Source organism: Candidatus Enterococcus moelleringii, assembly GCF_017377575.1.
GTDB classification, from domain to species: domain Bacteria; phylum Bacillota; class Bacilli; order Lactobacillales; family Enterococcaceae; genus Enterococcus_A; species Enterococcus_A moelleringii.
This window is the reverse complement of record NZ_JAFREM010000038.1, coordinates 1-52,902: the sequence shown is the minus strand read 5'-3', so window position 1 is coordinate 52,902 and position 52,902 is coordinate 1. Positions and strand designations below refer to the sequence as shown.

Here is a 52,902-nt window from a genome sequence, read left to right as displayed (position 1 = left end):
ACTTATTACCACTAGACTTTCATTGGGAAACCTCCCTACTTATAGATACGCATTTTATTCAAAAAATTTTTTACTAATGAGAAATTTTTTCAAAAAAACTGCTGGAAAGTAAATTTCGTTTTTTTTGCAGAGAGTAGCCGAGAAAGAAAGGATTTGATACTATTGAAAATGAAGACATCTTCAGGAGGAACAGCATGACTCATTACACAACATCCCAAGTGGCAAAATTGGTGGGTCTGCACCCTAACACGATTCGCCGCTATGAAGAATGGAAGCTAATTCCCAAACCAGAGCGGGCAGCGAATGGGTATCGCATCTTCACGGATTATCATGTGCAGCTGATTCGACTAGCTCGAGTGGCTTTTCAAATTGAAATTTTGCAATCTGGACTGCGGCGGAAGATGTGGACTGTGATTCGAGCCTTAGCTGCTGACGACTTTGACTTGGCTAAACAGGAGTTAACTGACTATCAACTGGTTGTCGATGGAGAAATGGCCAATGCTCATGAGTCGATTACCATCGTGGAAGCGTTGATTCATGGAACCACGGTGACCACGCCCGAGACCTTGACCCGCAGTGAGACTGCTGAATATCTCGGCGTCACTATAGATGCCCTGCGAAATTGGGAGTTGAATGGCTTACTGACAGTCAAGCGCAGTGCCAATGGTTATCGGATGTATAACGAAGAAGACTTGAAGCGTTTGAAAATCATCCGCACCTTGCGAGGGGCCAATTATTCTCTTGAGGCGATTTTGCGCTTGCTTCTATCGCTGGATCAGCAACGAGTTCCTTCTATTAAAGAAGTACTGGACACGCCAAAGCCGGATGCGGATTTGATTGCCGTGTGTGATCAGCTGCTGACGTCTTTGAAAAAGGCGAAGGAAAATGCGGAGATTGTTCAAGCGAAAATTGCCCAATTGAAAACCTACTATCAAAAGGCAAAAGAAAAGGAATCTCTTTAGACCTTTATCTGTGTCTAAAGAGATTCCTTTTTGCGATACCAATGATTAGCAGGAAGATAGATAACCAACCAGCTCTTTTCTTTATGAGGTCTCTTTGGGAATAGCCGTCTTTTTGTTTGTCGGCTTTTTTCCAATGATACTCCACTTTGTTCGCTGGATTCTTCCACTCTTTGGCAATTTCTTTCCGCAGTGGATGATCCAACTGACCTGGCGGCAAAATGTCCAAGCGGCGATGCACCAGATCGTTGCGATCGGCATAATTAAAGGATTCGCCGTTTAGGATTTGTTGCTGAAAGCTGTGCCACTGAGTATAAGTCCCGCAGCGCTTCCTATAGTAGTCAAAATCGGTGATTAACTTGCCGGCTGAGTCAAATTCCAGCACATTCCATTGACTGACAAAATGACCATTTTCATCCAAAATAAATTCTCCATGAAAATCCGGGGTCAGCCGTTTGCGATTTTCGCCGCCGGGTTGGTAGTTGTGCTGGTACTTGTTGTGAAAACGAGCGCGCTCGGCAATCAGCTTTTGGCCGCCTAAACCGCCGCTTTTTTTCGAAGCACGAACGTAAGCAGACAGTGCCGCTTCATCAGTGATTCCCTGGCCACCAAAAAGCTGGCGAATATAGGTAATATTGTGGCGATCCAAGTACATCCGTAATTGGTGAACTTGGGGATCGTCTAAAACTTTACCGGAATAAGCTTGCTGGACGGTTTTGGCTAATAGCCTTAAAAATTCGCCATGGGGCGGCATGTTGGCATCGATTTGATAAGGTCCCAGTAACTGCAGCGTCCCCTCTTCCATCTGAGCACCCAGTTGGCCTAACAAAAGTGCGAGTTTTTCTTTAGGTTCCTGCTTAGAAGCCTGAAACATTTTTGTATAGATGCTAGAACCGACCAAGCGGCTTTCCTGGAGGATTTGCTGCTCAATTTCCCGTGCTTCCTTTAGTGAGCGGCGGCGGGTTTTCTTAATAATCTCTTTTGACAGCAGACGTTGGGCTGCGTCATCCCATATGATTGGCGGCATTTGTCAAAATCTCCTTCTCTTACACTCAAAAGAGCTATGCTTATGCTTCAATTAAGCATGAACATAGCACTTTTGCTTTTAACTAAAAAAGTAATTTTTCAATTTGATGTTGCTGTCGACATAGCGATGGTTGCACATAATTTGAAAACTGTTCAGGCGAGGATTGAAATCCATCTCAACATGCTCGGATAACAGAGCTTTTGCATCCTCTGAAGTATATACGTTAAAGGTTGGGTTTTCCAGTGGAATCAATTCCACATCCGTCTCGCTAAACAACGGAATCACTTGAAAGTGATTGCCTTTGGCACAAGAATGCTCCCGCAGCTCGCTGCCTTCTACCTCTTCGTTTAGCGCTAATAAAAATGCGTTGTCGTCACCCAGTTTATCTAACAAAACTTCAGCTGCTTTATCTGATACGGTAATTTCCATTTATTTTTCTCCTCCCAGTTGTGGATTCGGCGAACTTTTCTTTCGTCTGTCTATTCGATAAACCCGTCATTTAGATAAAACATTCGTTTTTGACAGCCTGCTTGCGCAGTTCCTGTCCGTCAAAGGTACGAATAATGCTATCTTACAACTCTGCCATAGCGAGGAGTGGAAACATAGGTAACCGCATTCGACTTGTAGATTGGCTTTTGAGCAAAAGCGGTTTTCCGCGCGTAACGCTGATAATGGCGCTTCGTTGGAAACGTAAATTCGTCACTCCAAGGCTTCACATGACCAGAGAAATGGATGATACAAGGTTCCTGGCGGGCTTCTTCAAAGAGCTTTTCGCCTTTCGGATTGGGATGCTCCACTTCTTTTTTCATAATGTAGCTTTGCGCATTCCATTGCGGATGCAGCGGCAGCCATTCATCATGCAGAACCGCGTTCAAGGCATCCTGATCGTGGAATTTTAATTTTTCCGGATTATTTTGGATGTAGCTTAATACTCGCTTCGTCACATCTTCATCCAGCCATTTTTTGACGTTAATCAACATCAAACCTGAATTGAAGTACAATTTCGAATCGGCATCGATGTCCATTAATTCTAAACGGTTATGGAAACCGGCATCCTCAACTGCACCTAGCGTATATTTGCCTAAGTCGGTTTCCCACAGCTCACGGATATCAGTAACCGCAATCATATCGCAGTCCAAGTACAACAGCTTATCCACACCTTTGCCACGGAACAGTTCCGGGATGGCAATTCTAAAGTAAGCCGTTTGCGGAATCCGATCACTTTCCACTACGTTTTTAAAATATTTTTTGTTAATGTTTAGAAAATGCAAGGAAGCTTGGTAGTCCACCAAGGTATCCAGCATCAATTGTTTACTCTTGTAGTCGATATTGTCGTCGATCACGTAAAAATCAAAGAATGCTTGTTTATTGCTGCAGTTTTCTAAGATTGAAACAAACAGCGCGGAGACATGCGGCGCAAAGGCGGCATTGCTGCTGGAAACAATCGTTATTCGTTCGTGTGTCATTATGCATTCACCGCTTTCTCAAAAATACTTGCCTTCAGCAAGTTCATATACTCGTCCTGGTAAGGATGATCCTCCAGCGTGTTCCAAGGCTTGTCGTGACCGGTAAAGTGAACAATCGCAGGAGTTGCATTGCCTTCTTTGTATGTTTGTTCGTATTGCTTCGTTGGCGCCGGGTGACGGTCAAAAATAAGCGACGTCTGCATGTTCCACCGTGGATGCAGCGACGCCCAGTCTTCATATAATACGGCGTTTAATGCGTCTTGATCGTGGTAGATAATCTTGTCGCTGTGATTTTTAAGGAAATCAATAGTTTTTTCGGTAATTTTATTGTCATTCCAGCGTTCGATGTCAATGACCATAACACCGGAATTAAAATAGTAATCCTCTGAATCAATTCCCAGACGCTCCAATGCTTTGGTTTGCCCCGGATCAATAACCGCTCCAATTGTTTTGCCTTGCAAATCCGCTTGATAAAGCTTCGCCACATCATCTAAGATCAATGTGTCGGCATCAATGTAAAGTACTTTTTGGTACTCGTATTTTTTCAAAATTTTTGGCAGCGAAATGCGATAGTAGGCAGTCGTCGTAATATGATCACTGACTAAAAAGTCTTCATATATTTGGCCATCGACGGTCAGGTATTGGATCGTCGCCTGTTTTGAGTTGTTTTGAACCGTTTCTTCTAATTTTTCTTTACTGGATTCAGATATTTCATCGTCTATTACATAAATATTCAATGAAACGTCTTTTGATACATGATCCAATAAAGAGCAAAGCATCACGCTCAGGTAAGGAGCGTAGTTCTCATCGGATGCAGTTACAACGGGTATCACGTTTTTGTTAGGGAACATATTGTGTCACTCCTTTGTTATATTTTGTTCTTTTATCCTGTTTCTATAATCTAGACTAGCCCCTCATAACACTTTTGGCAAAAAAATTGCTTTGTTATCCCTATCATTTTGTCACGAAATCCAGAAAAAAATGATCGGATCGACGTTTTTTCGCGGTCTAACAATGTTTAAGTTTTTTTAAACATTTAAGTTTACTTATTGTTCTAAAACGGATTTTTTGAAATGATTGAGCGTTTCATTTCTCAAACGGAAAAAATTAGTCTACCCTTAAAATAGAATATTATTTAAAAAGGATGGATAAAAATGAAATTAGCAGCAATCGATCTCGATGGCACGTTACTGGATCATTCAGGAGAAATTCCCGCAAAAAACCAAGAAGCCCTGCATGCTTTTAACCAACATGGCGGTACGGTCGTCTTGGCGACAGGACGTTCGATTCTTTCGGTGAAAAAAGTCTTCGGCGAATTGAACATGAATGGCTATGTACTGGCTTCAAACGGTGCTTACATTGCCCGGGTGGAGCGTGGCGAGACTGCTGCTGTATTGAAACGATTTGACCTCCCCGTCGAAACGATTTCCAAGACCTTCCAGCTAGCCGAACAGGTGGGCGTCACTATTGTAGCCAGCCGCGAGACACAGGATGACCGGATCACCTTTAATATAGCTCCTGCCGACGTGGACAGTCCCTATTATGCGCAATTTCACCTTAACGACTATTCGGCAGCCGATTTGCTGCATCAAGTTCGTGAAGGTTCCATCAGCTATTTCAAATTAGCCTTTAATGACAATGATGAAAGAAAGCTTAAAGAGTTAAGAAAGCTGTTCGACAAAGCAGGCATTCGTTCGGTTTTTACGGATATTCATTGGCTGGAGGTTATGGCAGAAGGGGTAAATAAAGGAACCTCCCTCACCTACTTAGCCAATTATTTACAAATTGACCCCAAACGAATTTTAGCTTTCGGCGATCAGGAGAACGACATCGAAATGCTGAAGGTCAGCGGCGTGGGCGTGGCGATGGACAATGCCTTGGAACCAGTTAAAGAGATTGCCCAAGAGGTAACCAAATCTAATGAAGAAGCTGGGGTTGCAGTTGTGCTGGAAAAATATCTATAGTAAAAGGGTTGGCGCGGGCCAACCCTTTTTTGTGTGTCTTAATTTGTTACTCCGGCTTCGACTACCCAACGGATGTCCGAGCGATAGGTTTTACCTGTCTTACCCTGACCGGCTGGAATCTGAAGCTTCAACTCATTTTTCTTCCAAACATAGGTGGATTCTCCTTTAGAATTTTCACCGGTTCCGCTGAAAACGGTGGTGGCTACCGAGCTTAGCGGTGTCTCCCCAGTCGCAGCTAAACCGTCTGGATTTTTTGCATCCTTGGTTTTTACATTGTAAAGATCGCCAAATGGTAAAACAATCCGTGCATCCTCTAATTGATCGTCCTCGGCTTCAAATGGTGTCGCTGAAGCTTTGACTGCCCAGCCGTTCTGGCCAGCGCGGTCATCGGCTACCTGCACCCATTGATCATCCTCACCTAAGCTTTTATGCTCCATGTCTTTCCAGTGGAACATCACATCACCAAAATCAAAGACCGATGGCACATAGTCCAGCCGCAATTCTCCGGTGGCACCCGTCCCGTTGTTTTCCGGATTCTCAGGATCGCCCTCAGCTGGATTGCGGGGATTGACCAAATTGCTCTTGATGCTTAGTTCAGCTTCGGTCTGCAGCTCTTCACTGGGCACTTCAAATATTACCGGATAAGGACCGCCGACATCAGTAGGAATTTCTGCCAAGTTGGTAATCTGGATTTCTTCAGTTAAATCTTTTAATTGATAATCTACCAAAATGCGCGCTTGTGCTTCCATCGCATGTTTTAAATAGTCTTCATATTCTACTGATCCTACTTCAAAATCCCGTACCTCATTCCAGCGAATCTGGGTTGAATTGGCGCGAATGCCGCTAACACTTCCTGCTTCATGAACTACTAGTGATACTGATACCGGATCAGACAAGTTGCCGCGGGTATCATCAACGATTAGACTGTCATTGTAGGTTTGCTGCTGCGAACCGTTGGAAATAACTGCGCTGCTTCCTGGTTGGATCAAGCTTTGTTCAAATTGATAAGCAAATTGACTCTTGTCGGTTACTGTTGGATTGGTATCCTCTACACTAGTGAGGAAAACCGCTGCCTCAGGAATCGTTTCTCCTTCGACTATATGCAATGTCCGGCCTTCCGCTGTTGGTCGGGTCACATCGACTACCGGCTCTTCAGCATAAACTTCTGAATGTCCGCTGTAGCTTGCCCGGATACTTTCGCCATAGTAAAATGGTCGGTCAAGATTTCCCCGCCATTCATAGCGGCCGTCACTATCTATTAGCAATTGACGTTCTTCTAGCGGCAGACTATCCAGCTGACCGCCGAATATTTCCACCATACCACCAGGAGGCTGTGCCGTTCCTTGAACAATATATTCGTCTTGCTCCTCATTAGTAACAGGTTCAATCGATTGAATATTAAACACGACTGCATCAATCGCTAGGCGCTGCGCATTTGACGTAAAGTTGTTTTGCAGCTGCTGAGCTACTGGCGGATCGGTGTCTAAAAAGCCATCGTCCAAGCGGGTCGTCGCATTGCTGACGTTCGTACCGTTGTAAGTAATGGTAGTTCCAGCTATTGGCTGATACTGGTGATCCGTGTCTTCATCAAAATTGCCGTAATCCCAGTGGCGAATTCGATGGACGTAGTCGTCAGGAACGGATAATGAAGAACCGTTTCCAAGACGCATTAACGAATTATTCGTTGGTTGGGTATATTTAAGATCAACCGTTGCTTGATCATTTATTTGCATAAAAGTATTTCTGCTGGCAGAATCGATCATGACGTCGTTGCCATTTGTATAGGCTGTGGAAGAAACCGAAAATGACGAGTTTTTTCCAAGTTTGATCACAGGTTCGTTCGGTGAGCCGGTTACTTTAACAGCCGAGCCTCTCGATGGGTAAATCGTGTTGCCATCGACGCTACGTCCGACGTTTAGGTTGAAGGAAGCGTCTTCGCCAAGCTCCATTGTGGCTCCATTAAATAAGAATACTGGAAATTGTGAGTTTCCACTCATACCATATGTGGAACTATTGCCACCAGCTGATATATCTTGTTCGACATTAATATCTACTGATGCACGGTCTCCGATTGATAGGCTGCCACCGCCTTGTCCCAATTGAATCGCCCCCGCATAGTCTTTACGTCCTAATCCATTATTAATCGTTACCTTGGCTTCTTTTGAAATATGAATTGAACCTTGTAATCCTTTTAACTCAGCCGGACGTTCTTCATCAGTCCAGAAGTTCGAACTACTAGGCCCAGGGTTATCATTCATCGTAACTAAGGAAGCAACAGAATAGTCATTGCCTCCTCCCCAGCTATTCCAGCGAGGATTTGATTCTTGATTGTCGAGATTCAGTGTCGTGGGTGCTCCCTCTTCCATAAAAATATTTCCATTTCGAAAGACTGCAATGTTAGCACCATAATTTGGGTTTTTCATTGTGATATTAGAGCCCGCTTTAATATAGACTTCCCGAGCTGCAATGTTAGAGTTGCCTGAACCGTATTCCGTAGATACTCTCACTTCCGCTCCGTTAGTAGCTGATATATAGGTATCGTTGGGTGATTGAGTAAATTCACTAGTACCTGATAAGATAACGCGGCCGCGAGAACCTTCAAATGCCTGCACACCTTCCTGTCTTACATTATGGAAAGTGTAAATATTCCCGTTGTTACTCCCATTGTACCCATCAAAGACACCCCAACTATTGGAGTTCTGAACCGATATATTTTGAAGGACAATATCCCATTGACCAGCACCAGCAAAACGCAGCGTGTATTGTCGTAAGTCCAATGAGTGGCCGTTACCGTTTATCACTAGTTTTTTGTTTTTATTACTAGTTAAGGAACCGTTATATGTCGAACCGACAGCCCCATTATTCGTCGCATTAGAAAAAGCAAAACTATTAGTTATATCAAGGTAAGTGATTTCTTGCCGATTATTATTAATTGTTGTAAGTGCTCTGTTCCATTCAGCTAATGACCCGACTGAAAAATAGGATACATTGCTGTATTGTCCGTCCTCAACTGCTTGAACCGGCAATTTTCTCATTGTGGCCAGACCCAAATCCAAATTCCCATTAGCCGCCAGTGTGGCTGCATCTGGTTCGGGCTTCACTTGATCAACAGCCTCTTCTTGCTTGTCTTCATCAACTGCTTCTGCTTCCTGAACTTCATCCATTACAGATTCATGATCAGCTTGTTCTTCTTCAGCTACCTCTTCAACTGCCTCTTCTTCAGCTACCGCTTCTATTTGCAGCGTCACTGGGACTGTTTCTCCCACCAAAACGTTATTCACATAGTGGCTGCCGGTAAGTTCGATCGCTTCAGTCGCTGAGTCGTCATTTATGGCAAAGTTAATCGGTTCTTGTTCACCTGGATAGCTTAAATCTAGCATAATTTCATTGGTTTCTTGATTAAAGCTGTGGCTAGTATTATCCTGTGGTGTATAGGTTAAGCCTGCCGGAACGTTTATTACCAGCAAGTCGGTTTTTTCAGACTGGACCGTTAAGCCTGCTTCATCATCTTGCTCCAGTTCAACAGGCGCATAATGAACATCTAACGTTACCATATCCGTGTCTTCGTCTACTTTCATAAAGGATTCCCCAGCAAATGAGAGCTGGACCTGTTCATCAATCGTTGTACCATCGACGGCATGAACGACTGACGGAAGAAATCCTGAAATGACTAAAGTTATCGTTAAAACGATGGTTAGTAGCTTACTCTTCACTTGATTTCCTCTTCTTCTCTGATTCATCATCATTTCCTTTGCTCGTTTCATTTACTCACCCTCTTTTTTCCCGTTTTTTTGTATAGGTAAATCCCAACTCCTGCTAGTATTGCTAAAACTACTGCGGCTGCGATCAAATAATTTTGATTTGGCGCTGACTTTGCATGATCATTTTCTGCCTCTTTGAGTTCTCGTATCTGCTGAGGTGTAATGGAAAAATCCTCCGCCCATGTCCAGCTTTGATCGTTCCATTTATCATCTGTAGTTGTTGCATCCACTCGCAAGGTGTACTCGCCAGCTTTCCATTCCTGCGCCTCTAAGGGAAAGGTGACAAAAAAATTGGAATTCGGTGCCATGATGCGGTTATCTATCTGACTGTTGGAAAGTATTTCATCTTCGCCTTTGCGAGTGACCGTTCCTTCAAGTGAAAGATTAGAAACAACGGCTGGCTGGTCGTTTTGGATTTGTGCCTTGATTGCCTGATTCCGCAATTCAGGAGCTGCCCCTAGAAAATTCAAATTAGGGGAAGCAATTTCTTGATTCACCGTCAGCTTCACTGCCAAGGCGTAAGCGAAATGGTTATCTATGGCAATCCCGCTGCCGGAATCTTCCGTTTCAGGCTGGTCATTTTCCTTTTCAAAATACCAAGAACCTAAAATCACACCATCTACGGCATCATCGGGAACTTGAATATCCATCGTGATAGTTTTTCTTTCTCCTGGTTTTAAAACGAGTGGGCTATCTTCTTTTAATGTAGCGATCGTTGAAAAAGGAATGACCATGCTTTCGTCTTGGTCGGCTTCATTTAACGGGTTGGAATAATCGATTTCGCCGTTGTCATTAGTAGAAGAAGCATAGGCCGCTTGCATGATGCGGCTGCTGGCGGCACTGTGATTCGCCAACTCAGCCTGAATCGTCAGTTTTTGCCCCGGCGCCACCTTCAAATCGTAAAAGGAACTGGCCGGATTAACCTCTTGTCCCTCAGGAGTAATTTTTCGAACACTGAAGCCGGCACTTTCCCCTTCTTCAGCAGCGTGTGTCCTTATTGGTGTCGTAAACCCGAATATCAATGTCAGTAAAATCAGTTTGCTTATTTTCTTTCTCATCGTTCTACCCTTTTCTTCATTTTTTGTTGGAACTAGCGATAATGCTCAGGCATTTTTTTGTGGAATACACTTTATTTTTTCCTGGGATCAGATTGCTGATATTTCTGGAAATAATCGTTTGCTGCCGGAGCATCATCATCTGCTTATTTATAGTTAATTTATGTGTACTATTCTAATTAAGATACTATCTAATAAAATTTTATCGAAATTCCGGTCGCAACTGAATTGATAGGGATTGAAAAAGTGGTGATATCAAGGTTTTTCAGCGATCGTTCCTTTATTTTTCTCCCCTTTAAACACACCAAAAAGCGGACAACTATCCTTGCAGCTGCCCGCTTTCAATAACGGTAGTTATTCTAAATAAGATGGCTGAAAGATTGTTATCTTAATCAAATTCTTCTATTAAGTTGGAAAAATTGATTTTCTCATTATTTAGTCGTCGATTTTCGGTTTATATAAAGAGAGACTAACTGAGCGTGGGCGATGGCTGGTCAAGTTCCTTAAATCATTCGAGCCTTAATTGACTCCCTTCCAAGGATAAAAGAGCGCACTGAATTAAATCTATTATGAGTTGTTTCCGAATAAGCTAAATAAAAAAAGCAGTTTATCGCTGGAAATGATAAACTACTTTTAAATTGAAATGATTTTCTTCTATTATATAGGATTTATTTCATCAGCCAATTGAACAGCCCGTCCATACCCAAAGCAATAACTGCACATAAAATTGCTCCGACAAAGATGATTGGTTCTCCGCCGGTTATATTGATACCTCGCAGAATAATGTCACCTAATCCACCGGCACCCACAAAGGAGCCAATGGTAGTGATTCCGACAGAAATAACCAAAGCATTGCGAATACCTGCTAAAATCACTGGCAGAGCTAACGGTATCTTAATCAGATATAGGACTTGAAAACGGCTCATCCCAACACCACGGGCACTGTCAATATAGACGGGATCGACATTATTTAATCCAACATAAGTATTATTGACGATTGGCAGCAACGAGTAAAGTACTACCGTAGCAATTACCGTATTTTTCCCTAGGCCCATAATGATCAATAAAATCGTCAGCATCCCAATTGACGGAATGGTCTGAACAACGTTGATAAAACCGATCACCCAAGAAGCTGCCTTCTTATTATCGGAAAGAAAGACACCGATGGGAAAGCCGATCAGAAAGGTCAAAACTACCCCTACAATCGAGATATAAATATGATTGAAAAACTGAGTAATAATATAAGAAGAATTATCACTCAAATAGTTCAGCAGATCCTGCATCATGGGCTTTCCTCCTCAAAATAATTGTTGGATTCTAAAAATTGACGAGCAATTAAAGCCGGCTCCAACAATTGACTGTCAGAGGCATCGTTCATCTGCTGCATCAATTCAGTATCGATGGTATCTTCTAATTTAGCCAAAATCTCCTCAAGCTCAGGATTTTTAGCCAACGTTTGCTCAGAAACAACTAAGCTGCAGGTGTAGGGTGGAAAGAATTTCCGGTCATCCTCCAACATCACCAGATCATAGCTGCCGACACGGCCATCAGTGGAATAACCTAATATGACATCCAACTCATTAGCTGCTAAAGCATCATACAATAATCCGATCTGCATCGGATAAACCCGTTGAAAGTTTGTACTATACTCTTCGGTGAAGGCTTGATAACCATCGCCTTCTCGTTTATACCAAGTTTGGTCAGTGCCTAAACTAAGTTGGCTGGCATGTTGCTGTAAATCGCTGACTTTCTTCAGCTGATATTTTTCAGCGGTTTCCTGAGTAACCATAAAAGTAAATTGATTGGAAAAACCATAGCTGGGAAACCATTCGAAATCGTAGCGTTCTCGAAAAGCATCCTGTACAATTTCTAGCGCCTTGTCCGGATCTTTTTCAATTGGCAAATGTAAAGTACCCACCAAATCGGTTCCGGTATAACGGGTAGGAGCAATATCCAGGTCTCCTCTTTCCATTGCCGCTTGCATCAGGTTGGCCGAACCTAAATTATTAAAATAAACAATCTCATTGTCCGTATAGTGGTTCAACAGCTCCACGACAATATTACCTAAAATTTGGGATTCCGAAGTAACCCCACCAGAAACAGTAATGGTATCATCCTTATCAGAAAAATTGGACACAACAAAAACCACAAACAGACAAACAAAGGTTAGTAAAACGACTATTTTCTTTTTCATCCGCTCACCCTCGATCCACTGACAGCTTCACTTCGAAAAGCTTCAGTAAAGCATCAGTTACTAACGCCAGTATAGTAATTGGAATGGTCCCCATCATAATCAAATCAATTCGATACAAGGTTAGTCCATTGAAAATGAAATCGCCTAAACCACCAGCTCCAATATAGGATGCCAAGGTCGTCCAGGAAATCACATAGACAGCTGACACCTTAATTCCCGAAATGATTACGCTGGAGGCTAGCTGCAGTTCAACCTGCAAGAGCCGCTGCCATTTGGACATGCCCATTCCTTTGGCCGCATCTAAATAAGTAGCATCCACCGATTGAATTCCCACATAAGTATTCCGCAGAATCGGCAAAAGTGAATACAAAAACAACGCTACAATTGCCGGCAGTTTGCCAATTCCTAAAAAGGGTACCATGATAGACAGCAAAGCCAGCGAGGGAATGGTCTGAAAAAATCCGACTACATTAATGATCGTTTCCGATCCTTTTTTAAGCCTAGTTAAAATGGCTCCTAAGGGTACTGCTACTAATATCCCCAGCAAAATTGCACTAAATGAAATATAAAAATGCTCCCAAAACTTTAACAAAATCTCGGCACCGTATTGATTCCAAAAATTTTCCATTCTGCTCACCTACTTCAACTGGTCGTAAATCAAAGACACCAAAGAAGAGCGCGTCAAGATTCCGACCAAGTGATTTTCGTCATCAACAACTGGTAAATATTTTAGTTCCATATTGAATAGCGGGTCCACAACATCCGCCAGCTTTTCATTTTGGTTCACACTGGAGGTTTCGGTGCGCATAATCTCGTAAATATTTGTGGCTTTATTGATTTTACGATCAATATCCTTAATATCAATGAACCCCTTCAAATGCCGTTGGTCATCTACTACCAGCAGCGTATCGACTTTCTTTTCGGTCATTTGACTAATAGCTTCAATGATCGACTTGCTTAAAGAAATCGCTTCTGCTTGCGTGTGCATCAAATCAGACACAGTTAGTTCGTTTTCAAAATAGGTCTGTTTCTGTCGTTTTCCTAGTAATTCTTCTACAAAATCATTGGCTGGATTTTTTACAATGGCTTCCGGGGTGTCATACTGAACAACTTTTCCGTGATCCATGATGATAATGTTGTCCGCCAGTTTGAGCGCTTCATCCATATCGTGCGTGACAAAAACCACGGTCTTATTCATTTCCTGCTGCAGGCGTTTAATCATCTCCTGCAAGGCATCTCGGGTAATCGGGTCTAGGGCTCCAAAGGGTTCATCCATCAAGATAATGTCCTGATCAGCTGCCAGTGCCCGAATGACACCGATGCGCTGTTGCTGACCACCAGAAAGGTTTTTCGGCTTGCGATCTAAGAATTCTAAAGGCAGCTCGACTTTTTCGATTAAACGCTCGGCAATACCTTGTCGTTGACTATCTGACCATTTTAATAATTTGGGAACGATCATAATATTTTCACGAATGCTCATATGAGGGAAGAGTCCGATATTTTGAATCACGTAACCGATTTTGCGGCGCAATTCATCTTCATTTAAACTGGTAGTATACTCACCGTTAATTTGGATCGACCCGTTAGTAGGCTCCACCATACGATTGATCATTCGTAACAAGGTGGTTTTCCCGCTGCCGCTGGTTCCGATCACACAAATAAACTGATTATCCTCAATCGTTAAGTCTAATTTCTCCACGGCTGCTGCCGCATCGCCGTATCTTTTTTCTACCGCTATAAATTCAATCATCAACCTACCCCTTTTCCCCACGTCTATGTAAACGTGAAAAAGGCTAAAGCCCTTTTTAGGGCATTTAGTCCTTTTACACGTGGTGACATTTACTATTGTTCTGGATGCAAAATCGCAAAGGTTTTTTCCAACACTTTGTCGGTATGCGTCGTCAAGCTTTGATACACTTCTTCATTTAATCGCTTATAAATCGCAACATTTTCTGGGATCGGTGTAAAGACGTCTTTTACCTTCACCATCTTCTCTACCGCTTCTTCATAAGAGGAATAAATACCTAAGCCCACCGCAACATTAATCGCTGCACCGACGCTGGCACTGCCGTTCACCACATTGCGTTTCACTGGCAAATTAAAGACATCGGCAAAAATCTGCATCAGCAAATCACTATTGGATCCACCACCAGTTACGATTACTTCATCAATGGTTTTGCCTAGCTCCTCCGTCATGTTGGTGACATTGTTTTTCATAGTATAGGCAATACCTTCTAAAATTGACCGATACATATAGCGATAATCATGATGGGCATTAAAGCCGATCATCACACCTCGTTTGTAAGGCTCCCAAGGGTTTGCCAACCAATCTAAGACTGTCATCAGGCCATCACTGCCGGCTGGGACGTGCTGTGCCTGATCGTTTAAGTATTCTTCTTCTGAGATTCCTTGATAATTAGAGCGAATCGTAATTTTTTCGCCTAATAAATCTTTAAACCAAGAAACGGTCCACATGCCGCGGCGAATGCCGTAGCCTTCATAAGCATATTTTCCGGGAATTGAGGACATGATACCCCAATAGCTCGTTGCATCTTCAGGCATATCCGTACCAGTTACCATACTGCTGATGTAAGTTCCCAGTGAAACGAATGCGGTAGTATCACGAATCAGTCCGGCCCCTAAGCCTTCTACTGCTTTATCACTAGTTGTGGCAATTAACGGCAGACCTTCAGGAAAGCCGGTTTTTTCACTGGCTTCTTTAGTAATATAGCCTAAAACATCTCCCGGTTTAACTGGATCCAGCAGCATTTCTCTTGGCAAATTGTAGCTTTTCAGCACGTCTTCATCGGTGGACCAGTCCCACGTTTCATAGTCCACTGGCCATTGGCCGAAGTGATTACCGATATTGTCCTTGAATTCGCCGGTCAAACGATGCGTCAAGTACCCATTAGTGGAAGTCACATATTGGACTTCAGGATTGTCGTGTTCGAAAGGAGTGGCTGTCCGTTTGTCCATCCAGCTGATGACAGGCTGTGCCAATGAGCCGTCTTTTTTCATTAATACGCGGCAGCAACGGATCGAACCTAAACCGATGCCGACAATATTTTCTTTTCTAACACCAAACTGATCCATCGCTTTTTTAGCGGCCACACATAGGGAGTCCCATAAGTCATCTCCCGGATGTTCGACTACCACACCTTCAGCCAAATGCATCGGCCGCAAATTTTCTTTGCCCTCCCCAACGATGTTGCCTTCTAGATCGAAGATGACAATTTTGGTGCTTTGACTGCCGCCATCAATGCCGACGATATATTTCTTTTCCATGAAGTTCTCCTTCACTGATTAAATTTTTGTTTACCAGCTGACAGGAGCTTTCTCCTGCCAGCCTTTATTTGTCTATTAACGTACTAAGAATCCACCGTCTACAGCTAAAATATGCCCATTAACAAAGTGAGAAGCTTGTGATGCCAAGAAGACAGTTGCTCCCATCAAATCAGCTACATCGCCCCAACGTCCTTCTGGTGTATGATCCACAATCCATTTGTTGCGTTCTGGATCTTCGATTGATGCTTTTGCTACCGGTGTTTGGAAGTATCCTGGTGCAATGCCGTTTACTTGTATATTGTATTGTGCCAATTCATCACAGTAAGCTTTAGTTAACCCAGCTAAACCATGCTTAGAAGCTGCATAAGCTGGTGCCCATTGTCCGCCTAAGAAAGAGAATAGAGAACAGATGTTGATGATTTTTCCGCTCTTTTGCGGAATCATTACTTTAGCTGCTTCATGACTCATATCAAAAGCAGCCGTTAAATTGATATTAATCGTTGGGTCCCATTTGTCGCGACCATAGCTTAATACATCGTCACAAGGGCAAATGCCGGCACAGTTGACTAAAATATCTACTGAGCCTAATTCGGCCACACATTTTTCGATGATTTCTTGAGGAACACCATCTTTCGTGATGTCGGCGTGCATATAAACCGTTTTTGCGCCACGCTCCTGCAGCGTTTGATTGAATGCTTCATCATCTGGCATAATAGATGGCATGAAGATGTTGGCGCCAGCTTCAGCTAAAGCTAATGAAAAGGCTTGGCCTAGTCCAGTATTTCCCCCAGTAACAATTGCATTTTTCCCTTTGATTGCAAACATATCCATCTTAAAGTCTTTGATTTCCATTCTCTTACCTTCTCTTCTTTGTATTTTGAAGTGAGCTTTGTCACCCCAATTTTCCATTTTTTGTCCTGCTTTTAACAATTTAGCCGGTGTTTTAACTTAGCGACAAATTCAACCGCATCGCCTACTACGATAATGTTGGCTAAATAATTTAATGGTGCTCCTTGGTCGATATTGACCGAAATTAAATCTTTTACATTCTTGAGTCCTTCAATATGCTGCATGGAGCCGTAAATACCTAACGCTAAATAGAGGCTAGGGCTTACGGTCTTGCCAGATTGACCGACTTGAATTTCTCGCGGTGCTCTGTTTTGTTCCACAACTGGTTTTGAAGCTGACACCGTCCCCTTCAATTTGTGGGCTAAGTCTGTCAGCTGATCCAGGTCTTCGTTGAACCCAGCACCTGCTGAAACTAATACCTCAGCTTCGCGAATGTCTTGCTGCTTTTCGTTTTCTGTCACGGTTAATACTTCGATTGTTGACGGTTTCATTTGACCAACAGAAAAGTTGACTATCTCCGGTTGCTTCGTCACCTCTTCGGCCTGAAAAACATTAGGATGAACACTAGCCATGATTGGCTTTGTGTCACAAATAATGCTTGCCAGCATATTACCGGAAAAAGCTGGTCGAATCAGCTTGCGGCTTTGCTGGTCCACTTCAATGGCGGTAATGTCCGCCACTAGTCCAGCTTTCAGGCGCATCGCCAGTCTCGGCGCTACCATCCGGCCAAAATCAGTAGCCAGGATGAAGATACTGTCAAAGTCGTATTTTTGATGAACTTGTTGGACAATATCCGTAATGACCCGACTATCCTTTGCTTGAATCGCCGGCTCCTCCACACAAATGAGTGTGTCGAAGCCTTTGATTTGTTGATTTTCTAAATTAATGCCCAGTCCATACAGCTGAAGTTCTTCTTCTCCAGCTAGGCGCTGGGCAGCGTCAGTTAAATCGATCGAGTAATTGATGAAATCATTGTCGACTAAAATGAGTGCTTTAAACATTACAAGTACCCCTTTTCTTTCAAATAAGCCACGACTGTTTCAATTCCTTGATCATCCACCTGAACGACTTGATTCATCACTCGGGTTTGTTTGGCTACCACATTTCTTAACACCTTGGTGGGCGAACCTTTGCGGCCAATCACATCTGCTGAAAGCTTTAGGGTTTCGTTTGTTACTAGAGAGAATTGAGCATCGACGTTTTTGTCGATATTTTCATATCTAACGAAACCTAATCGCAAGTTCATTTGATGGATCAAACTTAATACGCTGGGATTTTGGATTTTTAAGCGGAAAATCCGGTTATCCTGAAGCGTTTCCACAATAGTGTATTCTTTTGTCGCCTCTTCAATTTTTCGAATATTTGAAAATTGGTTAAGGTCCAATAGTTCGGCAACTTGCGGGCCAATATGTCCCGTTCCGCCATCTAAAGTATGGGTTCCTGTCAAAATCAGATCATATTCCTGTGTGCGTAAGTAGTTTGCCAGAATCAAACTGGTGGCTAGCGAATCACTGCCGGCAAACTGGCGATCACTAATCAAGACCCCTCGATCAGCTCCTAGACGAATCAGATCCTTCAGCTCTTTTTCCAGCTTCATCGGACCCATCGTGACAATTTCCACTGAAACAGCTGCATCCTGTTTTTTCTGCTGCAAAGCCCAAGCGACGGCCTGCTTATCATCAGGATTTAAGATCAGTCGAGATTTTTCCCGATTGATTTTGTCAGTTTCGTAATTGTATTCAAACTGATCGGTGTCGGGAACATATTTAATGAGACAAATGATTTTCATAACGAATCATCCTAATCTTTTGAGAAATTCACTGGAGGGCGAGAAGCCGCCCTCGCAGGAAAGATAAACTACTTTTGATATTTGTAGCCTTCTTGTACTGGATAAATGTTGCCGTAGTTCATGATACCTTTTGGATCAAAGGCTTCTTTTAAAGTTTCCAGCATGTAGTAAGCTGATTGATGCTCTTGTTTGGTCCATTCGTTGCGGTATTTACCAATGCCGTGATGGTGACACATCGAGCCGCCAAGCTTCAAGGTTTCTTCTACAATAATGGCTTGAATTGGATGATGGTAGATACGCATTTCATCCTCTGGTTCGCAATTGATCTCGTAGTTGTAAACAAAGTACATATTCGTTCCATTAATGTAGCTGTGAGAAGAATGTCCCCCCAGCATGGTTAAATCGTTTGCCCGTGGGTATTCATTGCGAATCCGGTCAATTACGTTGTTGTAGATTTTCGTGATAGTTTCCCAATCTGCTGAAACTTCAGTGGTGTAGCCATCGTGCTTGTCGTTGTCGATCATACCTTGCACTTCATCGTCAATCGTTTGCTGGGTCCAGTTTAATTGGTTGAACCAGTTGGCGATTAATTGACTATCGACTTCTTTATAGACACCGTCTTTGAATTTTTCAACGGCTTCTTCAATCCCTTTGCCGGTTGCTTCCACGATGCCTTCCGGACCTTCTGCCATAAAGATCAAGACACATTTGTCTTCATAGAAATGGTAGAAATGCTGACGAGCATCTTCTGGTGAATAAGTCCGAGCAACTGATGGACGGTAACCGTTAGTGATGACTTCACGTAATACTTTCACGCCGGTTTCCACATCATTCACTAAGTAGCCGAAGAATTTATTGTTATCTGGATAGTATTTGAAAATTTTCACTGTTACTTCAGTGATATAGCATAAGGTTCCTTCATTACCAATGACGATGTGACGGATGTCTGGTCCTCCGGCACGACGAGAAACATTCTTGATGCGAGAAATATGTCCATTTGGAAAGACACATTCTAGGCCGACAACCATGTCTTCAATTCCACCGTAAAGAGTCGAGAACTGGCCAATTGAACGCGTAGATACTAGTCCGCCGTATTGCGCAACTGGTTTTGATTGCGGTGAATGACCGGTGGTATAGCCGATTTTTCGCAATTCATCTTCTAAGTCCTGCAATCTTACGCCTGCTTCAACGGTTGCCTGCATGTTGTAAGGATCGATTTTGATGATTTTGTTCATCTTAGAGCCGTCAATCACTAAAGCCAAATCTTTCCAGTTTTCCAAGCCGCCTTCTGTCGCAGTCTTGCCGCTTCTCGGAATCACGTTAATACCGTTCTCATTTGCATACATTAATAGTTCTTTGACTTCTTCTGCGTTTTTAGGGTAAACTACTGCAGTTGGCACTGGATTGTCTAATACCCGTTTAGCCTTCGCATATTTACGATAACGGTCAGATGAAGCATCATACAATACCTCATAATCTGTAACGACTTGATCTTCGGAAACAATTTTCTTCACATCGGCAACAATAGCCTCTTTTACTAATGTATCGGAATTCATTCAACTAGCTCCATTCATGATTTATTCGTCAAGCGCTTTTCCTATTTCCAAGTATAGAGAGCTGAATCCGCTTTTGCATTAAAATTTGCTTATATTTTCATTAGAATATAGCTTTATATGAGTATTACAGGAAAATTTTCCACTATTAATTGCGTGTACAACTGGTTTTGTGCTATGCTGAGTCCATCATTTAGATTAGGCGGTGAAGAAAATGCGGTTGCAACTAGAGCGGTTAAATGATCTGGAGGCCCAAATTCATCAAACGTTAAGCGAATTGAGTCAGAATCAGCCCAACATGACGATAACCGAAGCAGCTGAAGCGACTGGAGTCTCCCCTTCGAAGATTTCCAAGTTTGTTAAAAAGATCGGTTTTTCCGGTTATAAGGAATACTTTCGATTTTTAACGGGAAAAGAACTGGTGAAGCGTAAGAAGCTGAGCAGCGAGTTTGCTCGGATTCAGGAGTTTATGGAAAATTTCGATAACGCATCGGTGAGCTATGTGGCTGATTTGATCAAAAAATACGACAAGGTAATCTTGTTTGGCTATGGTCCAACTAGTATTTGCATGGAATATTTTGACTACAAGTTAACCTACACAGTAGATAAAAATGTCATCCGAGCAACACAAGACTCCATGATCCCAGGATTATTAACAGAAAACACATTACTATTGATTTTTTCGGTAGCCGGAAAGTTTGCACAATTTGATTCCCTTTTCGAAGAGGCTAAAAAGCGGCAAGCTAAAGCTGTTCTGATTATGGAAGAATTGAACACCAATTTGAATTTGGAACAAGGCAATATCATTTACTTAACCAAATCACACCAAGATGAACATCTTGACTCCCACGAGAAAACCCGGACCGTTCTCATGATGTTTATCGAAGAAGTGATTCGCGAATTAAGTAAATAAACGGAGGTTGATCCTTGCTGAGGATCAACTTTTTTTGTTTTCCCAAATTTTTTTGTCTTATTTTAAGCAATCTCAAAGACGGAAATTTTATACTATAATTTCCAATAAATACGGGTTTTTCATCGATATCGCCACTTTAAGATTAAAATTTTCTGAATGTTTTATTATAACAAAAGCGTTGACACTTCAACAGAAAGCCTTTACACTAAACCTGTTACTAGAGAGATAGAGCCCTAATATGATTGTTTCGGTGTTAAGCGGCACTGAACACAACGTAAAAAACACTTACTGGGGGTAACTTTATCTATGAATAAAGCATTTATCAAAAAGTATGGCACGCTATTGCTCTTAGCTGCCGGCGCCGGAATTATTTTTCAATTACCTTATATTCGAGAGACCTTTTATGTTCCGATTCAAAAAGCAATGAATCTGACAAACGCCCAAATGGGGATGCTTTCCTCAGGGTACGCAACGATGGCCAGTTTCTCCTATTTCATTGGTGGGATTGTTGCCGATAAGTTCTCTGCTAGAAAGCTTCTGACCGTTTCTTTCTTGGCGACAGGTGTTCTGGGGATTTGGTTTTCCACCTTCCCATCCTTTAACACTGCTCGTTTGATTTTCGTCTTGATGGGTGTTTCCACCATCATTACTTTCTGGTCTGCCATGATCAAAGCCACTCGTATGCTGGGGGATTCTTCTGAGCAAGGTCGTTTGTTCGGACTGCAAGAAGGTTTGCGGGGAATATTAAATGCCTTGCTGGTATTTGGAATGTCCGCGGTTTATGGGCGTTTCGCTGATGAAATTCTTGGTACGGCCTGGGCAATTCGAACTTGTGCAATTGTTGTTATTATTCTTGGAATACTCCACTGGTTTATTATTGAGGATACCGAAGAGGCAGAGGATGCTGAATCCTTGAAGGAAGTAATTATTGGAACCTTTCAGCAGTTAGCTCTTCCTCGAGTATGGCTGTTAGTTGCCATAGTATTTTTCGGCTACAGTCTGTATGGCATTTTCGGCTACATCAACACATTAGCCATCAATGTATACGGATTATCAGTTGCAGGCGGAGCAAACCTCGGTGGTGCTCGTTATATTATCCAAGCCTTTGGCGGGATTATCGGTGGACTGATTGCTGATAAAATCGGTTCACGTCTGAAGGTAATCATTGGCGGCGCCGTATTAACAGCTGCTTCTTATGGCTTATTCTTGGTCTTGCCAGAAAATACTGCTTTGCTTTCAATTGTTCTAGCAAACTTTGTTGCTGGTATGTTCTTCATCTATATCATCCGGAGCCAATACTTTGCGATTATTGATGATGCCGGGATTCCAGTTTCAAGAACTGGCCGGGTTTCAGGAATTGTTTCTTGTTTAGGCTATATGCCAGATATTTTCATGTACACCATGATCGGCGGCTGGTTAGACAATAACACTGGTAAAACTGGTTTTAACATGATGTTTATCTATGCAATTGTGATGGCCGCTGGATGTGTTGTGACTTCTCTGATTCTAGCAAAAGTAATTAAAAAAGATAAAATTCCTGAGTAAGAAAGAACTAAAATCATTTCAAAAACTATTAACCATTGACCTGACCAAGGAATTATTTTCCTTGGTTTTTTTGCTTGCCTTAGACCGCACTCCATGGTTTACACTAAAAAGAAAAGGATGGTGGCGTAAAAGATGGAAAAAAGACAACTAGGCAACTCTGGGATTGAAGTTTCAGCGATTGGGCTTGGTACTATGGGAATGGATCACGCTTATGGACCGCAGGCTGATCGGCAAGAAATGCAGCAGCTGCTGCATCGAGCTGTGGAACTGGGCTGTAATTTCTTTGATACAGCGGTAGTTTATGGCGAAGCCAATGAAGAATTGTTAGGAGCGGCCTTTGCTGAGATGCGGGATTCAGTGGTGATTGCCACAAAATTCGGTATCACTGGCCAAGAAATTGTTGATGATAATCCGCAAAATGTGTTGAATAGTCAGCCTGATTCAATTCGCCAGCAACTAGAGGGTTCCTTAAAACGGCTGCAGACCGATTACGTGAATTTGTATTATCAGCATCGCACCGATCCCAATATGGAGCCAGAAGCAGTAGCGCAAGTGATGAAGGAATTGATAGCCGAAGGAAAAATTCGCGCCTGGGGTCTTTCCAATGCTTCGATTGATTACATTCGCCGGGCCCATGCGGTTTGTCCGGTGGCAGCCATCGAAAATCAGTACTCGATGGTTTGGCGGGAACCGGAAGAGGAAATTTTTGCCCTTTGTGAAGAACTAGGAATATCTTTTGTCGCTTATAGTCCTCTCGGTAACGGCTTCTTAAGCGGAAAGTACACGAAAGAATCACACTTTCCGGAAGGCGACTTTCGCAATTTCATGGCTCGCTTCAAGCCAGAGGTGATTGACCGCAACCAGAAACTGCTGGAACTGATCAGAGGGATGGCCGACCAGAAGCAAGCAACTCCTGCGCAAATCGTTTTAGCTTGGGAGCTGGCTCAAAAGCCATACATTATTCCTATACCAGGAACGACAAAATTGCATCGGTTAAAGGAAAACCTTGGTGCCGCAGCTGTCACATTGTCGCCTGAAGAGCTGGCGCAATTAAATGATGCCCTGGCAAGAATAGAAATTGACGAAACGCATTTTTAAAATAGTCTCATCGAGGAGCTGCCTGATAATTAGGCAGCTCTTTTTTGTCAAAACTATCATCCACAATTCCATACTAAAATGCTAAACTAGTAATATAATTACGATTGTTGAAAGGAATGAATGTATGTGGAATTAGTTAATAAGTTTGACCTGAAGTATCCTCAGCTGAAAAAAGACTATGCTAAAAAAATAGATCAGGGAGAAAATCCCTATAAAGTGGTTTTATCTGCTGCTGCAAAGGTTTTCCTCTCTATTGTTAGAGATCCGCGATATATAGATAACCAATACACTTTTAGTGATTTCTTTGGTTTTTTTGCAGATGTAAGGTGGGATTTTTCTGTCGTGCTTGATCATGAGGGAGAAGAAGCTGACTTCCTTGATTTGCTGCTTTTGTATTATTTGTTTTTAGAGCATGCAGGAATGACGGGTGACTTCACGGAGATCGTACGATGGGTGCCCGGGCTGACTAGACAACAACGGCGAAGAATTCTAAGTTGGCCAGAAGAATATGTCTTTAGTTTATTTGAAGTTAAAAGTCGTAAAGAAAAATTGACCTATAAAGATGTGCGAACCAACAAAGTCTATCAAATTGACGCGGCCGTCTCTGGCATTGACTTAACAGCGGATGACCGCGAGAAAACAACTGTCCTCGCGCTGATCGTTCCCATGGAAAAGGATTACCTGTCCACTCCACCATTCATCTATCCACTGAATGTCTTCGCGATTGAACAGATCAAAAAAATCGAGGACTATCTTTTTGATCCAGAGGAGCTGTTAAGTGATTATTATTATTGTTCAAAACATAAGGATATTCCCGTCGGCCACACCCTTTTCCATCCCAACTCTCATACCAATCCGAGGGTTACGCTAAGGAATGAAGGTCCTCGAGAAACCGATCCAAAGATTGCTAAACTATTGATCGACCAGCATGACTTCTTCCGGGAATTTGAACACCGGGAGCAGGCCGAAAAATTACTGACAAAAATCATCGAAAAGTTCCCGAGAATGTTTTATCCCTATCCCGATAATTCTGAACTGATGGAAGCCTTCCGACTTTTATTTACCAGTTCTAATGAGTTAACCAGCAGTCAGGATGAAGAAGTAACTTACTGGTATGAAGCGATTTGTGAGAAGTTGAATGAAGAGGTTAAGGCGATTGAGCCTTATACAACGTCTATAACATCTAGTGATACCTCCTTACAATAAAAGAATCAAAGTCCTAGCTCTAAATCTTTGGTATTTCCCGACAGCTTCTATGAATCACCTATCTACATTTTTATGATTTGATGATACACTGAAAAAAAGCCTATTTATCAGGACAGGAAAGGATTTGATCAACATGGATCGGTTTGACATCAATGATTTAAAACAAGAGCTAACAAAGCTGATTGGTATGGGCGAAGACGCATACTCTGTCGCCCTATCCGGCATTACATCTTATCATGTGATAAGTTCTCAGAAATCTATGGATTTTGGTTATTTTGAATTTTTGGAGGAAGTAGGTGCTGATATAGATCCTGACCCTTTTTTAGAAGAGGATAAGCAAGCATTTTTGGAGATTTCAATCTTGTACTATTTACTGGCGAGAAATAGTCGAAGCTTCAGACAAGCAATCAACTGGCTGCCGGGACTCACGGCTGACCAAAAGAAAATAGTCTCAGCTTGGCCGAAAAACTATATTTTTAGTATTTTTCAATTGAAAGTTAAAGATGACGATGTGATTTATCAGGATCTGAAAGATGGTAAAGAGTACACGATGAACTTTTCTGCCTCCAGCGTTGGTTTAGTGGATGCGAATAAGGATAAGCTTACAATGATCTCCCTGATCGTTCCTGTAGGCCAGCACTATATGTCGGCACCGCTAGTTTTTTATCCAGTGAACGAGTTAGCCTTCGCTAAGATGAAAAAAGCAAAAGATAAGATTAATTACGAGTATGCTGTTTTACTGGAAGCTTCAGACTATTTGTCTGATCTCTATGAAGATGATGATGATTTCGATTTCGATGATCTGTTTGATTATGACGATTTCCACCCCTTCTATGCTGCCGAAAGAACCAGTGGTGAATCAGACCAGGACTTTGCCAAACGATTGCTGGGGCAAAGCAAATTCTTTGAAGACTTTGAACACCATAGTCAAGTTGAGAAATTTATGATCAAGGTTATTCAGACTTTCCCTCAGCTGTTCCATTCTTACGCCAATGCTCATGAGCTGTTGGAGGCATTGCGGCTTTTATTTGTCGATGAACAATTTGATGTTGAGGAGTTACAAATGCTTTCAGATGAAGTCCCGATCTTCTGGTTCACTTTGATTAAGAAGCATTTGCCACAAGAAGTAGCAGCGTTGGAACCGTATATTGTTCCTGATGTTTTCGATGATAATGAATTGCCGTTTTAAATAATTCACAAAAATATCCACTGTCAAAGGCAGGTTTATCTGCTTTTGACAGTGGATTCAACTTTTACTCTGGAACTACCTCACCTAACCTGTCAATAACCTCGCTTTGCGAATCAGCCACCTCGGCCCGAGAAATCCTCAAGGCATCGGTCGCAACTGTCGCATTGGGCTGCAGCTCTTCAATTGTGCTGACGGTACTAGAAAGCCCACTGCCGCCATGGGTGTTGAAAGGAACAATGGTTCTGCCGGACAAATCATTTTCTTCTAAGAAGGTATACATTGCCATTGGCGAATCTCCCCACCAGTTAGGATATCCCAAATAAATCACGTCTTACTTGTCCCAATCAGTCACACTTGAAGACAACTCCGGACGATAAGAATCAGCTTGCTCTTCATCGGCGATCCACTGTGCCACTTATTCGGTTAGTCCAATTCCATCGCCATTTTCTTGAACCAGCAAGCTGGCAGCGGACGCAGCATCGGTATCATCACCAACTGGTAATGAGAAGCAAGCAACTAACTAATGCACTGCCATCACCTTCTTCGTTGACTACCTCTTTCATGTAAGAATCACAAAGCTCTCACAAAATTTCAACGATTCTTAAGCGACAAAAAAGCCCTCAACCTTTTGACAGATCGAGAGCGTACAATTCTATTCTCTAACCACAACCCGCATCCCTACTGGAACGGTATCGTAAATCCATTTAGCATCGGGAACCGATAAGCGAATGCAGCCGTGGGAGCTTGCTTGCACTCCTAAAGACTCGGCTTCACTTTCAATATAGTTGCCATTTTCATCAATCGGCACGGTGTGGAATAAATACACGCCATGATCCCGCCAGGAAACCCAATAGTTGGCTCCTTCGCCGCTCCCCTGATTGTAGAAGGTTTCTCCTCGTTCGGATTCGATCGCAAACTCCCCCAGAGGTGTTGCAGATTCTCCTTCTAAGCCGGTGGAACAATTCATGGTATACAGGACTTCATCGCCCCGTTTGAAATAAACCTTCTGATCGTTAATGGACACGTCGATCCAATCATCAGGTGCTAACTCAGGATAGGGTTTCGCTTCTGACGGTTTATTCAACTTGCTTTTAGGCGGCTGACTGTCTGTCGTGGCAGTTGTTTGTGTGCTTTCAGAAGTCGTACTTGTTGTTGATTCAATTGTAGTGCTAGTACTGCTGCTGGCGGACTCACTGGAAACAGAATTATTATCGGCTGCACTGTCTTCCGGCTCTTGGCTTTTGGCAAAGTAAAGCGCCGCAGGTATCATAAACATCAAAATCAAACTAATAATTCCGGTAAATTTCCTCAAACGAATCCCCCTTTCTGCAGAAAAGATTCCATCATTTCCTCAAAAATGATCTTGTTCATTATATCAGAGACTTGTTTACAAAAGGGTTACATTTCCTTTATTCTTTGTTTCATCATTTTTTATGAACTATATGTAACTCGTTCAAAGAAAACGCAACTGTCCATCCCGTTACCATTCCAGGAAGGCAAATCTGCAGTACCCCTCAGCGTAAAGCCTAGTTTTTGGTACAGGTGTTGAGCAGGCAGATTCGCCGCAAAAGTGTCCAACCGAATCGCTTCACAGCCTCGTTTTTCTGCCAAGACAATCGCAAATTGCAGCAGCTTCTGAGCGATTCCTTGCCTTCTAAACGTAGGACTGGTCATTAAAGTATGGACAACTAAAATCTTTTCTGGAGCTAGAAGCGGATTCGCCCAAGGGATCGCCCGGTACTCTTCGTCAAAATTGTAATTGAGAATCACTGAACCGGCAATTTTTCCGCTTACCAAGGCTAGGAATAACGTTTCTTCTTGAATCGCTGCTTCGGCAGTTTTCAGCGACGGATACACCCCTGGAAGCCAAGAAGTGACGGCCGGATCAATGGTGGCCGTCACTTCTTGATAAAATTCACGAATTTGGGAAAGGTCCTCCAGCTGAGCAGCTCGGATCACCACGTCCATCTAATCCAGTGCCTCTCTAATAAACGGCATACTCATACAACGCGGGCCGCCGCGACCGCGAACCAGTTCACTGCCGGGAATGCGATGCAAGATAACACCGGCTTCTTCCAATTTTTGATTAGTAATCGGGTTACGGTCGTAGACCACCACTTCCCCAGGACCGATGGCCAAGGTATTGGAGCCATCGTTCCACTGCTCTCTGGCCGCTGCCGTCAGATCATCGCCGCCACAGCGAATAAATTCCACGGCTGGTAATTCTAAATAACGACACAGAATCCGTTCCAAAGAGTCGGTTTCTTCCACGATTTTTGGAACTCCGCTTTCTTTGGCGACTGAATAAACGACTAAATTTTCTTCAATTTCCGGATGAATCGTAAATTTGTCGTGATCCACCATGGTGAATACCGTGTCCAAGTGCATGAACTTCCTGACTTCGCCAATGTTAAACGCTAAAATGTGCTCAAAGCTGTCTTCATAGTCAAAAACATTCTTCGCCAGCTTTTCAATGGAGTTAACATCCGTCCGTTGCGAAATGCCGATGGCCAGCACTTTTGGTGTCAACACCAGAATATCGCCCCCTTCTAAACGGGTATCCATTGTACGGTTATACAAAAGCTTCACTGGATCATCCTGGAACATCGGATGATGCTGGAAAATGTATTTGCCGTATAAGGTCTCCCTACGCCGGGTTTTAGCATACATCTTATTCAAGGAAACACTTTTTCCCACAATTGAAAAAGTATCGCGGGTAAAATACAAATTAGGCATCGGATCGATGTAAAAGGGATTGCTGTCCTCCACCATATCCGACAAGTTTTGATTGCGGGTAATAGTAAACTGATTCTTCCGCAGCCCCGCCATCGTTTGATCAATGAATTCCCGGGTATCCTTAATGGATAAAAAATACTGTTCGATCTCTTTGCGAGTATCTACGCCAGTCACATAGGCTTCATTCAAATACTCAGTCAAAAACTGCTGTCTCACCTCTTCAGAATGCAGCGCTTCAGCTGCCAAATCTTCCAAGTAAATAACCTCAACACCTTGATTTCTTAAAGTATCGGCAAAAAAGTCGTGTTCTTTTTGAGCCTGTTCTAAAAATGGGATATCGTCAAACAGCAGCGATTCTAAATAATCCGGCATCAAATTTTCCAGCTCGTGTCCGGGCCGGTGCAGCATCACCTGCTTTAATCCGCCGATATCGGAATAAACATTTAATGGATTTGTCATTTTATCCTCCCCCTACTTCGTTATAAGGAAATTTTTACTTTAAATAGGTGTTCTATTCTTACCGCATATACCATTCTGCTAAGTCCCACGTTCCTCAATTGTTCATCGCTTTTTCGACGTTTATTCCAACACTGAATACTTGCGAAAAGCAGAGCTGGCAACCTTACACTTCAAGGTTATCAAAACACAGCAGCTTTCACAATGGATAACTTTCATACTGAAGAAAAGTGATGGTATTCAAGAAATTTTTCCGAAGTATTTTCAGTTTTTGATGAAAAAAAGATGAATTTACGATGAGAATCTGGTACAATTCCCAAAAGGCTTTATTTGAGTTTGCGGCAAAACTTGAGGTGAAGAAGATGCGACAATTTTTAGGAAACGTTGACAGAATTGTAGTCAAAATAGGAACAAGCTCTTTGATTCATCCAAATGGAAAAATTAATTTTTCCGGGATTGATCAGCTGGCTTTTGTTCTGACCGATTTAAACAACCAAGGAAAAGAAATTATTTTAGTTTCATCAGGGGCGATTGGTGTGGGCATGGATAAGCTGCGCATGACTGATCGGCCAACTACGATTCCTGAGCAGCAGGCGGTTGCTGCAGTGGGACAATCTGAATTAATGCATTTTTATAACCAGCGCTTTTTAGCTTACAATCAACAAACGGCTCAGGTATTGATGACGCGGGACATCGTCGATTACCCTGAAAGCCGCAGGAATGCCATCAACACGCTGGAGCAATTATTGAGTATGAATATTATCCCCATCATCAACGAAAACGATGCGGTAGCCGTTGATGAACTGGATCATTTTACCAAATTTGGCGACAACGACGAATTATCCGCGATTGTTTGCCAGATGCTGGACGCTGATTTATTGATTATGCTGTCGGATATTGACGGGTTTTACTCAGACAATCCCAGCAAAAATAAAAAAGCAGTTCTTTATTCCACCATTACAGAAATAACCGAAGAAATTATGGAACAAGCCGGTGAATCAGCCGGAAGCAAATTTGGAACCGGCGGCATGATCAGCAAATTAAAAGCCGCAAAACGGGTTTTAGACGCACAAGGAGCCATGGTATTAGCAAACGGCAAGCCACCAGGAATTATTTTTGACATTTTGGACGGGAAAGAAGTCGGAACACTTTTCAGGGGGAACGAATATGTGTAGTACGATGGAACAATTAGGAAAAAATGCTAAGGCGGCCAGTGCCATCTTAAGCGGATTAGATACCAAAACTAAAAATGCCTGTCTGCAGGTGATGGCTGACAAGCTGAGAAAGCATACGAATCGCATTTTGCGGGCCAATCGTCAAGATTTGGAAAACGCCGCAGCTAATGGGACTAGAGAAATCATGCTGGATCGACTGCGTCTGACTCATGAACGAATTGAAGCGATGGCCGAAGGAATCGAGCAAGTCATCGAGTTGCCTGATCCCATCGGTGAAATCAGCAAAATGTGGCGCAACGAAGCCGGTCTGTTAATCGGACGCCAGCGGGTGCCCTTAGGTGTGATTGGTATTATCTTTGAATCAAGGCCAAACGTCACCACTGATGCAGCCAGTTTATGCTTCAAAACCGGTAATGCCGTGATTTTACGGGGCGGCAAGGATGCCTTTTTATCCAACGAAGTGCTGGTAACGATCTTGCAAGGAGCTTTAGCAGCCTGTGACTTGCCTCGCAACTGTATACAGTTTGTTAACGACACGTCTCATGAGGTGGCCAATCAAATGATGAAGGCGAACGATTACTTAGACGTACTAATCCCTCGCGGCGGTGCGGCTTTAATCAAGCGCATCACTGAAAATGCCACTGTTCCGGTTATCGAGACAGGAACCGGCAACAATCATGTGTATGTAGATGCGGCAGCTCAGCTGGACATGGCGGAAAACATTATCATTAACGCCAAGGTACAGCGCCCTTCTGTCTGCAATTCTATCGAGACGATTCTCATCCATGAAGACGTAGCGGCAGAATTTTTACCACAAGTAGAGCAAGCTTTAGTGGCGAACCAGGTAGAACTGCATGCTTGTCCAAAATCAATGAAGCACCTTCAAACAGCCAAACCGGCTGAGAAAGAAGACTGGTCCACCGAATATTTGGATTTAACGCTGGCGGTAAAAATCGTTTCCTCATTGGATGAAGCGATTCAACACATCAACAAATACAACTCCGGCCACTCTGAAGCAATTGTCACCGACAGCTATTCAGCTGGTCAGCGCTTCTTAAAACAAGTGGACGCAGCGGCAGTTTATATTAATGCCTCTACCCGTTTTACCGATGGCTTCATGTTCGGCTTTGGTGCCGAAATCGGAATCTCCACCCAAAAGCTCCATGCCAGAGGACCGATGGGATTGGAAGAATTAACCTCTACCAAATTTGTGATCCAAGGTGACGGACAGATTCGGGAAGGCTAATCCATTCATCATAAACAGACGACGACTCTACAATGAGTCCTCGTCTGTTTTTTTGTCTTTTTTTTCTTTGTACATTTTGCACCACCAATAAAATGGTGCAAAATGCGAAGGAGTGTTGAAAAATGTATATAAAACACCAGTCTTTTGGCGGCAAGTAAAGGATAGGTTAATTTTTGCGTCGATAAAAGGATAAAAGGATAGAGATAAAAAATCAAACTTCCTTTGCCAAAAGACCGTGTGTTTTATTAAGTTAAGATACGGTTTCCCGCAGGGGATTTGCACCTTTCAGCCGATCAACTAGTTTGCCGTTTTTAAGACTATTCCCTCAAACAACAGCCTAGTGAAAAAGTTGAAAGCTGCTTTTGACTCGTTTTATAAATGATGATGTAACGATTTCCATTGACCATTGTGCACCACTTCCCCAAATGATGCACAATGTCATGGAGTGATTTTTATAAAAACACCGGTCTTTTGTGAAAACAAATTTCAAGGATAGCCAAAGGATGTCGTAAGAAGGATAGAAAGATTTGTGTTTTCAACTTGACCTTGTTTTTCAAAAGACAGTGCGTTTCCCAAATTTTACGAAAAGCAGTGATGGCGGATACAACAATCGAATACAACAGACTCAAAACTGCTTCTTTGTATCCATCGGAATAGACGCTATTCGTCTTTTTCCTTATCCTTCAACTGTTTCATCAGCTTTTTCAACTGCCTTTTCTTCATTTTCGGTGGTGAACCGTTGGGTTTCTTCGGTTCTCCCCCAGGTTTTCCCCTAGGACTATTTTTACCTTTTGACTTTTCAACGACTTTGCCGTCTTTAAAAGTTGCTCCTTCAGCCAGCCGTGTCGTCAAAAAGGTCGAAAATTCTTCCTGACTCATCTTAGAAATGTTCATACCCTTTGGTATTTCAATTCCCAACTTGTTCAAGGTTTGTTCTTTATTTAGAACAGCATAAGGAACTTCCGGAATTTTACCGGTAATAGCAAGTTTCCCTTTACTGGTTTTTTTAAGATTTTCTGGTTTTGATTTTTCTGTACTCTCTTCATCAAGAGCGGTCTGATCTTGGACAGACTCCGTCTCATCGGTTTGAAGTTTTTTTGGAACCTGCTTTGGTTTAGTCTCAGTCAATTCGGCTTTTTTCGGTTTCTTCTCTGACGCTTCTATTTCGTCATCCGTTTTTTTAGTCAGATCAAATAAATCGGTCTCAATCGATTCTACGATTTTGGCCTTAATTACCTTTTTCAATAAAACGACACCGTCTTTTTCGAATAAGTTCAACCCAGCAAGTTCTTCCAGATCTGCCTGGATTTCAGCCTCACTTCTCGTGCCGTTGACATTTTTCACAGTCCAGCGTTGGGGTTTTCCATCGCTTTTCTCGAAAGTAGTGACTAAACTTAGCATATTCCTATTCCTTTCCGTTTTTTATCTGAAGGCAGCAGCTATAGGTCAGGGGACAGAAAACGCTCCATTGATTTCATCTGTCAGCTGATCTTCTAATTCTTCAACATCTTCACTAGTATAGGTTTTTGCAGGAAACAATCTGACTGTCAGCTTTTCCCACTCTTTTTTGTCAAAATATTCTTTGAATTTATAATAATAACGGCGCAGTGTCCGAGTTGATTTGGTCTTCAAGAAGATTTCTTTCACTAAGTCTTCCAGCATAAAGCTAAAATCCTCTTCCCCTATACGATCCCGCACCTGAAGGGCTATCAAATATTTAATGGTAAGCTTTTCGTCCTTCGTTTCTTCCCAATAAGAAGATAGTCTTTTTTCGATGGTCTTGCGCTTCAATTTGAACATTTGCTGGTGAGAAAATAATTGACTGGTCATCGGGTTTCCTCCTTGTCTAGTTGCTTCGATCATCATCAATGACATTGATTGTTTATGGATTCTTTTGAGTTGTTTTTATTCGTTTAATCTTTCGATGCCTAAAATTTACCCCACAAATCAACTGGTTACAATACCTTTTTCGCAACTTTTATAAGTTGGAAGATTTTGTCCCAAAATTCGGGACAAATCACACCCAATTTAGGAAATATCTCAAATTCTATTGATTTTATCGCCAAGATATGGTAACGGTTGCTTCATCCTATAAAAAAACAGCCGTCCCGTAAGACAGCTGTCAAAATACTTCTATTATATATTGGCAATTTTGGCAGGTTCTTTACTCCACTGACCGGGATCTGTCCGATCCACCTCTTCTTCGCCTGTTTGCAAACGTTGGTAAAAATCCAGTTTGTCGCTTAAATAAGCCGAACACTTTTGCAGCTTTTCAATTTCTTCATTCACTCTAGCCTGCTGCTCCCGCACGATTTCGATCCGCTCTGGCAAGGCCGCTTCTCCAATCAGACACAAATCCACATAACGCTTAATCGCATCCAAAGTCATGCCGCATTCTCGCAGCACTTTAACCCCAGTTAACCAGTTGACTGCTTCTTCGTCAAATAGCCGAACATTGTTTTTTCCCCGTTTTAAATTGGGAATTAAGTCGTTATCGGTGTAAAAGCGAACGGTATGAGGATTCATTTCCAGCAGTTCAGACACTTGCTTGACTGTATACATAATTTTTCTCCTTTTTCTTGTTGACTTAGAGTCGCTCTAAGGTGGTAAAGTCATTGTAGCAACAAAAAATACGACAATCAATAGGAGGATTTTCCCATGCAAATGATCAAATTGAATAATGACCTAGAAATGCCCGTAGAAGGCTACGGGGTATTCCAAGTAACACCTGAGGAGACCGAACGCTGTGTGCTGGATGCTTTAGCTGTCGGTTATCGCAGTATTGATACCGCTGCAGCCTACATGAACGAAGAAGCTGTCGGAGCAGCCATCAAAAAATGCGGGATTCCCCGGGAAGAATTGTTTATCACGACTAAATTATGGGTTCAGGATCAAGGCTACGACTCTGCCAAACAAGCCGTAGAGTCTTCTTTGGAAAAATTAGGGTTGGATTATCTTGATCTGTATTTGATTCATCAGCCATTTGGTGATTACTACGGTTCATGGCGGGCAATGGAAGAGTTGTATAAAGAAGGAAAGCTAAGAGCCATCGGTGTCTCCAACTTTGAAGCGGATCGTTTAGTTGACCTGATTTTAAACAACGAAATCACGCCAGCAGTCAACCAAATCGAAGTCCATCCTTTCCACCAGCAGCAAGCAGCCAAAGCCGTAATGGACGAATACGGTGTCCGCATGGAAGCCTGGGGCCCTTTGGCGGAAGCGCAAAATGACATCTTCAACCACGCGGTGTTGAAAGAAATCGCCGCTAAACACAACAAATCCGTAGCCCAAGTGGTTTTGAGATGGCATATCGAACGTGATGTCATCATCATTCCTAAATCTGTGCGCAAAGAACGTATGGAAGAAAATTTAGATCTTTACGATTTCAGCTTGGATCAAGAGGATATGGCAAAAATCGCTGCTTTGGATACGGGCAAAAGCACGATTATTGATCATCACCAAGTAGAAACAGTGAAAATGTTAAACGGCTTAAAAATCCACGATTAAGCTCAACGCTAAAATACCGCAAACGATTTTCGTCTGCGGTATTTCTAGTCTGATTGATTACAAATAAAGATCGATCCCCACTTCGGTATCCTCCACCAATGTTTTCGGTGGTGCCTTCACCAACAGCAAGCACCAGTAAAAGTCCCCAACACAGGCGCCAGCATGAGTTGCCGCAAAAAGAATGTAAGCTCCAGCTGGCATGATCCCTAACAGATAAGCTGCGGTTAAGCAGGAAGTAATTAACACAAAAGGTGCAGCAGAAATCCAAGCAAATTTCCCTTTAGTATATTTTGATCCCGGTGAAGCGGCATAAGCCATACCGTTTTTAAAACCGAATTTTACCTTACCTGTTGGTGAAAAAAGTTTAAAAAACAACCCGTGAATCAATTCGTGGATTACAATTAGGGCAAATAAAAGCAGTAAACCGAAGATAATATTTCCCAGTTGATAAGACTGTCCAAAATTACCCGTTGGCCAGAAAACCGTTACGCCTGTGAAGAAAATGTAAAAGAAGATCATTAGTATCACTGCAACAATATTGATCCGTATAGTTAGTTTCTTGTCATTCATAATGTCTATCGAGCGAATTTTCTCCATTAGGATCCCCCTTTTCTTTTATTGTAGGGGTTTTCGACAGTGAATACAATGGAGATCAACAATCAGCAAACAGTTTTTCTCGCTGTAAATATACTACTTATTTCAGTCGACTTCCCGATTTAACTTTTGATTCCCAGCTTAGATTTCTGTTTTTCGATTGCATTTTCTCTTCATCCAGCAAAGAAAACGTTTTAATATGGATTGGGCTGGTGTAGACTATTACTATACAAAAATGAACGCTTTAACCATTACCTAATGGCAAGCTGACATCATCTATATCACTAGATTTGACTAGGAGGAACCATTATGACCATTGGAAACCGTGTTTATTTAAAACGAAGCCTGCCAGATCCTGAATTAATTCAACGCTTCAGCAAGCTGCCCACTGCTGACGTCGCTGACTGCATGTCCCGCACCTCCGGCTTGTCACCGGAAATCAAACTGCAATCTTCCCCGGATAGCTACATGTGCGGCGTGGCTTTAACAGTAAAGGCTCGGGCGGGAGATAATTTGATGCTCCATCAGGCCATGAGCATGGCTCAAGAAGGCGATGTAATCATTATGTCCAATGAAGGGGATCGTTCCCGGGCGCTGATGGGGGAAATGATGTACAAGTATTTGGCCGACTTCAAAAAAATCGCCGGCATCGTCATTGACGGTCCGATTCGTGACTTAAATGTCTTAGCCAACGAAAAATGCCCGCTATATGCCACCGGATCAACTCCTGTCGCTTCTTACAAAGAAGGACCTGGCGAAGTAAATGTTCCCATCTCCATTGGTGGAGTGGCCGTTATGCCAGGCGATATTGTTTTAGGCGATCTTGATGGCGTGGTGATCATTCCAAGAAAAGATGCTGCTGCCATCATCGACAAAGCCGAAGCGGTCACTGCCAATGATCCTATCAAAGTGAAAGAAGCCGCCTCCGGTTCGATTGATCATTCTTGGTTGAAGGGAACGATGGAAGCGAAAAAAGTAGAATTTATTGACGACGAGTATTCTATTTAACGAAGGAATACTTTTTGAAAAACAGCTTGTAGGAAAAAAGAGAAGTGCTGGAAATCAGCCTTCTCTTTTGCTTATAGTTCCTCATATTCTTTTTTGTCATAGTCATAAATAAAATATTCATAGCTGAAGGCCACCGTATCAATTGACTCATCCTGATTTCTTTCCTGGTTGCGCTTGGATACGGCATTGGTATCGACAAACTTCACCCGCTCTACATAACGCTCGCCAATACTGTTGTACATCTCGAAAGACAACTGATAATAATTTTCCAGCAGCTGCTCTTTGTACTTTTTATCAATCACCAGCGCTAATCCTCGCTTCTCCCCCGGCGCCAACGACACATAGAAATCCTCATTGCCAAAATGATTGATGGACTCTTCGTAATGAGAATCTTCAAAAGTGGAAAGCACCAGATAACGCATTTCCAAAAAAGTTTTAGAAGAATTCACAATCGTCAAATGAACCAAAAAGCCATCGTCTGGTTCATCCTCCAAAAAATCTTCCAGTTCTAACAGGTCCTCATCATATTCCGCCTTGGCCATCTGTACCTTATGCTCCAATACATCCTCCGTATGGTCCGCTGTTTTCCCGTTCAACAATAAAATCGAAGGTTGTCGCTCACTCAAAGCCCGCATGTGGGTGTGGCGCTCCATATTTTTTTCCGTCTCGTTCAGCAAATCTCCTTGCCGGTGAGTAGCAAACCCTAAAAACAGGGTGCCGATCATGGACATAAAGGAAATACAATAGCTCACCATATCCGAGGCATCCCAGGTAATGCCAAAATCAAACACATCAATCAGCGTATCGCTGAACACCAGCTGCACCACAATCAGTGGAATAAAAAATGCCCCCAGCATAAACAACAGCCAATGCTTGCGAATCTTCTCCATCCATTTCATCCGATTCCCTCCTAAAAACGCTTTATTTTTAGTAAATCACGGATAACCAAATTGCGCTATTTTTGTGCTTTTAAGCTGGGAAGACTTCTTTCGTTAAATGAGAACACATTGTACTGTTGGACTTTACGTGGTATATTTATATTATAAAGATAGATATACACCACATTCCTAAGGAGGAATTCGCATGAAATCAAGAAGCATCCTGCATGGACTGATGGGTCTGCTCTCGTTGTTAGGCTTTATCGGAATTTTTACGGACGAACGAGCCTTTTTAGCTTTCTTCGCATTTGTCGTTGATTTTGAATATTTCTTTATCAAAACCGATGAAATGCTGGAGGAATATTTGGACAAGTCTGCTTCACTCGCCTTTTACTGCGGCATGATCGTTACAGCTGTCGTCACCTTAATCTATTTCTTTGTGAACAGTTATGACGGACATTCTGCGCTTTTATACGGGATTGTTTCTGGTTGGGCTGTTTCGGTAGCCGTACATGGTCTTTCGATCGGCTATTACACATTCAAGGAAGGTTGGATACTTGGGCATGATAAAGAATAGAATCAAAGAATATCGAGCCAAGCACGATATGAAACAAAGCGAGTTGGCTAATTTAGTAGGTGTCCGACGAGAAACCATCGGCAATCTTGAAAAAGGCCGTTACAATCCTTCACTTGTCTTGGCCTGGAATATCGCAAAAGTTTTCAACGTGACGATTGAAGATATTTTTACCGTGGAGTAACGTAAATAATCACAAAAAGCCTCTCCTGTCTGCTTAGTTAACACAACAGACAGGAGAGGTTTTGTTTGCCTTGGCAAATTTTCCTACAAAAATTTCTTAGGTGTTCTCAGCATTCTTAAGGCATTTAGAATAACTACAATCGTACTTCCTTCATGCAAGATGACGCCAAAGGTAATATCCATTTTGCCGAGAAAATTTAATACAACTAAAACCACCACTACAAACATTGAGAACCAAATATTTTGCCAGGTGACTTTATTCATTTTTTTGCTTAATTTGTGAGCATAAACCAATTTCGACAAATCATTTTTCATTAACACTAGATCCGCAACATCCATCGCCACATCGGTTCCCTCACCCATGGCAATGCCGACATCGGCCGTAACTAAGGCCGGGGCATCGTTGATTCCATCACCTAACATACCAGTTGAACCGTACGTTTCCTGCTGTTGCTGCAGGATGCTGGCTTTGTCTTCGGGCATAACGTTCGCTGCAACTTCATCGACACCGACCTGCCTGCCGACTGCTTCTCCGGTTAATTTAGCATCCCCGGTGATCATTGTCGTGTGTATCCCGGCTTCTTTGAAGTAAGTTATCGCATCCTTCGTATACTGATTTGGGACATCCATCAAAGCAATCAGCCCGATAACCTGTTCATTTTCCCCTAAAAAGACCACGGTTTTCCCTTCAGCAGAAAGATCCTGGGCACGATTTTTATAGTTAAAGGATACATTGTTAAAGGAAGACGGCTTGCCAATACGGTAGATTTTATCTTTGTAGCTGGCAGATAATCCGCGACCCACTTCATTTTCAACAATAATTTCCATCCCGCCGCGATCTGGAAATTTAGTTATAATAGCTGTCGCTAACGGATGGTTGGATTGTTTTTCCATCGCAACAACTAAATTGATCAACTCGGCCTCGTCTAAGCCTCCCTCAAAGAAAAAATCCGTTACTACTGGTTTCCCCAGCGTCAAGGTGCCAGTTTTATCAAAGCAGATTGCCTTTAAATCCTGCAATTTCGAAAGATAAGCACCGCCCTTCACCAAAACCCCTTTTTTCGAGAGATTGGATATGGAGGCCAAAGTTGTAGGTACAGCACTGGCTGCTAAGGCGCAAGGAGAAACACTGATTAAGTAAACCATGCTTCGATACAAGCTTAATTCCCATGACCAGCCGAAAACATACGGACCTGCCAATAAAATAAAAGGAAAAAGCACTAAAACAATAGTGACGTATTTCGGCTCTAGTCGCTGAATTAAGGTTGCAGTTTTGGTCAAACTCTTTTGTGATTGATTAACCATTTGCAGTATTTTTGAAAAAACGGTCTCAGAACTATCTTTCGTCACTTCCATTGTAAAGGTCCCGGCGCCGTTGATCGTGCTGCCGTAAACTTCATCGCCAGCATTTTTCTCTCTCGGAATACTTTCACCATTAATCGAAGATTCGTCAATTGCAGTTGATCCACTAATGATAATACCATCGGTGGGTACTTGATCCCCATTCAATACTTGTAAGATATCCCCGACTTTTACTTGATCGACAGGAACCACCTCGGTTGTCCCATCGGGGTATAAAACCCGTGCCTCGGTTGGATTCATATTCAACAAATTGGTAATTTCTCTGCGGCTTTTTCCGTCAACATACGCTTCTAAGAAATGCGCCCCGGCGAAAATGATGATTAACATAGCAGCTTCTTCAAAATTCCGAATGACAATTGCTCCGGCAGTTGCCAAGGCCATCAACAAATGTACGTTTGGCTGGAACTTTTTAGCTGAAATAGAATTTTTGAATGTATCGCCAATGCCCTCAAGAATAACATGATGTCCAGCGGTGACAACTGCCACTAAGAAAGCAATACTTGCAAAAAGATCATTGCTTCCCTCTAAAATAACTCCTGCCACAAAGGCTGCTACCCCAACAAAAAACATAAGGATGGTAAATTTACCACCATGACTGTGATCGTGATGATGCTCGTGGTGATCATGATCGTGGCTGTGACCGCGACACTCTTCGTGATTGTGACTATCCATTGTTGATTTTTCCATACTAACCCCTCCGTTCAATGAACAAGAATACATATGTTTATCTGTTCATTTGTATAAGCTGATTATATATGAACGTTCATTCATATGTCAATAAGCAATAAAAGATTTTTTTGTTTTTGAAAAAAATAGACAGTTGATTTCTTGCTGCATGTGTAATACAAAGTTTTTTGTTTAGCATCTAGGTCTATCACTACTGAATTGTCCTGTTTTATAATATTTTGCTCTACAGACGTTTGACAAACAAACTACAAGGTGTAGAATGAAACTAATCAGATTAGTTAAAAAAGAAAATTCGATTAGTTAAGGAGCTTACCTATGAAAATACTTAAGAAAAGAAATCTTTACCAGCTGACCTTCATGTCGGCTATATTTCCGGTTAATTGCTTTGTTTACGAAAAATCAGATTGTTTGATGGTTTTTGATATGGGAATGAAGGGTTTTGTAAATGAAATTAAAAAGCTTGAAGAGCAGACTGGAAAATCAGTCAGCACCCTGCTGCTTACCCATGCTCATGGCGATCATGTAAACGGTGTGCCAAAGTTTCGAGAAGTTTTCCCTAAGGTAAAAATCGGGATTTCTGCCAGAGACAAAAAATTGCTAGCGGGTGATTTTAGTCTACTTGAAACTGAAGCCCCTGGGAAAATCAAAGGCGGCGTACCTAAAGCAGAAGTCCCCGTTGATTTCACCTTTGAGCCAGGCGAAGAAATTGCTGGGCTAAAAGTCATCGCTGCGCCAGGTCATACCCCTGGTTCGGTAGCGTTTCTAAATGAGGATAGCGTGATGATTGCCGGAGACGCTTTTCAATTGTGGGGAGGTATCGCAGTTGCTGGAATCGTTCGACCTCTCTTTCCTTTTCCAGCTTTTGGAACTTGGGATGCAACCACCGCTTTGGAAAGTGCTAGAAAATTAGTTAAACTGGAGCCGAAGCTTTTGGCAGTTGGTCATGGTGATCTGCTGGAAAATCCCACAGCCGATATGCATACAGCAATTAGAACAGCCGAAAGGAAGTTGCAGCTTGAAGAAAATCACTAAAGAAGAAATTATCGAAGTAGCGATCCTGATTCTGGATGAGCGAGGTGTTGATGGCGTAAGTCTAAAAGAGGTGGCAGAAATACTAAGTATTAAGACGCCTTCTTTATACAACCACATTAAAAATCGCGAAAATTTGTTGGCATTGGCCGCTTATGTCAGCTTGGAGAATTTTTACCAAACATTGCTGCTAGCAAGTGTGGGCGTTGAAAAAAAAGAGGCGCTTTTGGCGATGGCTGGTGCCTATCGCCAGTTTGTGGTAGATTATCCCGGTCAGTATGAGTTGATCCAAAAACAGTCTTACTGGGAAAATACCGAAGCCGATAAAATCTCTAATCAGGTCATTGGCTTGCTGCAAAAAATCTTAGCCAGCTTTGATCTGCCGAAAGGTGAACAAATTCATTTTATCCGGCTGGTGCGCAGTTATCTTCACGGCTTCTCTTCATTAACTGGAAAAAAATCGTTCCAACTACACCAAGATATCGAGGAAAGCTTTATTTACGGACTAAACATCATTTTTTTGGTATTACCGGAGTAAAAGAAAGGAATAATCCATGAAAAACTACCAACTGACAGTCAACGATTTAGTGATTGAGGCAGCTTTTGACGAAGAAAATGTAGAAATGATTTTTTATCCACTGTTAAAAAAATGGACAGAATTACAAAAACAAAAAGATCGGCGGATTTTCGTTTTCCTGGCTGCTCCTCCTGGTTGCGGCAAAACCACCTTAGCCCTGTTTTTGGAGCAGCTAGCAAAAAGCGATCCCGAGTACACTCCCCTTCAGGCGATTGGATTGGATGGTTTTCATCACGAACAAACTTATCTCAATAGTCACTTCATGGAGGTAGATGGTCAAACTGTTCCAATGAAAGACTTCAAAGGACACCCGGCTACCTTTAACGTGCCCTTCTTGCTGGAAAAAATAAAAGAAGCTCGCTATCAAGATAATAAATGGCCTGTTTATAGTCGTAAGCTCCATGATGTAGTTCACGATCAGGTGCAGCTTAAAGAAAAAATCATTTTGCTGGAGGGAAATTATTTACTATTAGACGAGGCTCCATGGAATCAGCTTCTAGAATACTGTGACGATCGGATATTTTTGTATTCCGATGTAGCTATTTTGGAGGAGCGTTTAATCAAACGAAAAATGCAGGGCGGTTTATCTTACCAGCAAGCACAGTCTTTCTATCAACAAAGTGATAAAAGAAACGTTGAATTTACTTTGGCAAGTGACCCTCAGCCTGAAACCACACTTTTGGTGCGGGATGGTATTTTTTATTTAGAATAGAAATTTTGTGAAGGTTTGGTGGACACATGTCTTTCTTAGCAGCAATTACTTTAGGGATTCGCTTTATTTTGGAAATAATCACGGTGGTGGGACTTTTCAGCGGAAGTTTTATCCAAAAATACTGGGGCGAAAAATTCCTTTTCGGCTTATTGGCTTTCGCTATTACCCTCGTTTGGGCAAAATATGGTGCTCCAAAATCATCGTTAAGCTTAACTGGCATGAGCAAGCTAGTCTTGGAACTGGTGGTTTACGGCATTGGAATTTTGGGAATCTGGCGGATATTTGGGATGCGGACAGGTTTATTTTACATGTCCTTTGTTGTGGGAGATCTGCTATTGATGTACTTGTTGAATTTGCAAGGGCATTAAGCGTTTAAGGACTTTAGCTGTCTTCAGAAATATCAATATATTAGGAAGCAGATCGACTACTTGCTTCCTTAATTTTCTAGTTGACCACCACCACCATCTTTTCCCCTTACCCAACAATTTCAAAAAAACGGTTCATTAAATTTGAATTATAGATTATACTTAATTTTGTAATCGCTTTTTTAAAATTAGATAGGAGCTGTAACCATGAATTACCACTATTCAACCAAAGTACCCATGTCCGACGCCGATCCTGTCGGTGATCTATTAAAAGCCGCTGCCAATCCTGACATCATTTCTTTTGCCGGCGGGCTGCCAGCCCCGGAACTATTTCCGGTAGCGCAGGTACAAGAAGCTGCTAATCAAGTCTTTCAGGAAAAAGGCATGACCGCGCTGCAATATGGCAGCTCACAAGGTACACCCGAACTGCGAAAAGTAGTCTTAGAACGCTTGTCCACTGACGATATTCAGGCCGACCTTGAACAAGTAATGATTTCCACCGGTTCGCAGCAGGTGATTGATTTAACTAGCAAAATATTCTTAAACGAAGGCGACACAGTGATCGTAGAGAAACCAACCTACCTGTGTGCCCTTGATGTTTTCAAATCCTACGGTGCCAACTTAGTCAGTGTCGAAATGGACGAAAACGGCATGAAAATGGATCAGCTGGAAAAAGCTTTGCAGGAACATCCCGATGCTAAGCTGCTGTATACTATTCCCAATTTCCAAAATCCAACTGGCCGTACCATGTCCTTGGATCGCCGGAAAAAATTAGCTCAATTGGCAGCTGAACACGATCTCATCGTTTTAGAGGACAATCCATACGGCGCCGTGCGCTTTGAAGGCACTCCATTGCCAGCAATTAAAAGCTTTGATACCACTGGGCATGTGGTTTACACTAGTACTTTTTCCAAAATTTTGGCACCGGGTCTGCGTTTAGGCTGGGTAGTCGCTCCCGTAGAATTAATCGAAAAGTACATGGTGATGAAGCAATCGGCAGATTTGCACACGGACGCGTTGTCGCAATACATCGTGGCGAAATTCTTTGAAAACAACGATATTGAAGCCCATATCGCAAATATCACGGCCTTATACAAAGAACGCAAAGATTTAATGATGGAAGCCATTCAAAAATATTTTCCAAAAACAGTAACCTACAGTCAACCTGAAGGCGGTATGTTCATTTGGATCGAAGTGCCGGGCATTACTGATACTCAAAAGCTGTCAGATCGCTGCATCAAAAATGATGTCGCTTTTGTACCTGGCGAACCTTTTTATTGCGACGAGATTGTTCCCGGAACCTTCCGCTTGAACTATTCCAGCATGTCGCCAGAACAAATTGATCTGGGCATGAAGCGTTTAGGGGAAGCGATTGATGAAACGCTAGCACAGGGATAAAAAGGAGGAATATGATGAAACAATATGTAGTTGATGCCTTCACTAATGTAATTTTTAAAGGCAATCCAGCAGCCGTGTGTATTTTGGACGCTTGGCTGGAGGACGACCTTTTGCAGGCGATCGCCAAAGAAAATAATTTATCAGAAACGGCCTTTGCCGTATCGACTGGCGAAAATCAGTATCACCTGCGCTGGTTCACGCCCACCGATGAAATAGACTTGTGTGGTCATGCAACTTTAGCTACCGCGTTTGTCCTTTTTAATTATTATCAAGCAGGTGCTGAAACTATCACCTTTGATACATTAAGCGGAAAATTGATTGTGGCAAAAAGCGGCGATCGTTATCAGCTGGATTTGCCTTCTTATGATCTGAAGGAAGTTGCGGTGACAGATGAGATGGCCAATGTCTTAGGTGTGCGCCCGTTAGAAGCTTATATGGGAAGAGATTTAGTTTGTGTGCTCCCTGAAGAAAAATTCGTTACCGAATACGTGCCAAACAGCGGAAAACTGGCGACACTAGACGGCATGCTGGTCCACATTACCGCCAAAGGTACAGAGTATGATTGCATATCTCGCAGCTTCGCACCAAAAATCGGAATTCTCGAAGATCCGGTTTGCGGCAGCGGTCATTGCCATTTGGTTCCCCTGTGGAGCAAAAAATTGAGCAAAACGCACCTAACCGCTTTTCAAGCATCCGAACGCAGTGGTGTCCTTTACTGCGATTATTTAGGTGAACGAACACGAATTAGCGGCGAGGCTGCTCTTTACTCGATTGCTGAATTACAGATTGGTAACTAAAAAACCTCAGTCAGTAGAATTTCTGCTGGCTGAGGTTTTCTGCTATTATAATAATTCTCTTCCTTGCGGGCCATCCCACTCGTACTTTTCTAGCGGTGGCCCATCATAGTTTTCGAACAATTCCTCTAAGGTAGTTGGCATTTTCTTTTTGGGAGTAAGGGTCATTTTCCCTGCTTCTGCCATCAATTCAAAAGTTGCCTCTACATCCGAGACACCCAGCTCACTCAATTCTTCACGACTGATTCTAATGCCGTATGCATCGCCCCATTTTCCAGCTGTACTTCTTTGTTAATCATGATGATTCCTCCTGAAGTATTTTATCCCTTTAAAATCGATCCACACTAAATTCAATTCCCCCATTTTCTTCTTTCCACCAGCCTACTGCTGTTGAGCCGCCCCAGGGAGCTTCTTTATAGCTGACAAACTGACTCTCGAAATCAAACACTAACGGCTGCCAGCCATATTCCCCAACTTCTTTTTCATAGGAGCTGCCATTTTGACGAACATAAACCTTACTATCTCCATACATTTGCTGGTAATAGTTGTTCATGGCAGAAACAATTGCTTCTTCTGAAGCTGATTCAGTTGAACTCGTTGATTCTGTGGTTTCTAAAAGCAGATTTGTGTACTGGACAATGCGGAAGTCCTCTTGAGTGACCACATATTTGTCATCCGGTCTATCGGGATAAAAAGCTCCGCCGAAAACCACTAATTCGACCGTATCCGGCAATTGGTTCAGCTGATACGTCACCCCCCCGCCGTTAGTATATTGCCAATGAACAGCGATGCTGCTTTCTTCATTGTTAACAACGGACCATTCGCCTCGCCCATCATATACCGACCAGTCATCAATTTTATAAACGGCATTCTCGGGATTACTCATTGTGTTTTTCAAAAAATCTAACGCTTTGCTTTCAGTCCATACCGGATCAGCTGCATCACTTGAACTAGATGCAGCAGTTGATGAAGTCGACTCTTCAGCAACAGAAGAACTTACCACCGTCTCTTGAGAATCATTGGTTGAATTTTCTGGCGCGCAGGCGGATAAGTAAATACCAGAAACAATCAGTAACAAACAACAAATTTTATTCTGCATTGTTTTTCCTCCATCAACTTATTCTCTTTGGAATGTGAAGATGACATTAGGAATTTCTTGCCAGTCACTCCAAACATTCAACTGGTCCCCTTCTTCTGGTGCGCCCTCGGTAAATGATTTCACCATATAGCGTCTTTGTTCGCTGGAAGTAACGCTGCTATGGTCTGGTGAAAAGACAAAGGTGGTTTTGTGCTCTACATCCCCTCTATTGCATATGCCCCCTCCACCTAGACCTCCCGGAAGTCGCATTAGAAATGGATACATCATTCCTTTGTGGATGACGGTATCTTTTTGGAAATAGTTGACAACCACCGTCTGATTATTGACTTTTTCTATCTGAACATCCTGATAAACCGGGTCTGCTTTCAGTGCTTCCCAGTCGCCATTAATCGGCAAAAGGTGAATCTCACCTTTGTCATCCCACTTGATTCCCCATCGGTGACCACCCATCTCAGTATTTATCCAAGTGGTGTTCTCTAAAACTAGCGGCTGGGTTGCATAATCTGGCAGCTGCATTTCCCCTGCCGCCAAAGCAGTTTTAACCGCTGCATCAAATGCAGCCTGTTCCATTACCGGAGTGCCTTCGTAAGCTAAGGTTAGTTCATAATTTCCTAAAACTTGATTACCGATTTTTTCAAAAGCGGGTTCGATCCATTTAGTCTCCTGCGGCTGCACTGTGATTGTTTCGCCATCTGAGCAGACGATTTCTTCAATAGGTCCCGTATTCTCAATAATAGCTGAAAAACTCAAGCGCAGCTGCGACAAATCCACTGTCATTTCCTTGTCGGTTGGGTTTGTGATGCCCAGCGAAAAATCGACATAATGAATCCCAGTTTGACCCTCGCCGAAAAGAGTTGCTTTGGATTCAAACTTGGCTGTGGCAGCGACATCTTGCTTGACTGCGATGGTTTCAAGAGAACTCGATTCCGCGGTTTCTTTAGACTTTTCTGTTTTGGAGGAAACAGCTGTCGTTTCTTCGGAGCTAGTAGCATCCGTACCCTCGCGATTACCGCCACACCCTGAGCCGATAACTAATAAACCAACAAACAATAAACACAAATTAATTTTCCTCATTTTTCTACCTCCTTTTTTTATATTCCTTTAATTATACAAGCTTTTTTTACTATTTACTAGGAGAGAGGGAACCAGCGGCAGTCATTTTCCCCACGAAAAAAGACCAGCAAAATGCTGGCCTTGCAAATGTTATAGTTGTTCCCCGTTGGTAGCAATAACTTCTTTGTACCAATCAAAGGATTTTTTCTTAGAACGATCCAAGGTGCCGTTGCCTTCATCATCGAGATCAACGTAGATGAAGCCGTAACGCTTGCTCATTTCACCGGTGGAGGCACTGACTAAATCAATACAGCCCCATGGTGTGTAACCCATCAAATCAACGCCGTCAGCAACTGCATCAGCCATCGCTTCAATGTGGCGACGCAGATAATCAATCCGGTAATCGTCTTCGATGGTGCCGTCTTCCTTCACCTCATCAATCGCCCCTAGCCCATTTTCAACAATAAATAATGGTGTTTGGTATCGATTGTACAGCTCGTTTAAGGCTAAGCGCAGACCTTCTGGATCAATTTGCCAGCCCCATGCGCTAGCTTCCAAGAATGGATTGCGTACGCCGCCCAGCAAGTTGCCGGCAACTTCATCTGCATCTTCTTCAGTCACAGTAACTGCGGAAGACATGTAGTAGCTGAAGCCGATATAATCAACCGTATGCTCCTTAATCAAAGCTAAGTCTTCATCGGTAATCTCTAAATCGCTAAATGCCACTCCGCGTTCGCCCAACATACGATCCGTAAAGGCTGGGTACTCACCCCGCACCTGAACGTCTGTACAGAAGAAGTTGAATTCTTGATTTTGCTTCATAGTCGCCAGCTGATTCACTGGATTCGCATCAATACTATAAGTCGTTGCGTAAATGATCATGCAGCCGATTTGTAGATCAGGATTCAATTCGTGACCAATTTTCACCGCTTTGCTGCTGGCAACAAATTGATTATGCCAAGCCTGCACGATATTTTTGAAATCACCGCCGCCTGTGCTTTTCACCATCCCTTGACTTAACGCTGGGAAATGGAATGCGGAATTAATTTCGTTGAAGGTCATCCAGTATTTTACTTTCGACTGATATCTTTCCAAAACAACTTTAGCAAAACGCTCGTAAAATTCGATCAGCTGACGATTTTTCCAGCCGCCGTATTCTTTAGCTAAATGCAAAGGCATTTCGTAATGGGAAATCGTTACGACAGGTTCGATGTCATGCTTCAAACATTCATCAATTAACGCATCGTAGAATTTTAAGCCTGCTTCATTTGGCGTTGTTTCGTCCCCTTTAGGAAAAATCCGCGTCCAAGCAATCGAAAAACGGTAGCATTTAAAGCCCATTTCCGCGAACAACGCGATATCTTCCTTAAAGCGATCATAATGCTCAATCCCGCGATGGTTAGGATAAATGTATTTGTCCTGATCCAAACTCCAGTCAAAATCTTCGCTGCCTAACACTTGGAAACGAATTTTGCCGCCGGGCATTACATCGGCTACCGAAATTCCTTTGCCGTCGCGATCATAGCCGCCTTCTAGTTGATTTGCGGCTGTAGCGCCGCCCCATAAAAAGCCTTTAGGAAATTTTGTCATTACCTTACCTCTTTCATCTAATTATTCATTATCCAACTGCAAAAACAGCTGGTAAATCGCACCTAACAAGTTGGCCTCGCTGCGAAAATGACAGGCCATGATTTCTAACGGTTCAAAAGTGGTACCTAGCAAGCGATGTTTTTTCCGCAAATCTGCATACTGCCGATTGATTTCTTCAATTAACCGATTTTGCGTGCTGATCCCGCCGCCGATAACAATCCGCGACAAATCCAATGTCGCCTGTAAATTGATCACCATTCGGGCAATGATCTGACAATACCCTTCAAACAAGGCCAAAAGCTCCGGCTGATCCTCGTGCTCTAAAGCCACAAAGACCCTCTCGCCGTCCGGTTCATCCAGCCCTAAGATTTTCGAGCCTTTAATCACAAAACCAACAGCTGATGAGTGCTCGCCAATCAGCGGTTCATCTTTATTCGCCTCCACATAATTAATTAAAAAGCTCAACTCCCCGGCTTGGAAATGACTGCCTTGAAACAGCTGACCGTTCAAGATCAATCCGCCGCCAACACCAGTGCCCAGCACCACCGCCGCACCATTCTCAACCTCTTTCAAATTACCTAACCACAGCTCCGCTAAAGCCGCCGCTTTGCCGTCGTTAGAAAGCGCGCATGGAATCCCAAATTCTTTTTCAACCAGCTCTTTTAACGGCAGCTCATGCAAGTATTCCAACGAACCGCCGTGATAAATGATCCCTTTTTGAGTATCAATTTTTCCTGGCAAACTAAAGCCAACACCTTTAATATCATCCCGAAAATTACAAATTAACTGAAATATCTCGGCCAAAAATTCATCCAAGGTGGCTGGTGCTGGAATCTTATTGACAGACAAAAGGTTTCCCGATCGGTCCACCAAACTATATTTGATGAAGGTTCCCCCAACATCAATGCTTAAATAATCCATCGCGCCCTCCTTTAACTAAGTAATTGCAGAAAAATGCTGATCACTAAGATCATCTATTTCTAAGAATGACGGCTATTTTACCCGTATTCCTTCAATAAGTGTAGCATATTTCACCAGAAAAAAACCCTGCCATTTTGAAAGCCAAAACTTTTTCAAAGCTTCTTCTCCAACCGAAAGTGCCAATAAATCGCATAAAACTGAATAAGCAAATAGACTGCCCCCAACGAAAGAACAATTGCCAGATTAAAATAGTGAGCAATTTTAAACACCAAAGTAATAGATGGTTTATAACGGCCATTTTGCAACGAACTAATTGTCTGCCGGGACATTTCCATCGCATCAATCAAATCCTCTTGGGTAATCCCGCGTTCCTTCCGCAGCTTTTCAAGATTTTTTCCATTCAGACCCCTCGCTAACGTAAAGTGAATTTTGCGTAGTGCAGTTACAGTTTAAAATAAAGTTGTTGTATCATTCGTTCATATACGTTATAATAATACTAGGCATTAAATAACTACCCTTAGAGATATTTTTGCCTTTTTCACATTTGTGAATCAACTTTACACAAAAAAGATTCGTTTGTTCAATTTATTTGGCAAATGAGTCTTTTTGTATATTCTATTATTTTGGTGTTTGATTGTACAAATATGATTTCTACCTGAATAAACAGGAAAACTGACGACTTTTTAATAACGATAGTTATATATCTTTCGATAAATAATAAGGTTGAACCGTGTTATAAAATACGTTATACTATGTTTTGTAGTAATGCATTCCCCTTCCCAAATGCTTATTACAATCGCTCTCCCCCTCGATAATTCGAGATGGCGTAATGCCTTTATAGTAATCTTTTTTCAGACGGACATGAAAAGAGGCACTGGATTTTTGGTCCAGTGCCTTATCTCCTTTATTCACTATCAAACAATCCTAATTCAACACACGCTTTCCAGATACCATCATTGCCTACTGTATCCGTTACATAGCTGGCTTTTGCTTTCAGCTCCTCATTGCCGTTACCCATAGCAATCGGAAAACCAACTTTTTCAAACATAGCAAAATCATTTTCTTCATCCCCAAAAGCCAAGGCCTGTTCCGCTGTAATATTCATCCGCTGCAAAATCTCTTCAATGCCGCTGGCCTTTGAGATGTGGGCATAATGAATATTCAAAGCGGTTGGTGCGACCTTTTCAGCAATGACTTGAGTAGTATCCAATTCCGGCAGCTCATCTTTAGGACAATGACATAAAAATTGCAAGACATTCTCCGGCACTGGATCACCGACTTGATACTCTAGAATTTCCGTAGCCGTTTCCAGCAAAAATTCAACTTCAGCCGCTTGAAAGCTTGCGATCATTTCCGCTACCAGTTCAGTCTCCAAATAATGGCTGGCGATTTCTTCTCCTTGAAACGTCACAAAGGTGCCATTGGAAGCAATCGCACTGTCCACTTCTAACAGCTGTGCAAAATCGGCAATCATTTCGTAATTGCGGCCTGAGGCGATCACCGGTTCTATCCCTTGCTCCTTCAGTTTGCTTAGTGCTTTTTTGGCTGATTCAGGAATCCGACCATAAATTCCCAGCTCTCTAGGCAGTTCGTTATCTGCCAGTGTGCCGTCGATATCAAAAAATGCGACTTTGTAATTTGGCAAAGTGTTTCCTCCTTAAATTTTCTTGCGTCCATCCTTGATCCGCACCACTACCCGAAATTGACGTTCCGGATGATTTTCCATATTTACGTACTGAATTCTCGCTTCAAAAATATCGCTGTAGCCAAAATAAAGCAGCTTGCTTAACAGCTCATTTTTGGCACTGGGTACATAGCCAATCTTGTGCTGGCCGTAAAAAATAGCCACCGCTTGCGGGTCGTGGGGATTGTCCGGCTCCGATACTAAAGTAACCGGCTTGCCGATTTTTAACTCTTCGATTATTTCGATCCCATCATGAAAGGCAAAACCAGCTAAGTGAAAATCCATCAGATGCCGGCTCCATTCAAATCCGTGTTTACTTTCCATCACAGCTCCTCCTCATTTTTAACCGTTTTCTCTCTTTTATTTTACCAGTAGACAGTTACCGAAGCTAGCGCAATCGAAAACCCAAAAAAGCTCTGAAAGAAACTAATCCTCCAGAGCTCACTCCTATTTCAAGTGCTTATTCATTTTTTCAATCTGCTTTTTTTCCGCAAAATAGTAGCCGGTCCAGATGACCAGAAAAATAGCGATAAACATTAGACTGCCGCCAACCACCGGTCCGATAGCAAAAGGGAACCACTTAAACAAATACGCCGTGGCAAAAAACAAAAGATAGCTGCCTAACAAATGAATCGCCGCAGCGGCCAAAAGCGGCAGATTGCTGTCATAAACCCGCGACAGCATGCCGATCAACAGCGACATTACCAAAACACCAATAATCATAGCCCGCACCTGCTCATCCACAAAAAACAATCCCATAACCAAGAAAATCAAACTGCCCACCAGCATGCCGCCAATACCTGCTTTTATAATCTTCATATTGACCCCTCCTAAAAATTCAATTTTTCTTTCAACGTCTGAAAATAGCGGCGGGAAATAACCACCTTGTACTCATTTTGCAAAAAGCCATAATAATTGCCGGAAAAGGCGATCTCCAAGCGCTGCAATTTTTCTATATTTATAATAGTAGATTTTGAAATCCGAACAAATTTTGACGCATCCAGCAACCCTTCCAAACTCGCCAAAGACTGGCGCATAACCAGCTGTCCATCAATCAAATAAATCGTGATTTCTTTTTGCAGCACTTCCACGTAAACAATGTTTTCCTGTCGTACTAATTCATAGCCGTCCATGGTTTTCAAGGTCAACACATCCGGCGTACAAACAAAACCGTTGATGTGCTCCACCATATCTGTACCAAAATCAAAATCACAAGTTTTCACTGCTACTTCTGAAACCGTATATTTTTCAGATACTGATAATCGAACGTTGAATTTCTCCATCTCCCTCACCTCACATTGATAGTTTAGCAAATTTTTCTTGGGAAAAACGCATTTTGGCACAAGCGGTAAAATTTTGGCGTAAGTGGTCAATTTAAATAAAAAAGCCATAACAGCAGCTCTGGTGCGCACCCCGTCAAT

54 protein-coding genes are annotated in these 52,902 nt (G+C 42.5%); 19 read left to right on the top strand and 35 right to left on the bottom strand.

Annotated features, from left to right (window positions below; genetic code table 11):
- The first annotated feature begins 194 nt into the window (after positions 1-194).
- Entirely contained in the window at positions 195-962 is a 768-nt protein-coding gene (locus tag JZO70_RS20845) for a MerR family transcriptional regulator (RefSeq protein ID WP_207675622.1), read from the top strand.
- Between the two features lie 4 nt (positions 963-966).
- Here the strand turns inward: JZO70_RS20845 and JZO70_RS20840 are convergent, their stop codons facing one another.
- The 4 genes from JZO70_RS20840 to JZO70_RS20825 all read right to left on the bottom strand — a co-directional run bounded on the left by JZO70_RS20840 (position 967) and on the right by JZO70_RS20825 (position 4,303).
- Entirely contained in the window at positions 967-1,986 is a 1,020-nt protein-coding gene (locus tag JZO70_RS20840; protein ID WP_207675621.1) for a DUF3114 domain-containing protein, read from the bottom strand.
- A gap of 78 nt (positions 1,987-2,064) precedes the next feature.
- Positions 2,065-2,415 carry an iron-sulfur cluster biosynthesis family protein gene (locus JZO70_RS20835; protein WP_207675620.1) on the bottom strand — a complete coding sequence of 117 codons (351 nt, stop codon included), beginning with the start codon at positions 2,413-2,415 and terminating at the stop codon, positions 2,065-2,067.
- Between the two features lie 137 nt (positions 2,416-2,552).
- Positions 2,553-3,452, bottom strand: a complete 900-nt coding sequence (locus tag JZO70_RS20830; RefSeq protein WP_207675619.1) for a glycosyltransferase family 8 protein — start codon at positions 3,450-3,452, stop codon at positions 2,553-2,555.
- Positions 3,452-4,303: a glycosyltransferase family 8 protein gene (locus JZO70_RS20825; RefSeq protein WP_207675618.1), complete on the bottom strand. Its 852-nt coding sequence runs from the start codon at positions 4,301-4,303 to the stop codon at positions 3,452-3,454. The genes JZO70_RS20830 and JZO70_RS20825 overlap by 1 nt, the downstream gene beginning before the upstream one ends.
- Positions 4,304-4,606: 303 nt before the next feature.
- Between JZO70_RS20825 and JZO70_RS20820 the strand changes: the two genes are divergently transcribed.
- Entirely contained in the window at positions 4,607-5,416 is an 810-nt protein-coding gene (locus JZO70_RS20820) for a Cof-type HAD-IIB family hydrolase (protein WP_207675617.1), read from the top strand.
- Between the two features lie 38 nt (positions 5,417-5,454).
- Here the strand turns inward: JZO70_RS20820 and JZO70_RS20815 are convergent, their stop codons facing one another.
- The 11 genes from JZO70_RS20815 to JZO70_RS20765 form a co-directional block, all read right to left on the bottom strand.
- Positions 5,455-9,180 carry a WxL domain-containing protein gene (locus JZO70_RS20815; protein ID WP_207675616.1) on the bottom strand — a complete coding sequence of 1,242 codons (3,726 nt, stop codon included), beginning with the start codon at positions 9,178-9,180 and terminating at the stop codon, positions 5,455-5,457.
- Entirely contained in the window at positions 9,177-10,235 is a 1,059-nt protein-coding gene (locus tag JZO70_RS20810) for a WxLIP family cell surface protein (protein ID WP_207675615.1), read from the bottom strand. Before JZO70_RS20810 ends, JZO70_RS20815 begins: the two co-directional genes overlap by 4 nt.
- A gap of 665 nt (positions 10,236-10,900) precedes the next feature.
- Positions 10,901-11,518 (bottom strand): ABC transporter permease, encoded by a 618-nt coding sequence (locus tag JZO70_RS20805; RefSeq protein WP_207675614.1) that lies wholly within the window; start codon positions 11,516-11,518, stop codon positions 10,901-10,903.
- Complete coding sequence (locus tag JZO70_RS20800; RefSeq protein WP_207675613.1) at positions 11,515-12,426, bottom strand: osmoprotectant ABC transporter substrate-binding protein; 912 nt, start codon at positions 12,424-12,426, stop codon at positions 11,515-11,517. The genes JZO70_RS20805 and JZO70_RS20800 overlap by 4 nt, the downstream gene beginning before the upstream one ends.
- 4 nt (positions 12,427-12,430) lie before the next feature.
- On the bottom strand, positions 12,431-13,054 hold the full coding sequence (locus JZO70_RS20795; RefSeq protein WP_207675612.1) for an ABC transporter permease: 624 nt from the start codon (positions 13,052-13,054) through the stop codon (positions 12,431-12,433).
- Positions 13,055-13,063: 9 nt separating this feature from the next.
- Positions 13,064-14,176 carry an ABC transporter ATP-binding protein gene (locus JZO70_RS20790; RefSeq protein ID WP_207675611.1) on the bottom strand — a complete coding sequence of 371 codons (1,113 nt, stop codon included), beginning with the start codon at positions 14,174-14,176 and terminating at the stop codon, positions 13,064-13,066.
- Between the two features lie 92 nt (positions 14,177-14,268).
- Positions 14,269-15,711, bottom strand: coding sequence for an FGGY-family carbohydrate kinase (locus tag JZO70_RS20785; RefSeq protein WP_207675610.1), 1,443 nt, complete (start codon positions 15,709-15,711; stop codon positions 14,269-14,271).
- 75 nt (positions 15,712-15,786) lie between these two features.
- Entirely contained in the window at positions 15,787-16,563 is a 777-nt protein-coding gene (locus tag JZO70_RS20780) for an SDR family oxidoreductase (RefSeq protein WP_207675609.1), read from the bottom strand.
- Positions 16,564-16,634: 71 nt separating this feature from the next.
- A complete protein-coding gene (locus JZO70_RS20775; RefSeq protein WP_207675608.1) occupies positions 16,635-17,561 on the bottom strand; it encodes an electron transfer flavoprotein subunit alpha/FixB family protein in 927 nt (308 codons plus the stop codon).
- Complete coding sequence (locus tag JZO70_RS20770; RefSeq protein WP_207675607.1) at positions 17,561-18,349, bottom strand: electron transfer flavoprotein subunit beta/FixA family protein; 789 nt, start codon at positions 18,347-18,349, stop codon at positions 17,561-17,563. The genes JZO70_RS20775 and JZO70_RS20770 overlap by 1 nt, the downstream gene beginning before the upstream one ends.
- Before the next feature lie 68 nt (positions 18,350-18,417).
- Positions 18,418-19,905, bottom strand: a complete 1,488-nt coding sequence (locus JZO70_RS20765) for an FAD-binding oxidoreductase (protein ID WP_207675606.1) — start codon at positions 19,903-19,905, stop codon at positions 18,418-18,420.
- 211 nt (positions 19,906-20,116) lie between these two features.
- Here JZO70_RS20765 and JZO70_RS20760 point away from each other — a divergent pair, with 211 nt between their 5' ends.
- From JZO70_RS20760 to JZO70_RS20740, 5 genes are all read left to right on the top strand, one after another.
- Complete coding sequence (locus tag JZO70_RS20760) at positions 20,117-20,815, top strand: MurR/RpiR family transcriptional regulator (protein ID WP_207675605.1); 699 nt, start codon at positions 20,117-20,119, stop codon at positions 20,813-20,815.
- A 306-nt stretch (positions 20,816-21,121) separates the two neighbouring features.
- Positions 21,122-22,360, top strand: coding sequence for an MFS transporter (locus JZO70_RS20755; RefSeq protein WP_207675604.1), 1,239 nt, complete (start codon positions 21,122-21,124; stop codon positions 22,358-22,360).
- A 132-nt stretch (positions 22,361-22,492) separates the two neighbouring features.
- A complete protein-coding gene (locus JZO70_RS20750; RefSeq protein WP_207675603.1) occupies positions 22,493-23,458 on the top strand; it encodes an aldo/keto reductase in 966 nt (321 codons plus the stop codon).
- Positions 23,459-23,800: 342 nt separating this feature from the next.
- Positions 23,801-24,664, top strand: coding sequence for a hypothetical protein (locus JZO70_RS20745; RefSeq protein ID WP_207675602.1), 864 nt, complete (start codon positions 23,801-23,803; stop codon positions 24,662-24,664).
- A 133-nt stretch (positions 24,665-24,797) separates the two neighbouring features.
- Positions 24,798-25,853 carry a hypothetical protein gene (locus tag JZO70_RS20740; protein ID WP_207675601.1) on the top strand — a complete coding sequence of 352 codons (1,056 nt, stop codon included), beginning with the start codon at positions 24,798-24,800 and terminating at the stop codon, positions 25,851-25,853.
- Positions 25,854-25,917: 64 nt separating this feature from the next.
- Here JZO70_RS20740 and JZO70_RS20735 read toward each other — a convergent pair whose 3' ends face one another.
- The 4 genes from JZO70_RS20735 to arcA all read right to left on the bottom strand — a co-directional run bounded on the left by JZO70_RS20735 (position 25,918) and on the right by arcA (position 29,048).
- Complete coding sequence (locus JZO70_RS20735) at positions 25,918-26,139, bottom strand: flavodoxin (RefSeq protein ID WP_207675600.1); 222 nt, start codon at positions 26,137-26,139, stop codon at positions 25,918-25,920.
- A gap of 366 nt (positions 26,140-26,505) precedes the next feature.
- Positions 26,506-27,165, bottom strand: coding sequence for a L,D-transpeptidase (locus JZO70_RS20730; RefSeq protein WP_242704059.1), 660 nt, complete (start codon positions 27,163-27,165; stop codon positions 26,506-26,508).
- Positions 27,166-27,284: 119 nt separating this feature from the next.
- On the bottom strand, positions 27,285-27,821 hold the full coding sequence (locus JZO70_RS20725; RefSeq protein ID WP_207675599.1) for a GNAT family N-acetyltransferase: 537 nt from the start codon (positions 27,819-27,821) through the stop codon (positions 27,285-27,287).
- Positions 27,822-29,048, bottom strand: a complete 1,227-nt coding sequence (arcA, locus tag JZO70_RS20720; RefSeq protein WP_207675598.1) for an arginine deiminase — start codon at positions 29,046-29,048, stop codon at positions 27,822-27,824.
- A gap of 359 nt (positions 29,049-29,407) precedes the next feature.
- On the opposite strand from arcA, the gene proB reads away from it, so the two are divergent.
- Positions 29,408-30,220, top strand: a complete 813-nt coding sequence (gene proB / locus JZO70_RS20715) for a glutamate 5-kinase (RefSeq protein ID WP_207675626.1) — start codon at positions 29,408-29,410, stop codon at positions 30,218-30,220.
- On the top strand, positions 30,213-31,466 hold the full coding sequence (locus JZO70_RS20710) for a glutamate-5-semialdehyde dehydrogenase (RefSeq protein WP_278252620.1): 1,254 nt from the start codon (positions 30,213-30,215) through the stop codon (positions 31,464-31,466). Before proB ends, JZO70_RS20710 begins: the two co-directional genes overlap by 8 nt.
- Before the next feature lie 660 nt (positions 31,467-32,126).
- Here JZO70_RS20710 and JZO70_RS20705 read toward each other — a convergent pair.
- The 3 genes from JZO70_RS20705 to JZO70_RS20695 all read right to left on the bottom strand — a co-directional run bounded on the left by JZO70_RS20705 (position 32,127) and on the right by JZO70_RS20695 (position 34,028).
- Positions 32,127-32,867, bottom strand: coding sequence for a DUF2922 domain-containing protein (locus tag JZO70_RS20705; RefSeq protein WP_207675597.1), 741 nt, complete (start codon positions 32,865-32,867; stop codon positions 32,127-32,129).
- A 45-nt stretch (positions 32,868-32,912) separates the two neighbouring features.
- Positions 32,913-33,296, bottom strand: coding sequence for a hypothetical protein (locus JZO70_RS20700; protein WP_207675596.1), 384 nt, complete (start codon positions 33,294-33,296; stop codon positions 32,913-32,915).
- A 306-nt stretch (positions 33,297-33,602) separates the two neighbouring features.
- Positions 33,603-34,028, bottom strand: coding sequence for a MerR family transcriptional regulator (locus tag JZO70_RS20695; RefSeq protein ID WP_207675595.1), 426 nt, complete (start codon positions 34,026-34,028; stop codon positions 33,603-33,605).
- A gap of 96 nt (positions 34,029-34,124) precedes the next feature.
- Here JZO70_RS20695 and JZO70_RS20690 point away from each other — a divergent pair, with 96 nt between their 5' ends.
- Positions 34,125-34,973 carry an aldo/keto reductase gene (locus tag JZO70_RS20690; RefSeq protein WP_207675594.1) on the top strand — a complete coding sequence of 283 codons (849 nt, stop codon included), beginning with the start codon at positions 34,125-34,127 and terminating at the stop codon, positions 34,971-34,973.
- Positions 34,974-35,030: 57 nt separating this feature from the next.
- On the opposite strand, the gene JZO70_RS20685 is transcribed toward JZO70_RS20690, so the two are convergent.
- Complete coding sequence (locus JZO70_RS20685; RefSeq protein ID WP_207675593.1) at positions 35,031-35,570, bottom strand: DUF3267 domain-containing protein; 540 nt, start codon at positions 35,568-35,570, stop codon at positions 35,031-35,033.
- Positions 35,571-35,876: 306 nt separating this feature from the next.
- Here JZO70_RS20685 and JZO70_RS20680 point away from each other — a divergent pair, with 306 nt between their 5' ends.
- Entirely contained in the window at positions 35,877-36,575 is a 699-nt protein-coding gene (locus JZO70_RS20680) for an RraA family protein (protein WP_207675592.1), read from the top strand.
- A gap of 71 nt (positions 36,576-36,646) precedes the next feature.
- On the opposite strand, the gene JZO70_RS20675 is transcribed toward JZO70_RS20680, so the two are convergent.
- Entirely contained in the window at positions 36,647-37,474 is an 828-nt protein-coding gene (locus JZO70_RS20675; RefSeq protein ID WP_207675591.1) for a hypothetical protein, read from the bottom strand.
- A gap of 184 nt (positions 37,475-37,658) precedes the next feature.
- On the opposite strand from JZO70_RS20675, the gene JZO70_RS20670 reads away from it, so the two are divergent.
- Entirely contained in the window at positions 37,659-38,030 is a 372-nt protein-coding gene (locus JZO70_RS20670; RefSeq protein ID WP_207675590.1) for a DUF3796 domain-containing protein, read from the top strand.
- Positions 38,017-38,211, top strand: coding sequence for a helix-turn-helix transcriptional regulator (locus tag JZO70_RS20665; protein WP_207675589.1), 195 nt, complete (start codon positions 38,017-38,019; stop codon positions 38,209-38,211). Before JZO70_RS20670 ends, JZO70_RS20665 begins: the two co-directional genes overlap by 14 nt.
- An 83-nt stretch (positions 38,212-38,294) precedes the next feature.
- Here the strand turns inward: JZO70_RS20665 and JZO70_RS20660 are convergent, their stop codons facing one another.
- Positions 38,295-40,259 carry a heavy metal translocating P-type ATPase gene (locus JZO70_RS20660; RefSeq protein ID WP_242704058.1) on the bottom strand — a complete coding sequence of 655 codons (1,965 nt, stop codon included), beginning with the start codon at positions 40,257-40,259 and terminating at the stop codon, positions 38,295-38,297.
- Between the two features lie 315 nt (positions 40,260-40,574).
- Between JZO70_RS20660 and JZO70_RS20655 the strand changes: the two genes are divergently transcribed.
- From JZO70_RS20655 to JZO70_RS20630, 6 genes are all read left to right on the top strand, one after another.
- On the top strand, positions 40,575-41,291 hold the full coding sequence (locus JZO70_RS20655) for an MBL fold metallo-hydrolase (RefSeq protein WP_207675588.1): 717 nt from the start codon (positions 40,575-40,577) through the stop codon (positions 41,289-41,291).
- Positions 41,275-41,826 carry a TetR/AcrR family transcriptional regulator gene (locus JZO70_RS20650; RefSeq protein ID WP_207675587.1) on the top strand — a complete coding sequence of 184 codons (552 nt, stop codon included), beginning with the start codon at positions 41,275-41,277 and terminating at the stop codon, positions 41,824-41,826. Before JZO70_RS20655 ends, JZO70_RS20650 begins: the two co-directional genes overlap by 17 nt.
- Before the next feature lie 16 nt (positions 41,827-41,842).
- Positions 41,843-42,577: a nucleoside/nucleotide kinase family protein gene (locus tag JZO70_RS20645; RefSeq protein ID WP_207675586.1), complete on the top strand. Its 735-nt coding sequence runs from the start codon at positions 41,843-41,845 to the stop codon at positions 42,575-42,577.
- Between the two features lie 26 nt (positions 42,578-42,603).
- A complete protein-coding gene (locus JZO70_RS20640) occupies positions 42,604-42,945 on the top strand; it encodes a DUF2568 domain-containing protein (RefSeq protein WP_207675585.1) in 342 nt (113 codons plus the stop codon).
- A gap of 204 nt (positions 42,946-43,149) precedes the next feature.
- Positions 43,150-44,340, top strand: coding sequence for an aminotransferase-like domain-containing protein (locus JZO70_RS20635; protein ID WP_207675584.1), 1,191 nt, complete (start codon positions 43,150-43,152; stop codon positions 44,338-44,340).
- 11 nt (positions 44,341-44,351) lie between these two features.
- Positions 44,352-45,137 carry a PhzF family phenazine biosynthesis protein gene (locus JZO70_RS20630; protein WP_207675583.1) on the top strand — a complete coding sequence of 262 codons (786 nt, stop codon included), beginning with the start codon at positions 44,352-44,354 and terminating at the stop codon, positions 45,135-45,137.
- A gap of 45 nt (positions 45,138-45,182) precedes the next feature.
- Here the strand turns inward: JZO70_RS20630 and JZO70_RS20625 are convergent, their stop codons facing one another.
- From JZO70_RS20625 to JZO70_RS20580, 10 genes are all read right to left on the bottom strand, one after another.
- Complete coding sequence (locus JZO70_RS20625; RefSeq protein ID WP_242704057.1) at positions 45,183-45,365, bottom strand: AbrB/MazE/SpoVT family DNA-binding domain-containing protein; 183 nt, start codon at positions 45,363-45,365, stop codon at positions 45,183-45,185.
- 97 nt (positions 45,366-45,462) lie between these two features.
- Positions 45,463-46,233, bottom strand: coding sequence for a hypothetical protein (locus JZO70_RS20620; protein WP_207675582.1), 771 nt, complete (start codon positions 46,231-46,233; stop codon positions 45,463-45,465).
- A gap of 18 nt (positions 46,234-46,251) precedes the next feature.
- On the bottom strand, positions 46,252-47,307 hold the full coding sequence (locus tag JZO70_RS20615; protein WP_207675581.1) for a hypothetical protein: 1,056 nt from the start codon (positions 47,305-47,307) through the stop codon (positions 46,252-46,254).
- A gap of 129 nt (positions 47,308-47,436) precedes the next feature.
- A complete protein-coding gene (locus tag JZO70_RS20610) occupies positions 47,437-48,876 on the bottom strand; it encodes a glycoside hydrolase family 1 protein (RefSeq protein WP_207675580.1) in 1,440 nt (479 codons plus the stop codon).
- A 21-nt stretch (positions 48,877-48,897) separates the two neighbouring features.
- Positions 48,898-49,797, bottom strand: coding sequence for an ROK family protein (locus tag JZO70_RS20605; RefSeq protein ID WP_207675579.1), 900 nt, complete (start codon positions 49,795-49,797; stop codon positions 48,898-48,900).
- A 152-nt stretch (positions 49,798-49,949) separates the two neighbouring features.
- Entirely contained in the window at positions 49,950-50,201 is a 252-nt protein-coding gene (locus JZO70_RS20600; protein ID WP_207675623.1) for a helix-turn-helix transcriptional regulator, read from the bottom strand.
- A 500-nt stretch (positions 50,202-50,701) separates the two neighbouring features.
- The gene (locus JZO70_RS20595) at positions 50,702-51,442 is read right to left on the bottom strand and encodes an HAD family hydrolase (RefSeq protein WP_207675578.1); all 741 of its coding nucleotides are present in this window, start codon (positions 51,440-51,442) and stop codon (positions 50,702-50,704) included.
- A gap of 12 nt (positions 51,443-51,454) precedes the next feature.
- Positions 51,455-51,805: an HIRAN domain-containing protein gene (locus JZO70_RS20590; RefSeq protein WP_207675577.1), complete on the bottom strand. Its 351-nt coding sequence runs from the start codon at positions 51,803-51,805 to the stop codon at positions 51,455-51,457.
- Between the two features lie 123 nt (positions 51,806-51,928).
- Complete coding sequence (locus JZO70_RS20585) at positions 51,929-52,300, bottom strand: DUF3021 domain-containing protein (protein ID WP_207675576.1); 372 nt, start codon at positions 52,298-52,300, stop codon at positions 51,929-51,931.
- 11 nt (positions 52,301-52,311) lie between these two features.
- The coding region (locus tag JZO70_RS20580; RefSeq protein ID WP_207675575.1) for a LytTR family DNA-binding domain-containing protein at positions 52,312-52,902 on the bottom strand (591 nt) is incomplete at its 5' end.

What these genes read in the sequence shown, in the direction of transcription:
- JZO70_RS20590 (WP_207675577.1), bottom strand. Translation starts at nt 51,805, where the DNA reads ATGGAAAGTAAACACGGATTTGAATGGAGCCGGCATCTGATGGATTTT.
- JZO70_RS20680 (WP_207675592.1), top strand. Translation starts at nt 35,877, where the DNA reads ATGACCATTGGAAACCGTGTTTATTTAAAACGAAGCCTGCCAGATCCT.
- JZO70_RS20780 (WP_207675609.1), bottom strand. Translation starts at nt 16,563, where the DNA reads ATGGAAATCAAAGACTTTAAGATGGATATGTTTGCAATCAAAGGGAAA.
- JZO70_RS20620 (WP_207675582.1), bottom strand. Translation starts at nt 46,233, where the DNA reads ATGCAGAATAAAATTTGTTGTTTGTTACTGATTGTTTCTGGTATTTAC.
- JZO70_RS20760 (WP_207675605.1), top strand. Translation starts at nt 20,117, where the DNA reads ATGCGGTTGCAACTAGAGCGGTTAAATGATCTGGAGGCCCAAATTCAT.
- arcA (WP_207675598.1), bottom strand. Translation starts at nt 29,048, where the DNA reads ATGACAAATCCATTAAATGTTTATTCCGATATCGGCGGATTAAAGCAG.
- JZO70_RS20665 (WP_207675589.1), top strand. Translation starts at nt 38,017, where the DNA reads ATGATAAAGAATAGAATCAAAGAATATCGAGCCAAGCACGATATGAAA.
- JZO70_RS20735 (WP_207675600.1), bottom strand. Translation starts at nt 26,139, where the DNA reads ATGGCAATGTATACCTTCTTAGAAGAAAATGATTTGTCCGGCAGAACC.
- JZO70_RS20645 (WP_207675586.1), top strand. Translation starts at nt 41,843, where the DNA reads ATGAAAAACTACCAACTGACAGTCAACGATTTAGTGATTGAGGCAGCT.
- JZO70_RS20605 (WP_207675579.1), bottom strand. Translation starts at nt 49,797, where the DNA reads ATGGATTATTTAAGCATTGATGTTGGGGGAACCTTCATCAAATATAGT.
- JZO70_RS20690 (WP_207675594.1), top strand. Translation starts at nt 34,125, where the DNA reads ATGCAAATGATCAAATTGAATAATGACCTAGAAATGCCCGTAGAAGGC.
- JZO70_RS20840 (WP_207675621.1), bottom strand. Translation starts at nt 1,986, where the DNA reads ATGCCGCCAATCATATGGGATGACGCAGCCCAACGTCTGCTGTCAAAA.
- JZO70_RS20585 (WP_207675576.1), bottom strand. Translation starts at nt 52,300, where the DNA reads ATGAAGATTATAAAAGCAGGTATTGGCGGCATGCTGGTGGGCAGTTTG.
- JZO70_RS20795 (WP_207675612.1), bottom strand. Translation starts at nt 13,054, where the DNA reads ATGGAAAATTTTTGGAATCAATACGGTGCCGAGATTTTGTTAAAGTTT.
- JZO70_RS20655 (WP_207675588.1), top strand. Translation starts at nt 40,575, where the DNA reads ATGAAAATACTTAAGAAAAGAAATCTTTACCAGCTGACCTTCATGTCG.
- JZO70_RS20670 (WP_207675590.1), top strand. Translation starts at nt 37,659, where the DNA reads ATGAAATCAAGAAGCATCCTGCATGGACTGATGGGTCTGCTCTCGTTG.
- JZO70_RS20810 (WP_207675615.1), bottom strand. Translation starts at nt 10,235, where the DNA reads ATGAGAAAGAAAATAAGCAAACTGATTTTACTGACATTGATATTCGGG.
- JZO70_RS20790 (WP_207675611.1), bottom strand. Translation starts at nt 14,176, where the DNA reads ATGATTGAATTTATAGCGGTAGAAAAAAGATACGGCGATGCGGCAGCA.
- proB (WP_207675626.1), top strand. Translation starts at nt 29,408, where the DNA reads ATGCGACAATTTTTAGGAAACGTTGACAGAATTGTAGTCAAAATAGGA.
- JZO70_RS20845 (WP_207675622.1), top strand. Translation starts at nt 195, where the DNA reads ATGACTCATTACACAACATCCCAAGTGGCAAAATTGGTGGGTCTGCAC.
- JZO70_RS20700 (WP_207675596.1), bottom strand. Translation starts at nt 33,296, where the DNA reads ATGACCAGTCAATTATTTTCTCACCAGCAAATGTTCAAATTGAAGCGC.
- JZO70_RS20615 (WP_207675581.1), bottom strand. Translation starts at nt 47,307, where the DNA reads ATGAGGAAAATTAATTTGTGTTTATTGTTTGTTGGTTTATTAGTTATC.
- JZO70_RS20740 (WP_207675601.1), top strand. Translation starts at nt 24,798, where the DNA reads ATGGATCGGTTTGACATCAATGATTTAAAACAAGAGCTAACAAAGCTG.
- JZO70_RS20705 (WP_207675597.1), bottom strand. Translation starts at nt 32,867, where the DNA reads ATGCTAAGTTTAGTCACTACTTTCGAGAAAAGCGATGGAAAACCCCAA.
- JZO70_RS20775 (WP_207675608.1), bottom strand. Translation starts at nt 17,561, where the DNA reads ATGTTTAAAGCACTCATTTTAGTCGACAATGATTTCATCAATTACTCG.
- JZO70_RS20675 (WP_207675591.1), bottom strand. Translation starts at nt 37,474, where the DNA reads ATGAAATGGATGGAGAAGATTCGCAAGCATTGGCTGTTGTTTATGCTG.
- JZO70_RS20800 (WP_207675613.1), bottom strand. Translation starts at nt 12,426, where the DNA reads ATGAAAAAGAAAATAGTCGTTTTACTAACCTTTGTTTGTCTGTTTGTG.
- JZO70_RS20635 (WP_207675584.1), top strand. Translation starts at nt 43,150, where the DNA reads ATGAATTACCACTATTCAACCAAAGTACCCATGTCCGACGCCGATCCT.
- JZO70_RS20765 (WP_207675606.1), bottom strand. Translation starts at nt 19,905, where the DNA reads ATGAATTCCGATACATTAGTAAAAGAGGCTATTGTTGCCGATGTGAAG.
- JZO70_RS20825 (WP_207675618.1), bottom strand. Translation starts at nt 4,303, where the DNA reads ATGTTCCCTAACAAAAACGTGATACCCGTTGTAACTGCATCCGATGAG.
- JZO70_RS20755 (WP_207675604.1), top strand. Translation starts at nt 21,122, where the DNA reads ATGAATAAAGCATTTATCAAAAAGTATGGCACGCTATTGCTCTTAGCT.
- JZO70_RS20815 (WP_207675616.1), bottom strand. Translation starts at nt 9,180, where the DNA reads ATGAAACGAGCAAAGGAAATGATGATGAATCAGAGAAGAAGAGGAAAT.
- JZO70_RS20835 (WP_207675620.1), bottom strand. Translation starts at nt 2,415, where the DNA reads ATGGAAATTACCGTATCAGATAAAGCAGCTGAAGTTTTGTTAGATAAA.
- JZO70_RS20770 (WP_207675607.1), bottom strand. Translation starts at nt 18,349, where the DNA reads ATGAAAATCATTTGTCTCATTAAATATGTTCCCGACACCGATCAGTTT.
- JZO70_RS20710 (WP_278252620.1), top strand. Translation starts at nt 30,213, where the DNA reads ATGTGTAGTACGATGGAACAATTAGGAAAAAATGCTAAGGCGGCCAGT.
- JZO70_RS20830 (WP_207675619.1), bottom strand. Translation starts at nt 3,452, where the DNA reads ATGACACACGAACGAATAACGATTGTTTCCAGCAGCAATGCCGCCTTT.
- JZO70_RS20685 (WP_207675593.1), bottom strand. Translation starts at nt 35,570, where the DNA reads ATGGAGAAAATTCGCTCGATAGACATTATGAATGACAAGAAACTAACT.
- JZO70_RS20610 (WP_207675580.1), bottom strand. Translation starts at nt 48,876, where the DNA reads ATGACAAAATTTCCTAAAGGCTTTTTATGGGGCGGCGCTACAGCCGCA.
- JZO70_RS20820 (WP_207675617.1), top strand. Translation starts at nt 4,607, where the DNA reads ATGAAATTAGCAGCAATCGATCTCGATGGCACGTTACTGGATCATTCA.
- JZO70_RS20725 (WP_207675599.1), bottom strand. Translation starts at nt 27,821, where the DNA reads ATGGACGTGGTGATCCGAGCTGCTCAGCTGGAGGACCTTTCCCAAATT.
- JZO70_RS20695 (WP_207675595.1), bottom strand. Translation starts at nt 34,028, where the DNA reads ATGTATACAGTCAAGCAAGTGTCTGAACTGCTGGAAATGAATCCTCAT.
- JZO70_RS20660 (WP_242704058.1), bottom strand. Translation starts at nt 40,259, where the DNA reads ATGGAAAAATCAACAATGGATAGTCACAATCACGAAGAGTGTCGCGGT.
- JZO70_RS20640 (WP_207675585.1), top strand. Translation starts at nt 42,604, where the DNA reads ATGTCTTTCTTAGCAGCAATTACTTTAGGGATTCGCTTTATTTTGGAA.
- JZO70_RS20630 (WP_207675583.1), top strand. Translation starts at nt 44,352, where the DNA reads ATGATGAAACAATATGTAGTTGATGCCTTCACTAATGTAATTTTTAAA.
- JZO70_RS20750 (WP_207675603.1), top strand. Translation starts at nt 22,493, where the DNA reads ATGGAAAAAAGACAACTAGGCAACTCTGGGATTGAAGTTTCAGCGATT.
- JZO70_RS20785 (WP_207675610.1), bottom strand. Translation starts at nt 15,711, where the DNA reads ATGGAAAAGAAATATATCGTCGGCATTGATGGCGGCAGTCAAAGCACC.
- JZO70_RS20805 (WP_207675614.1), bottom strand. Translation starts at nt 11,518, where the DNA reads ATGATGCAGGATCTGCTGAACTATTTGAGTGATAATTCTTCTTATATT.